The organism is Pseudomonas sp. HMSC063H08, from assembly GCF_001813645.1.
GTDB classification, from domain to species: domain Bacteria; phylum Pseudomonadota; class Gammaproteobacteria; order Pseudomonadales; family Pseudomonadaceae; genus Pseudomonas; species Pseudomonas aeruginosa.
The window spans coordinates 111,993-167,515 of record NZ_KV813619.1; the positions used below are offsets into that span (position 1 = coordinate 111,993).

Sequence of the window (55,523 nt, forward strand, 5' to 3'; positions counted from 1 at the left end):
CCGAGGACCAGGCCGAGCGCTTCATGCTGCAGGTCAAGGAGAAGGACGCTGGCGACGACGAGGCGATGCACTACGACGCCGACTTCATCAATGCCCTGGAATACGGCATGCCGCCGACCGCCGGCGAAGGCATCGGCATCGACCGCCTGGTGATGCTGCTGACCAACTCGCCGTCGATCCGCGACGTGATCCTGTTCCCGCACATGCGCCCGCAGGCCTGAGCGCCGCAACAGTCCATGGAAAAGCCGCCTTCGGGCGGTTTTTTCATGGCCGCGCGGTGTCTCGGCCGCCGGACCAGGGGTCGATAGCCGCCGATCTGCCGGCTGACCACGGGAGGTGCGGGTGGGATCGGAGCTTCCCCGGTAGCGGCCGATTGATTCCACGCGAAAAAGTCCGAACAATGCTCCATCGTCCGCGAGCGGAGGAAACACCGTGTCCCGAGTAGCTCCCAGAGACAGCGCCGCGCAGGCCGCCAGCGCGGTAGCCGAAAGCGTTCGTTACCAGGGCCGCAAGGCCAGCCGCCAGGGCAGCGAGCAGCGGCGCCAGGCGATTCTCGATGCCGCCATGCGCCTGATCGTCCGCGACGGCGTACGGGCCGTGCGCCACCGCGCGGTGGCCGCCGAGGCCCAGGTGCCGTTGTCGGCCACCACCTACTACTTCAAGGACATCGACGATCTCATCACCGACACCTTCGCCCTCTTCGTCGAGCGCAACGCAGAGGCGCTGTCGGCGTTCTGGAGCAGCGTGGAGGGCGACCTCCAGGAGATGGCCGCGGTGCTGGCCGACGACCCCGGCGCCCGTGGCTCGCTGGTGGAACGGATCGTCGAGCTGGCCGTGCAGTATGTCCAGGTCCAGCTCACCGAGCGCCGCGAGCACCTGCTGGCCGAACAGGCCTTCCGCCAGGAGGCGCTGCTCAACCCGCGCCTGCGCGAACTGGCCGATGCCCACCAGCGGATCCTCTCCCTCGGCGCCGTGCATTTCTTCCAGGTGCTCGGTTCCGGGCAGCCCGAGCAGGACGCCAAGGTGTTGACGTCGATTATTCTGCAGATGGAATATCAGGGCCTCGTGGACGGGGTCGAGCAACTGGCCGTGGACGAAATGCGCGCCATACTCAGACGGTACCTGAATCTGGTCATGGGCCTGTGACCTGAGCGTCAACCCCGCCATGGCGGGGTTTTTCATACCCGAACCTTCCCTCGGCCAGCCGGTCGCAGGTAGCGGAGGGTTCCTAAGGAGCGTGTGATGAAAGCCTGGCGTTGCCTGGTGGTCCTGAGTTTCCTGCTGTTGGGCGGTTGCCTGGTCACCTTCAAGGAGCCGATACCGCCGCGCGAGGCGGCGCCGAGCCACCTGCTCGGGACCTGGAGCCGCGAGAACGAGTGGAAGGAAGAACAATTCCTGGAGATCACCCGTTCCGGCAGCAATGTCTACCGCGCGGTCAGCTACGTGGACAGCAAGGACAATACCGAGAGCCTGGAGGACTACGGCTTCACCGTCTCCCACCAGGGCAAGCGCTGGTACCTGTCGGCCGGCCTGCCGAAGAGCCTGGGCGGCAACTTCGTCATCGCCGGCTTCGAGATCACCGACGGTGACGAGCTGGTAATCTACAACCTCGACGTCGAGCGCATCGTCGAGGACCTCGGCGCCGGCCAGCTCGACGGCGAGACCGTCGACAGCGAGCAGGGCAAGGGCGCGCTGGTGCGCAGCCCGTTGGAGAAGGTCTTCGCCTACCTGAACGATCCCGCCAATTCCGACGTGTTCGTCGAGGCCGCCCGCTTCCAGCGGGTCACCCAATGAGATTGCCGATGAGCCAGCGCAAGGCGCAGAACGACTACCAGAAGATCATCCGCTCCCTGTCCGATCGCATCGTCGAGGCGCAGACGCCGATCCGCGTGCTGGATGCGATCAAATGGGACGACGGGATCCGCCAGGACTTCCTCAAGGGCCGCGGCAAGCATGCGCCGAAGGTCGACCGCGGCTACTACGACAGCCGCCCGCTGGCCTTCGACGCCAGCGCCAAGAAGCAGGAATTCCAGAACATCGAGCGCGACATCACCCGCCAGTTGGGCCAGTTCAACCCGGTCGGGCAGATCATGCGGCGGATGTGCAAGGAATACCGAATGGTCATTCGCATGCTCGAGGCGCGCGGCACCCCGGACCTCGGGCTGATCTCCCAGGAACTCTACGGCTCGGCCTCGGACGCCTTCCATGCCGGTGATCCGACCCTGGCCGACCTCGGCCTGATGCTCTCCGACTACCTGAACAACATCGCCGACCGCGGCGATCTCAAGGACGAACCCAAGACCCTGACCGCCAAGGAGGTCGTGCCGATCCTCCAGGCGCGGCTGAACACCGTGTTCGGCGAGGAGGAGGGCACCATCCGCGTGTTCGAGTCCGACGGCATCGTCGCCGACGCGGCGGCCGGCGCCGACTACATCAAGGTACGCGCCGACGCCCTGTTCAACGAGCGCGACGTGCGCGCGCTGGAGGTCCACGAGGGCCTGGTGCACGTCGGCACCACCCTGAACGGCCTGAGCCAGCCGATCTGCACCTTCCTCGCCAAGGGACCGCCGTCCTCCACCGTGACCCAGGAAGGCCTGGCGATCCTGATGGAGGTGATCGCCTTCGCCTCCTACCCGACCCGCCTGCGCAAGCTGACCAATCGCACCCGGGCGATCCACATGGCCGAGGAGGGCGCCGATTTCCTCGACGTGTTCCACTTCTACCGCGAGCAGGGCTACAGCCTGGAGGACAGCTACCAGAACGCCAGCCGGGTCTTCCGCGGCTCGACCCCGGATGGCCTGCCGTTCACCAAGGACCTGTCCTACCTGAAGGGCTTCATCCTCATCTACAACTACATCCAGCTCGCCGTGCGCAAGGGCAAGCTCGAACAGATCCCCCTGCTGTTCTGCGGCAAGACCACCCTGGAAGACATGCGCACCCTGCGCCAACTGGTGGACGAGGGCCTGGTGGCGCCGCCGAAGTACCTGCCGCCGCAGTTCCGCGACCTCAACGCGCTGTCGGCCTGGATGTGCTTCTCGAACTTCCTCAACCACCTCAGCCTGGACCGCATCGAAGCGGACTACGCGAACATCCTCTGACCGTTCCCCGCCGTGCCGGTCTTTCCCGGTGCGCGCGGGCGGTCGGCCGGCAAGCAAGGAGAACGGCGATGGCCAGCCACGAACTCGACTACCGCATCCTCGGCGAATCCATGCAGACCGTGGAGATCGAACTCGACCCCGGGGAAACCGTGATCGCCGAGGCCGGGGCGATGAACTACATGACCGGCGACATCCGCTTCACCGCGCGGATGGGCGACGGCTCCGACGGCAGCCTGCTGGGCAAGCTGTGGAGCGCCGGCAAGCGCAAGCTCGGTGGCGAGTCGGTGTTCATGACCCACTTCACCAACGAAGGCCAGGGCAAGCAGCACGTGGCCTTTGCCGCGCCCTATCCGGGCAGCGTGGTGGCGGTGGACCTGGACGATGTCGGCGGGCGCCTGTTCTGCCAGAAGGACTCGTTCCTCTGCGCAGCCTATGGCACCCGGGTCGGCATCGCCTTCACCAAGCGCCTGGGCGCCGGTTTCTTCGGCGGCGAGGGCTTCATCCTGCAGAAGCTCGAGGGCGATGGCCTGGTCTTCGTCCACGCCGGCGGCACGCTGATCCGCCGCCAGTTGAATGGCGAGACGCTGCGGGTCGACACCGGTTGCCTGGTGGCCTTCACCGACGGCATCGATTACGACGTACAACTGGCCGGCGGCCTGAAGAGCATGCTGTTCGGCGGCGAAGGATTGCTGCTGACCACCCTCAAGGGCAGCGGCACCGTCTGGCTGCAGAGCCTGCCGTTCTCGCGCCTGGCCGGGCGCATCTACGACGCCACCTTTCGCGCCCGCGAAGAGGTAAGGACCAACAACGGATGAAGCGCCTGCTGATCCCGCTGCTGGTACTCGGCGCGCTGTTCCTCGGTGGTTGCAGTTCGCTGCTGTTCTATCCCGAGCCGGTGGTGCAGATCACCCCGGCGCGCGCCGGGCTGGAGTACCGCGACGTCACCCTGACCACCGCCGACGGCGTGCGCCTGCGCGCCTGGTGGCTGCCGGCGAAGAAAGGCGTGCCGGTGAAAGGCACCGTGCTCTACCTGCACGGCAACGGCGGCAACCTGTCCTGGCACCTCGGCGGCACCTGGTGGCTGCCCGCCGAGGGCTACCAGGTGCTGATGCTCGACTATCGCGGCTACGGCCAGTCGGAGGGCGAGCCGGGACTGCCGGAGGTCTACCGCGACATCGACGCGGCGTTCGCCTGGCTCGACCAGGCGCCGGAGGTGAAGGGCACCGAGCGCGTGCTGCTGGGGCAGAGTCTCGGCGGCGCGCTGGCGATCCACTACCTGGTCGAGCATCCGCAGCGCCAGGGCCAGTTCAAGGCGCTGGTGTTCGACGGGGTACCGGCGAGCTACCGCGGCATAGCCCGGCACATGCTGGACGGTTCCTGGCTGACCTGGCCGCTGCAGGTGCCGCTGTCCTGGCTGGTGCCCGACGACGACAGCGCCATCCATTCGGTGGCGCGGCTTTCTGGCGCACCCATGCTGTTCTTTCACAGTATCGACGATACCATTGTGCCCCTCGAGAACGGCATCGCCCTGTACCGCCAGGCGCGGCCGCCGAAGGTCCTGCAACTGACCCGAGGCGGCCACGTGCAGACCTTCGCCGAAGCGACCTGGCAGGAAGTGATGCTGCGCTTCCTCGACGATCCCCATGGCTTCACCGGCCTGCGCCGGCTGGCCGAAATCCCGAACCGCGAATCCGCGAAACCCGAAGGCAATCCATGAGCGACCGTAACGTACTCCCCTGCATCCTGACCGGCATCGGTACCATCTTCGTCACCGTCGGCGTGCTCTGGTACTACGGCTACCTGCATTTCGCCAAGCCGCAGGACGCCCTGTTGCTGGCCGACTTCACCATGCTGAAGAGCCTGCCCGGCGAAGATGTGAAGCTGTCCCTGGAGCCGGCCAAGCAGGTCGCGCAGTGCATCGATGGCGTCCTGGTGCTGTTCGACACCGAGCAGAAGGGCCTTTCCGGCGTGCTGGTGGACAACAGGAAGCACGCCGTGCGCTGCGCCGGACAGGAAGTCCCGCAGGAAGTGAAATGACCGAGGTCCGCGTCTGGCAGGGGGACATCACCCGTCTTGCGGTGGATGCCATCGTCAACGCGGCGAACTCCTCGCTGCTCGGTGGGGGCGGTGTCGACGGCGCCATCCACCGCGCCGCCGGTGCCGAACTGGTGGCGGCCTGCCGCCTGCTGCACGGTTGCAAGACCGGCGAGGCGAAGATCACCCGTGGGTTCCGTCTGCCGGCGGCCCACGTGATCCACACCGTCGGCCCGGTCTGGCGCGGCGGCGACAACGGCGAAGCGGAGCTGCTGGCCAGCTGCTACCGGCGCAGCCTGGCCCTGGCCGAGCAGGCCGGGGCGGCCAGCGTCGCGTTCCCCGCCATCAGCTGCGGCATCTACGGCTATCCCTTGGAGCAGGCCGCGGCCATCGCCGTCGAAGAGGTCTGCCGGCAACGCCCGGCGCACAGCAGCCTGGAGGAAATCGTCCTGGTTGCCTTCGATAGCTCGATGGCCGAGCGCTACCAGCGCTTGCTCGGCGAGCGGCCTGTGGCCCGCTGATACCTGGAAAGCTCAAGCCCCGCCCATGAAAAAGCCCCGCCGGATGGCGGGGCTTTTGGGCTTCCGTAGGGCTTATCAGCCGCTGACGGAGGAGCGTGGCGCGACCGGCTTGGCGTCGTTGGAAATGGTGACTTCCACCCGACGGTTCATGGCACGGCCGGAGCTGGTGCCGTTGCTGGCCACCGGATATTCCTTGCCGTAGCCACGGGTGGCTACGCGTTCCGGGCTGATGCCGCGGCTGAGCAGGGCCATGCGCACCGAGTCGGCACGACGCTCGGACAGGCGCTGGTTGTAGTTGGCGGAACCGGTGCTATCGGTGTAGCCCTCTACGATCACCTGGCGCTCCGGGTTCTGCTGGAGGAACTCGGCCAGTTGCTGGATGTTGCGCATGGCGCCGGGCTTCAGGTCGGACTTGTCGAGATCGAACAGCACGTCGCCGAAGGTCACCATGGTGCCGCGCGAGGTCTGCTTGGCATTCAGTTGGCTACGCAGCTTGTCCAGTTGCGCGGTGCGCGCGTCGAGGCGGGCCTGGGCGCGCTGGGCGGAGGCGTTCTGCAACTGCGCCTCGGCATTGCGCAGGACGATGGTCTGCTTGGCCAGTTCGATGCGCTGGTTGGTCAGGTAGGCCAGTTGGTCCACGTCGCGCTGGTCTTCGCCATCCTGGTAGGCCTTGTCGGCCTTGGCCAGCCAGTCGCCGGCGTCCTTGGTTTCCAGGGCCGCGACCTTGGTCGCGTCGGGCTGCGACTGCAGCGCGGAGAAGTTGCTGCGGGCCTGTTCCAGGTTGGCGTTCGGCGGCGTGGAGCAGGCGGCCAGCGCCAGGGCCAGCAGGGATACGGCGGGGAGGGCAATGTACTTACGCATAGGGGTCATCCTTAATCACGAATCGACGAAAGAAGGGCGGAATCCGGCTTAGTGCTGCGTATCGCGCATGCCTTCCTCACGCAGTTCCATGACGCCCTGCTGGGCATCCTTCACGGCTTTCTGCGCCTTGGCGGCCTGGGTCTTGCGCTCGGCGACCCGGGCGTCCCACTCGGCCTGCTGCGCCAGGCGCTTGGCCTGGTCGTATTCCTTGTCGTTCATGGCGATGCGCGCCTGGCTCAGCTTGTCCTGGGCGGACTTCATCTCGACCGGGGCATATTCCGGGCCGCCGGCGCTTACCGCGTTATTCACCGCGGACTCGGTCACGGCGAACTGCTCGGTCGGCGGGTTGCCGGCGCAGCCGGCCAGGACCAGGCTGCTGCCTACGGCCAGCAGGGCCAGCTTGAGGCCACGCAGGGAACCGGTGTGTTGCTTGCTCATCGCTTTTTGCTCCATGGGAAATTTCCTCTGACAGGGATGCTGATTCCTTGGCTTTCATCTCTGGCCATTACCGTGGGCGCGTTTCCGGCCCTCCGGTCTTTTCTTCCTGCTCACTGAGCAAGCCTCTGCCAGGCCTCTGTTTCAGGGGCTTGGCGATTGGCCATGTACTTTTAGTGACTCCCCCGCTGGTTCAGGGGTTCAAAAAAAAATCTGAAATTTTCTGACTGAACAGTCGGCTTCCGGCGTGGTCGCAGAACGCCACCTCTGCTCACTAAGGCCCGTCCTACAGGGCTCTAGTCCACGAAACGCACAACTGCCGCAGCGCTCCAGGACGGAACACTCGGGCAGAAAAAAGCCCCACCTGAGTGGGGCTGGAGGAGGCCAGTGGGGCCTTTCAGAAACGCTTGCGCAACAGTCGCAGACCGTTGAACACCACCAGCAGGCTGGCGCCCATGTCGGCGAATACCGCCATCCACAGGGTGCCTTCGCCGGCCAGGGTAAGGGCGAGGAACACCGCCTTGATGCCCAGGGCCAGGGTGATGTTCTGGACCAGGATCGCGTGGGTGGTGCGCGACAGCCGGACGAATTGCGGCAACTTGCGCAGGTCGTCGTCCATCAGCGCGACGCCGGCGGTCTCGATGGCCGTGTCGGTGCCCGCCGCGCCCATGGCGAAGCCGATGTCGGCGCGGGCCAGGGCCGGCGCGTCGTTGATCCCGTCGCCGACCATGCCGACCCGCGAGCCGTCGGCCTGGCGCGCTTCCACTTCACGCAGCTTGTCTTCCGGCAGGAGGTTGCCGCGAGCTGCGTCGATGCCTACCTGGGCAGCGATGGCGGCTGCGGTGTGCGGGTTGTCGCCGGTGAGCATCAGGGTCTTCACGTCCAGCGCGTGCAGCTCGCGGATCGCCTCGCGGCTGCTGTCCTTGACCCCGTCGGCGACGGCGAAGAGGGCCCGCACGCGCTGCGGATCGCACAGCGCGATGACCGTCTTGCCCTGGCGCTCCAGGGCGTCCAGGCGCTCTTCCAGGGCCGGCGAGCAGAGGCCCAGTTCCTCCACCAGGCGATGGTTGCCGAGGTGGTAGAGGACGCCGTCGATGCGTCCGCTGACGCCTCGTCCCGGCAGGGCGGCGAGGTCCTCGACCACGCCCAGGGCAAGGCCGTCCTCTTCCGCTGCGTTGGCCACGGCGCGCGATACCGGGTGGTCGGAACGCGCGGCCAGGCTGGCGGCGAGCAGGCGCGCATCCGTCCCGTCAGCCTCCGCGATCGGCAGGTAGTCGGTCTGTTGCGGTTTGCCATGGGTGATGGTGCCGGTCTTGTCGAGGGCGACCCAGGACAGCTTGCGCCCGAGTTCGAGGAACACCCCGCCCTTGATCAGGATGCCCAGGCGCGCCGCGGCGGAAAGGCCGCTGACGATGGTCACCGGGGTGGAGATCACCAGCGCGCAGGGACAGGCGATCACCAGCAGCACCAGGGCGCGGTAGATCCAGTCCAGCCAGGCGCCGCCGAACAGCAGCGGCGGCAGCACCGCGGTGGCGAGGGCGATGAGGAATACCACCGGGGTGTAGACGCGGGCGAAACTGTCGACGAAACGCTGGGTCGGTGCGCGGGAACCCTGGGCTTCCTCCACGGCGTGGATGATCCGGGCCAGGGTGCTGTCGTCGGCGCGGCGGGTGACGCGGTACTCCAGCGCGCCCTCGCCGTTGATGCTGCCGGCGAACACCGGCTCGCCGACCTCCTTCTCCACCGGCAGGCTTTCGCCGGTGATCGGCGCCTGGTTGACGCTGGAGCGGCCGCTGGTCACCTCGCCGTCGAGGGCGATGCGTTCGCCGGGCTTCACGCGCACGGTGGCTTCCAGTTCCACTTGCTTGGCCGGCAGCTCCTTCCATTCGCCGCCGACCAGCACGGTGGCTTGTTCCGGAGCCAGTTGCAGCAGGCCGCGGATGGCGTTGCGCGCGCGATCCAGGGACTTCGCCTCGATCAACTCGGCGATGGCGAACAGCACGCTGACCATCGCCGCTTCCGGCCACTGGCCGATGAGCACGGCGCCGGTCACGGCGATACTCATCAGGGCGTTGATGTTCAGGTTGCGGTTCTTCAGGGCGATCCAGCCCTTGCGGTAGGTCGGCAGGCCGGCGCCGAGGATGGCCAGCAGGGCGAGGCCGGCGACCACCCAGTCCGGCGCCAGGCCGAACCATTCGACGATCTCCGAGGCCAGCGCCATCGCGCCGGCCAGGGCCAGCGGCCACCAGGGCTTCGCCGGCGCTTGCGAGGGGCCGTCGGTATTTTCGCCGGCATCCAGCGGCACCGCCTGCATGCCGAGGCCGGCGATCAGCTTCTGCAGCGGCTCGACGCTGTCGAAGCGATGCTGGACGCGCAGCAGGCGCTGCATCAGGTTGAATTCCAGCGACTCCACTGCCGGCTGGCGACCAAGGGCGTCGCGGATCAGGCGTTCCTCGGTCGGGCAGTCCATCGCTTCGATGCGCAGGTCGCTCCAGCGCAACTCGGCGTTGCCGGCCAGGGTTCCGATGGCGGCCACCGCCGGGCGAGGCGCGTGGCGGTGCCCATGATCATGTCCGTGACCGTGACCGTGACAGCAAGTGTCGGCGTGTTCGTGGCTCATGGAAACAATTCCCGTTTGACGTGTTGGGTGCGATTGCACACCCTGTAGCAACTACAGAGTCAAGCGGTACTGCCAATTCGGGTAGCCGCGTCGGCGATTGGAGGAGGGTTGGCATGAAGATCGGTGAGCTGGCGAAGAGAACCGGTTGCCCGGTGGAGACCATCCGCTACTACGAGCGCGAAGGCCTGTTGCCCGAGCCCGCGCGTAGCGAAGGCAACTATCGGCAATACACCCTGGCGCATGTCGAGCGCCTGTCGTTCATCCGTCACTGCCGCTCGCTGGACATGACCCAGGAGGAAATCCGTACCCTGCTGGCGTTGCGCGACCGTCCCGAGGCGGATTGCGGCACCGCCAACCGGCTGATCGACGAGCACCTGCATCACGTCGAGGTGCGCATCGCCGAACTCCAGGCATTGCGCGAGCAACTGCAGGATCTCGGCTCACGCTGTACGGTCGCCGGCAACAGCCAGGCCTGCGGCATCCTCCGCGAACTGGAGCAGCCCGCGCCGCTGTCGCCTATCCCCGAGGAATGCGCCGAGGCCGGGCACATGCACGTTCCCGGCGTGCACCGCCGGCATGGCTGAAGTCGCGCTCAGTGACTGGAGGTGTCTTGTTGCGCGACCAGTTCGTGCAGGTACTTGCGCGAGAGCGACAGGAAGCGTGGGGTAGGGCCGACATCCTCATAGAGCGGATCGCCCTGTTCGTCGGTGGCCACCACCTGACTCCCCTTCACGTAGGGAAAGCTCGCCTCCAGTTCTTCCAGGGCGGCGCCGACCAGCTCGCCCAGTAGTTCCTCGACGCTGCGCCGCGGATACATCTCGTGCAGTGCGGCGAGGCGCGCGGCGCTTTCGACGTCCAGCGGGATGCTGTAGTGGTTGCGGGCCATGCGGCCCTTGGCGGTGTGTTCCCAATGGCGGACAAGCTCACGGATCTTCATGCTGACCTCTTCAGCCCGGTCGTGGCGGGCGTGCTGGGGGGCCCTCGTGGGGCCGTGCCTCGGTGCGGGCACTTCCTTCAGACTAGACCCGATCGGCGCCGGCAGCCTCGCTTCCGGCCCGGCGGCGCCGTACTGGCACCCTGCGGGCTTGTAAGCGCGGGGGCGCCTGAGCCAAGCTGGTTTCCCACCCGCAGTGGAGACAGGTCATGCCGGAAATCGATGCGCGCCTGCGCGAGGACGTCCACCAACTGGGCGAATTGCTCGGCGACACCATCCGCGAGCAGTACGGCCCGCGGTTCCTCGACAAGATCGAGCTGATCCGCAAGGGCGCCAAGGCTGCCCGCCGCGGTTCCGCGGAGGGCGCCCAGCAGCTCACCGCCACCCTCGACGGGCTCGAGGAAGACGAACTGCTGCCGGTGGCACGGGCTTTCAACCAGTTCCTCAACCTGGCCAATATCGCCGAGCAATACCATCGTATCCGCCGGCGCCGGCCGAACGAGCCGGAACCCTTCGAGAACCTGGTGCTGGAAGAGCTGCTGGGGCGTCTCAAGGACGCCGGGCATGCCCCCGGGCAACTGGCTCGCCAGCTCGCCGGGCTGGAGATCGAACTGGTGCTGACCGCCCATCCCACCGAAGTGGCGCGGCGCACGCTGATCCAGAAATACGATGCGATCACCGCGCAGCTGGCGGCCAAGGACCATGCCGACCTGCTGCCGGAGGAGCGCAGTCGCATCCAGCAGCGCCTGCAGCGGCTGGTGGCCGAGGCCTGGCATACCGACGAGATCCGCAAGGTCCGGCCGACCCCGGTGGACGAGGCGAAATGGGGCTTCGCGGTGATCGAGCATTCTCTCTGGCAGGCCTTGCCGAACGTCCTTCGGCATGTCGACGAGGTACTCCTGCGCAGCACCGGCGAACGCCTGCCGCTGACCGCCGCGCCGCTGCGCTTCGCGTCCTGGATGGGGGGCGACCGCGACGGCAATCCCAACGTCACCGCCAGCGTGACCCGCGAGGTCCTGCTGCTGGCGCGCTGGATGGCCGCCGACCTGTACCTGCGCGATATCGACCGACTGGCCGCCGAGCTGTCCATGCAGCAGGCCTCGCCGCAGCTGCTGGCGCGGGTCGGCGATAGCGCCGAGCCCTATCGCGCCCTGCTCAAGCAATTGCGCGAGCGCCTGCGCGTGACCCGCAACTGGACCCACCAGGCCCTGGCCGGCGAGGTGCCGGCCGCGGAGGGCGTCCTGGAGCACAACCGCGACCTGGTCGAGCCGCTGCAACTGTGCCACGAGTCGCTGCACGCCTGCGGCATGGGCGTGATCGCCGATGGCGCGTTGCTCGACTGCCTGCGCCGCGCCGCCACCTTCGGCCTGTTCCTGGTACGCCTGGACGTGCGCCAGGACTCGGTCCGCCATGCCGCCGCGCTGAGCGAGATCACCGAGTACCTGGAGCTGGGCAGCTACGACGAGTGGGACGAGAAGACCCGCCTGGAATTCCTTCTCGAGGAACTGAACAGCCGCCGCCCCCTGCTGCCGGCGCACTACCAGCCTTCGGCGGATACCGCCGAGGTGCTCGCCACCTGTCGGGCGATCGCCGCCGCGCCACCGGCGTCGCTGGGTTCCTACGTGATCTCGATGGCCGGCCAGCCGTCCGACGTGCTGGCAGTGCAACTACTGCTCAAGGAAAGCGGCGTCGACTGGCCGATGCGCGTGGTGCCGCTGTTCGAGACCCTCGACGACCTGGACAACGCCGGCCCCTGCATGGAGCGCCTGCTGACGCTGCCGGGCTACCGTTCGCGGCTCTCCGGGGTGCAGGAAGTGATGATCGGCTACTCCGATTCGGCCAAGGACGCTGGTACTCTCACGGCGGCCTGGGCGCAGTACCGGGCGCAGGAGAAACTGGTGGAGATCTGCCGCCAGCACGAGGTCGAGCTGCTGCTCTTCCATGGCCGCGGCGGCACCGTCGGCCGCGGCGGCGGGCCGGCCCACGCGGCGATCCTGTCGCAGCCACCGGGTTCGGTGGCCGGGCGCTTCCGGGTCACCGAACAGGGCGAGATGATCCGCTTCAAGTTCGGCTTGCCGGACATCGCCGAACAGAACCTCAATCTCTACCTCGCCGCAGTGCTGGAGGCGACCCTGATGCCGCCGCCGGCTCCCGAGCCGGCCTGGCGCGCGCAGATGGACCGCCTGGCGAAGGACGCGCTGCTGGCCTACCGCAGGGTGGTGCGCGACGATCCGCAGTTCGTCGAGTATTTCCGCCTGGCCACGCCCGAGCAGGAACTGGGCCGTCTGCCGCTGGGCAGCCGCCCGGCCAAGCGCCGCGAAGGCGGGGTGGAGAGCCTGCGGGCGATTCCCTGGATCTTCGCCTGGACCCAGACGCGCCTGATGCTGCCGGCATGGCTTGGCTGGGAGACCGCCTTGCTGAACGCCATCGAGCGTGGCGAGGGCGCGCTGCTCGGGCAGATGCGCGAGCAATGGCCGTTCTTCACCACCCGCATCGACATGCTGGAAATGGTCCTGGCCAAGGCCGACGCGGATATCGCGCGGCTCTACGACGAACGTCTAGTGCCGCTCGAGCTGCGTCCGCTGGGGCGTCGTTTACGCGACCTATTGTCGCAGGCGGTGCGCGTGGTGCTGGGACTGACCGGGCAGTCGCTGCTGCTCGCCCACGCCAGCGAGACCCGCGAGTCGATCAGCGTGCGCAACAGCTATCTAGACCCGCTGCACCTGCTCCAGGCTGAGCTTCTGGCCCGTTCGCGGCGCTGCCGGGGCGACGCCTGCGGCGGCCTGGAGCAGGCGCTGCTGGTGACGGTCGCGGGGGTCGCCGCCGGACTGCGCAACACCGGATGAGGGAAGGCGGGGGGCAACTTTCGGTGTCTTGTGCGGTGGGGGGGCGCTGTGTATCTTGGACAGCCTTTTCGGCGCCATACAGTGCCGTTTCCTGCAAATACGAGATTGGCCCCACGAGGCGGATCCAGACTTTCGCTTACCAATTCTAAGGAGCATATCGATGCGTGTGATTCTGCTCGGGGCACCCGGTGCCGGCAAAGGCACCCAGGCACGGTTCATCACCGAGAAGTTCGGCATTCCGCAGATCTCCACCGGCGACATGCTGCGCGCCGCAGTCAAGGCCGGCAGCCCGCTCGGCCAGCAGGTGAAAGGCGTGATGGACAGCGGCGGCCTGGTATCCGACGACATCATCATCGCCCTGATCAAGGAACGCATCACCGAGGCCGATTGCGCCAAGGGCTTCCTGTTCGACGGCTTCCCGCGGACCATCCCGCAAGCCGAAGCGCTGAAGGACGCCGGCGTGACCATCGACCATGTGGTCGAGATCGCCGTCGACGACGAGGAGATCGTGTCGCGTATCGCCGGTCGTCGCGTGCACCCGGCCTCCGGCCGCGTGTACCACACCGAGCACAACCCGCCGAAGGTCGCCGGCAAGGACGACGTTACCGGCGAAGAGCTGATCCAGCGCGAGGACGACAAGGAAGAGACCGTGCGTCACCGCCTGTCGGTCTACCATTCGCAGACCAAGCCGCTGGTCGACTTCTACCAGAAGCTGTCGGCCGCCGAAGGCACCCCGAAATACCACAGCATCGCCGGCGTCGGCTCGGTCGAGCAGATCACCGCGAAAGTGCTTTCGGCCCTGAGCTGATCCGCAGCGCTGTAGCACCGACGGCCCGCTTGCGGGCCGTCGGCGTTTCCGGGGCGGAGAAGGCTGGTACAATCGGCGTCTTTTTCACCACGCGGAACCGTCGATGTCCACTCTGTTGGCCCTGGATACCTCCACCGAAGCCTGCTCCGTCGCCCTGCTCCACGAGGGGCGGGCGCTCAGTCACTACGAGGTGATCCCGCGCCTGCACGCCCAGCGCCTGCTGCCGATGGTCCGCGACCTGCTCGACGAGGCCGGCGTCGCTCTGTCCGCAGTGGACGCCATCGCTTTCGGGCGCGGTCCGGGCGCCTTCACCGGCGTGCGCATCGCCATCGGCGTGGTCCAGGGTCTGGCCTTCGCCCTGCAGCGCCCGGTACTGGCGGTCTCCGACCTGGCGATCCTGGCCCAGCGGGCCTACCGCGAGCAGGGTGCGGAGCGGGTCGCCGCGGCCATCGACGCGCGGATGGACGAGGTCTACTGGGGTTGCTACCAGTTGCAACAGGGCGAGATGCGCCTGGCCGGCAGCGAAGCGGTACTGCCGCCCGAGCGGGTCGCCGTACCGTGGGACGCCGCTGCCGCGGATTGGTTCGGCGCCGGCACCGGCTGGGGCTACGTCGAGCGCATGCCGCAGCGCCCGGCCGCGCTGGACGCGAGCCTGCTGCCGCATGCCGAGGACTTGCTCAGCCTGGCCGGCTTCGCCTGGGCGCGCGGCGAAGGCGTGGAGGCGGAACAGGCGCTGCCGGTGTACCTGCGCGACAACGTGGCGACGCCGAAAAAAGCGCCCTGAAAATGCCGCGCAGCGGTAATTGCCAAGCCTTTCGGGGCTGGCTAGAGTGTGGAGACTTCCCCGGGTTTTGATCATGCGTATCGACGGACTTTCTTCCTCTTCGTTGCCGCTGGAGCGCAGCGCCCGACCGGGCTCGGCGGTCACGCCGTATCGCGACGTGCAGCGCGAGGTCGAGGCGCGGCGCGAGCAGCCGGCGCCGGTTTCCGGCAGCCAGGGCTTCGAGCAGGCGCCGCAGGCGCGCAAGGTCCAGGCCAGTTCGGCGGGCGGCGACAGCCTGCCGGTGAGCGCCCGCGACCTGCTGGCGTTCCAGCGCCCGGTAAGCAGCCATGCGGCGATGGCCCTGGCCAGCTACAACTCCACCGCCAGCCTCAACATCGACGCCGGCGCCGAGGATGTTCTCGGCCTCGACCTCTACGCCTGAGCGGCTCCGCGCGCTCCCGTGGTTTCCCTTCCTTATTTCCTCGGTTGTCCATCCTGGAACGAGGCGGCCTGGCGCGGCAGCTTCTATCCGCGCGAATTGCGTTCCGCCGACTACCTCGGACACTACGGCGGCATCTTCAACGCGGTCGAGGGCAATACCACCTTCTATGCCCGGCCTTCGGCGGAAACCGTGCGGCGCTGGGCCGAGACGATGCCGGCGGGGTTCCGCTTCTGTGCCAAGTTTCCCCGCGATATCAGTCACGAAGGCGACCTGCGCGAACGGCTCGGGGCCGCCGACGACTTCCTCGAACTGCTGGCGCCGCTTGGCGAAAGGGTCAGCCCGCTGTGGCTGCAACTGTCGGCGGCGTTCACCCCGCAGCGCCTGGGCGAACTGCTGTATTTCCTCGATGAGCTGAGTCCGCGACGGATTGCCGTGGAAGTACGCCACCCGGCGTTCTTCGACAAAGGCGAGGACGAGCGCCTGCTCAACCGCCACCTGCGCGAGCGTGGCGTGGAGCGCATCTGCCTGGATTCGCGGGCGCTGTTCAGTTGCCGTTCGGACGATCCGGCGGTGCTCCACGCCCAGTCGAAGAAGCCGCGCCTGCCGATCCGTCCGGCGGCCTTCAGCGATACGCCACAGGTGCGTTTCATCGGCGGTCCCGACCTGCCGGCCAACGAGGTGTTCCTTTTGCCCTGGGTCGACAAGGTGGCCGACTGGATCGAGGCCGGCCTGACTCCATACGTATTCCTGCATACCCCCGACAATCACCTGGCGGCCCAGCAGGCCCAGCGTTTCCATGCGCTGCTGGGCCAGCGCCTGCCAGGCTTGCCGGCGCTACCCGAGCCGATCCCGGCCCCGGAAGTGGAGCAACTGGGCCTGCTCTGAGCGCGGCGCTCGACGCTCCGCCGGCCTGCGCCTAGGCTAGGGAGTCCTTTCCCCGCCACGGAGCCCGCCGTCATGACCAGCCAACGCCAACGCGCCGAACGTTTCCGCGACCTGCACCAGGGGCCCGGCATGCTGGTCCTGCCCAATCCCTGGGATGCCGGTTCGGCGAAGATGCTCGCCAGCCTCGGCTTCGACGCCCTTGCCACTACCAGCGCCGGCCTGGCGTTCTCTCTGGGCCGGCGCGATGCGGAAGGCGCGGTGAGCCGGACCGAGGCGCTGGAAAACGCCCGGGCGATCGTCGCCGCCACCGATCTGCCGGTCGCCGCCGACCTGGAAAACGGCTACGGCGATGCTCCGCAAGACTGCGCCACGACCATCCGCCTGGCCGCCGAGGCCGGCCTGGTCGGTGGTTCCATCGAGGATGCCAGCGGGCGCGCCGGACAGCCCATCTATGAGTTCTCCGCCGCGCTGGAGCGGGTCGCTGCCGCGGTCGAGGCGGCCCGTGCGTTGCCATTCCCATTCACCCTCTGCGCCCGCGCGGAGAATTTCCTGCATGGTCGCGAGGATCTCGACGACACCCTGCGGCGCCTGCGCGCCTATGCCGATGCCGGCGCCGATGTGCTCTACGCGCCTGGCTTGAACCGCCGCGAACAGATCGTCGCGGTGCTCGAAGCGGTGGCACCGAAGCCGGTCAACGTACTGGTCGGTTCGCCGCGCCTGGAGCTGTCGCTGGACGAGCTGGAAGCCCTCGGCGTCAAGCGCGTGAGCCTGGGCTCGAACCTTGCCCGGGTCGCCTTCGGCGCTTTCCATGAGGCGGCGCAGGCGCTGGCGCGGCGCGACCTGGAAGCGACCCGTGCGGCGATGCCTTTCGACCGTATCAACGACCTGTTCCGCTGAACCCGTGCGCCGCCTGGCCTGGTTGCTGCCATTGCTGCTGCTGGCGGGGGCCGTCGGCGCCCTGCGCTACCAGTGGCTCGATCTGCCGGCGCGCTGGAATCCCTGGCTGCCGCTGGACGTGCGCGAACCGCCGAACCTGCTGACCCGCTATAAACTATGGCGGCTGGCCGACGACCGGAGCCTCTGCGACGCCGCCCTGGCCACCTCGCAACTGCGCTACCAGCGGGTCGCCGACGATCCGCCATCGGCTACCTGCCCGTTGAGCAACAGCCTGCGCGTGCGTGGGGCGGCATTGGAGTTGAGCAGCAGCTTTCTCGCCAGTTGCCCGTTGGCAGTGAGCTATGCATTGTTCGAGCGGCACGTGCTGCAACCGGCAGCCCTGGATATCTATGGCCAGCCGGCGACGCGGGTCGAGCATATCGGCAGCTTCGCCTGCCGCAACGTCTACAACCGCGAGAACGGCCGGCGCAGCCAGCATGCTTCGGCCAATGCCCTGGACATCAGCGGTTTCCGCCTGGCCGGCGGGAGGCGAATCCGCCTGGCCACGGACTGGGCCGACCAGGGCGCCGACGGGCGCTTCCTGCGCCGCGTGCGGGACGGCGCCTGCGCCAGTTTCAATGCGGTGCTGGGGCCCGACTACAATGCCGCCCACCGGGATCACTTCCACCTCGACATGGGCCTATGGAAGGTCTGCCGGTGAGCGCGCGCGGGCCAACTCTGGCAAAATCCGCGCTTTCCACGACGATTGCCCGACCATGACCGATTCCACCGCTCCTCGCCTGCATGTCCAAGCCCTGTCCGCCGCTTGCGCCGAGGCTGCGCGGCGCTGGGCGGAGCGACTTGGCCTGCCGTTGGCGGCGGACGACGAGGCGGAGTTCGCCGTGCAGGTCGGCGAGCAGGGCTTGCAGGTCTTGCAACTGGGGGCGGACTCCCCCGGTCCGGTGCGGGTCGATTTCGTCGAAGGCGCCAGCGCCCACCGGCGCAAGTTCGGCGGCGGCAGCGGGCAGATGATCGCCAAGGCAGTCGGCGTCCAGCCAGGCATCCGCCCGCGCGTCCTGGATGCCACGGCCGGCCTGGGCCGGGATGGGTTCGTCCTCGCCAGCCTGGGTTGCGAGGTAACCCTGGTCGAGCGCCAGCCGCTGATCGCCGCCCTGCTCGAGGATGGCCTGGAGCGCGCCGGGCGCGATCCCGACGTGGCGCCGATCGCCGCGCGGATGCGTCTGCTCGGCGGCAACTCGGCGGACCTGATGCGCGCCTGGGACGGCGAGGCGCCGCAGGTGGTCTACCTCGACCCGATGTTTCCCCATCGCGACAAGAGCGCATTGGTGAAGAAGGAAATGCGTCTGTTCCGGCCGCTGGTGGGCGACGATCTCGACGCTCCGGCGCTGTTGCAGGCGGCCCTGGCCCTGGCCAGCCACCGGGTGGTGGTGAAGCGCCCGCGCAAGGCGCCGATCATCGAAGGGCCCAAGCCCGGCTATAGCCTGGAAGGCAAGTCCAGCCGCTACGACATCTACCCGAAGAAGGCCCTGGGCAAGGGCTGAGTGTCGACACCGCAGGGAGGCGGCGAGCATGCAGCAGACCATCGATTGTCCGATTCGCCGGCGCCTGGCGCACCTGCCCTGGGCCAACGACGGGCGTGCCGGCGCCCGCCACTGGCTGGAGATGCAGCGCGATCCGCTGGCCTGGTTGCAGAAGATGCACGTCGCGCAGCCGGACCTCGCGGTCGCCCGCATGGGCCCGCAGCGCCTCTGGTGCCTGTTCCATCCGCAGGCGGTGCAGGAATTGATGGTCGATCGCCGCGATGACCTGCAACGCTGGCAGCCGGCGCTGTGCATGCTGAAACAGTGGAACGGGCGCAGCTTCATGATGCGCGAGGGCGCCCCCGCCCAGGCCCGGCGCAAGGAGGTACGGCCGCACCTGGCGCCGCCGCCGGCCAGCGAGGTTCGCCGCCTGGCCGCGGAGTGGGGCGAGCGGGTGGAGGAGGGGCGCGAATACGACCTCGACCTGGAAATGGCTGCGTTCAGCGTCACCCTCAGCGGTCACGCGCTGTTCGACGTCGACCTGCAACCGTCGGCCTATCGGATCGCCAAGGCGGTGCGCCTGCTGTCGCGGGTGGCATTGCTGGAAATGAGCACCGGCCTGCCGCTGGGCCACTGGTTTCCGAGCAAACTGTGTCCGCGCAAGCGCTGGGCGCTGGGCCAGTTGCGCGAGGCGGTGGGTGAGGTGGCGGAGCGCTCGCCGCGGCCGCTGGCGGACCTGCGCGATGAACTCTGCACCCTGCTCATGGCGTCCCACCAGTCCACCGGCGTGACCCTGACCTGGAGCCTGTTGCTGCTGGCCCAGCGTCCCGAGTTGCTCGCGCGGCTACGCGCCGAGCTGGCGGGAGTGAATTGGACGGCGATCCGCTCGGTCGCCGACCTGCGCGATTGCGCGCTGCTCAGGGCGGTCCTGCAGGAGTGCCTGCGCCTGTACCCGCCGGCCTACGGCCTGGCGCCGCGGCAGGTGACGGCGGACATCGAGGTGTTCGGCCAGCGGCTGAAGCGCGGCGACGTGACCATGGTCTCGAGCTGGATCACCCAGCGCGATCCCCGTTGGTTCGAGGCGCCGCTGGAGTTCCGTCCCGAGCGCTTCCTCGAACCGGCGCGCTGGCCGCGTGGCGCCTACTTCCCCTTCGGCCTCGGTGACCGCGCCTGCCCCGGCACCGCGATGGCGATGATCGATCTGGCGGCGGCGCTGGCCTACTGGGTCGAGCACTGGGAGATCATGCACGACGGCGACCTGGCGCCGCGCGGCTGGTTTTCCCTGCGTCCGCAGCGAGCGCGGGTGCGTTTCCGCCGTCGCGCCTGAGCCGCGTCAGCCGCCCGCGGCGAAGGCGCGCAGGAACAGCGCCACCACTTCTTCCACGTGCCGCTCGCCTTCGGCCTCGTCCAGCGGTTCGGCGCAGCCGATCAACAGGCGGTAATTGGCGCAGCCCTTGACCAGCATGAAGAAGTGTTCGGCGGCGTGGCGCGCGTCCGGGAACGCCAGCTTGCCGCTGCGGCGGGCCTGCTCGAGGAGGCGTTCCATTTCGTCGATCACCTGCTTCGGCCCGGCCTCGAAGAACAGCTCGGAAAGCTTGGGGTTCTGCCCGGCCTGCGCGGCCATCAGGCGGGTCAGGGCGATCGCCTCGTGGCTGTTGATCAGCCGGTGGAAGCCGCGGGCGATATTCAGCAGGACCTTTTCCAGCGGCGCGCCTTCGGCCAGCTGGAAGTACAGGGCGGGAAGCTGCTCGGCGCACTTGGCCTTCACCGCTTCGCTGAACAGGGTTTCCTTGTCGGTGAAGTGGCTGTAGACGGTGAGCTTGGAAACGCCGGCTTCCGAGGCGATGGCTTCCATGCTGCTGCCGTCGTAGCCGTTGCAGAGGAACAGGCGCTTGGCCGCCTCGAGAATGGCTTCCCGTTTGGCCGGGTCCTTGGGCCGGCCGGGACCGACGGAGGAGGTGGGTTCTGACATGCGCTTATACAATTGAAATACTGGACTGATGGGTTCTGTATTTTTACTATACCGCCCAGTATAAGAACTCGAACGCAGTTTGCGGAAGGTGTCACATGTACCGCCATATCCCGCTCGTCGCCCTGTCCCTGCTTTCCTCCCTGTTCCTCGCCGCCTGCGGCAACGGCACGCCGCCGCCAGCCGCGGCGCGTCCGGCGATCGTCGTCCAGCCCCAGCCGGCGGGGGAGGTGAGCCAGGCCTTTCCCGGCGAGATCCGCGCCCGCCACGAGCCTGAGCTGGCCTTCCGCATCGGCGGCAAGGTCATCCGCCGGCTGGTGGAAGTCGGCGAGCGGGTGAAGAAGGACCAGCCCCTGGCCGAACTCGATCCCCAGGACGTGCGCCTGCAACTGGAGGCGGCGCGGGCCCAGGTCAGTGCCGCCGAGGCCAACCTGCAGACCGTGCGCGCCGAGTACCGGCGCTACCGCACCTTGCTCGACCGCAACCTGGTCAGCCATTCCCAGTTCGAGAACATCCAGAACAGCTACCGCGCCGGCGAGGCGCGGTTGAAGCAGATCCGCGCCGAATTCAACGTCGCCGACAACCAGGCCGGCTACGCCGTGCTGCGCTCGCCCCAGGATGGCGTGATCGCCAGCCGGCGCGTCGAGGTGGGCCAGGTGGTGGCGGCCGGGCAGACGGTCTTCAGCCTGGCCGCCGACGGCGAGCGCGAGGTGCTGATCGGCCTGCCGGAACACAGCTTCGAACGTTTCCGCATCGGCCAGCCGGTGTCGGTCGAACTCTGGTCGCAACGCGACAGACGCTTCGCCGGGCATATCCGCGAGCTCTCGCCCGCGGCCGATCCGCAATCGCGTACCTTCGCCGCCCGGGTGGCCTTCGACGACCGCGCGACTCCGGCCGAACTGGGCCAGAGCGCCCGGGTCTACGTCGCCGCCGCCGAGGCGGTGCCGTTATCGGTTCCCTTGTCGGCGCTGACCGCAGAGGCCGGCCAGGCGTTCGTCTGGGTGGTCGAACCGGGCAGCTCGACCCTGCGCCGGCAGCCGGTGCGCACCGGTCCCTATGCCGAGGACCGGGTGCCGGTGCTCGAAGGCCTGAAGGCTGGCGACTGGGTAGTGGCCACCGGGGTCCAGGTGCTTCGCGAAGGGCAGCAGGTGCGTCCGATCGACCGGGCCAACCGCACGGTGAAACTGGCGGCCAAGGAGTAGTCGCATGTCCTTCAACCTTTCCGCCTGGGCGTTGCAGAATCGCCAGATCGTCCTGTACCTGATGATCCTGCTTGGCGCGGTTGGCGCGCTGTCCTACAGCAAGCTGGGGCAGAGCGAAGACCCGCCGTTCACCTTCAAGGCCATGGTGGTGCAGACCAACTGGCCGGGTGCCAGCGCCGAAGAGGTGGCCCGGCAGGTCACCGAGCGTATCGAGAAGAAGCTGATGGAAACCGGCGACTACGATCGCATCGTGTCCTTCTCCCGCCCCGGCGTCTCGCAGGTGACCTTCATGGCCCGCGAGGACATCCATTCCAGCGAGATCCCCGAACTCTGGTACCAGATCCGCAAGAAGATCAGCGACATTCGCGCCACCTTGCCGCAAAGCATCCAGGGCCCGTTCTTCAACGACGAGTTCGGCACCACCTACGGCAACATCTATGCGCTCACCGGCAAGGGCTTCGACTATGCGGTGATGAAGGACTATGCCGACCGCCTGCAACTGCAATTGCAGCGGATCAGGAACGTCGGCAAGGTCGAACTGATCGGCCTGCAGGACGAGAAGATCTGGATCGACCTGTCCAACACCAAGCTGGCCACCCTCGGCCTGCCCCTGGCGGCGGTGCAGAAGGCGCTGGAGGAACAGAACGCGGTGGCCTCCTCCGGGTTCTTCGAGACCGCCAGCGACCGCGTGCAATTGCGCGTTTCCGGGCGTTTCGATTCGGTGGAGGAGATCCGCGACTTCCCCATCCGCGTCGGCGACCGCACCTTCCGCATCGGCGACGTGGCCGAGGTTCGCCGCGGCTTCAACGATCCGCCGGCGCCGCGCATGCGCTTCATGGGCGAGGACGCCATCGGCCTGGCGGTAGCGATGAAGCCGGGCGGCGACATCCTGGTGCTGGGCAAGGCCCTGGAAACCGAGTTCGCCCGCCTGCAGCAGTCGCTGCCGGCCGGACTGGAACTGCGCAAGGTGTCCGACCAGCCGGCGGCGGTACGTACTGGGGTCGGCGAGTTCATCCGGGTGCTGGCCGAGGCGCTGGTGATCGTCCTGCTGGTGAGCTTCTTCTCCCTCGGCCTGCGCACCGGCCTGGTGGTGGCGCTGTCGATCCCGCTGGTGCTGGCGATGACCTTCGCCGCCATGCATTACTTCGGCATCGGCCTGCACAAGATTTCCCTCGGTGCCCTGGTGCTGGCGCTGGGATTGCTGGTGGACGACGCGATCATCGCGGTGGAGATGATGGCGGTGAAGATGGAGCAGGGCTACGACCGCCTCAAGGCGGCCAGCTTCGCCTGGACCAGCACCGCCTTCCCGATGCTCACCGGCACCCTGATCACCGCCGCCGGCTTCCTGCCGATCGCCACCGCGCAGTCCGGCACCGGCGAATACACCCGCTCGCTGTTCCAGGTGGTGACCATCGCCCTGGTGGTCTCCTGGTTCGCCGCGGTGGTCTTCGTTCCCTACCTGGGGGCCAAGCTGCTGCCGGACCTGGCCAGGCTGCACGCGCAGAAGCACGGCGGCAGCGCCGACGGCTACGATCCCTATGCAACGGCCTTCTACCAGCGCTTCCGGCGTCTGGTGGAGTGGTGCGTGCGCTACCGCAAGACGGTGATCGTCCTGACCCTCGCCGCCTTCGTCGGCGCGCTGCTGCTGTTCCGCCTGGTGCCGCAGCAGTTCTTCCCGCCCTCGGCGCGCCTGGAGCTGCTGCTGGACATCAAGCTGGCCGAGGGCGCCTCGCTGCGCTCGACCGGCGAGGAAGTCCAGCGCCTGGAAAAAATGCTGCAGGGCCATGACGGCATCGACAACTACGTGGCCTACGTCGGCACCGGCTCGCCCCGCTTCTACCTGCCGCTGGACCAGCAGTTGCCGGCGGCCAGCTTCGCCCAGGTGGTGGTGCTGGCCAAGGACCTGGAGAGCCGCGAGGCGCTGCGCAAGTGGCTGATCGAGCGGATGAACGAGGACTTCCCGCACCTGCGCAGCCGCATCAGTCGCCTGGAGAACGGGCCGCCGGTGGGCTATCCGGTGCAGTTCCGGGTTTCCGGCGAGGACATCCCGCAGGTTCGCGAACTGGCGCGCAAGGTCGCCGACAGGATGCGCGAGAACCCGCACGTGGTGAATGTGCACCTGGATTGGGAAGAGCCGAGCAAGGTGGTGTACCTGAGCATCGACCAGGAGCGCGCCCGTGCCCTGGGGGTGAGCACCGCCAGCCTGTCTCAGTTCCTGCAGAGCGCGCTGACCGGTTCGCATGTGAGCTTCTTCCGCGAAGACAACGAGCTGATCGAGATCCTCCTGCGCGGCACCGAGCAGGAGCGTCGCGACCTGTCGTTGCTGCCGAGCCTGGCGGTGCCGACCGAGAATGGCCGGAGCGTGGCGCTGTCGCAGATCGCCACGCTCGAATACGGTTTCGAAGAGGGCATCATCTGGCACCGCAACCGCCTGCCGACGGTCACCGTGCGCGCCGATATCTACGACGATTCGCTGCCGGCGACCCTGGTCGCGCAGATCGCCCCGACCCTGGAACCGATCCGCGCCGAGCTGCCGGACGGCTACCTGCTGGAGGTGGGCGGAACGGTGGAGGACGCGGCGAAGGGCCAGAGTTCGGTGAACGCCGGCGTGCCGCTGTTCATCGTGGTGGTGTTGAGCCTGCTGATGGTGCAGTTGCGCAGCTTCTCGCGGATGGCGATGGTATTCCTCACCGCACCGCTGGGCCTGATCGGCGTGACCCTTTTCCTGCTGCTGTTCCGCCAGCCGTTCGGCTTCGTGGCGATGCTCGGGACCATCGCCCTGGCCGGCATGATCATGCGCAACTCGGTGATCCTGGTGGACCAGATCGAACAGGACATCAGCCATGGACTGGATCGCTGGCACGCCATCATCGAGGCTACCGTGCGGCGTTTCCGGCCCATCGTGCTGACCGCGCTGGCGGCGGTGCTGGCGATGATCCCGCTGTCGCGCAGCGTGTTCTTCGGGCCGATGGCGGTGGCGATCATGGGCGGGCTGATCGTCGCCACCGTGCTCACCCTGCTGTTCCTGCCGGCGCTCTATGCCGCCTGGTTCCGCGTGAAGAAGGACGAGGCGCGGGCCTGACGGGAGAAGGGGACGGGGCGATCGCGCCCCGTCCGTCGACTCACCTGGCCGCGCCGAAGACCTTCTTGGCCAGGCTGGTGGCGGCCGCCGCCGGGTTCTGGCGGATGCTCTTCTCCTGCTTGGCGATCATCTCGAAGAGCCCGTCGAGGGCCTGTTCGGTGACATAGCCCTCGACGTTGGCGCTCTTCGCATCGACCACCCCAAGGGTCGCCGCCTGGCTGGCGAAGGCGTTGTACTGCTTGACCAGGCCGACCTCGTCGGTGGCCTGCTTGACGATCGGCAGGAACTTCGCGCGCAGCTGTTCGCGGCTGGACTTGTCCAGGTATTCGGTGGCGGCGTCGTCACCGCCCTTGAGGATGCCCTTGGCGTCGGCCACGGTCATCTTCTTCACCGCCTCCACCAGCAGGCCCTGGGCCTGCGGCACGGCAGCCTCGGCGGCGCGGTTCATGCTCGCCTCGAGCTGGTCGACCTGGGCGCCCATGCCGAACTGCTTCATCAGCTTCGCCGCCTTGCCCAGCTTGCCGGGCAGTTCGATGCGCACGTCCGGGTTGTTGTTGAAGCCGCCCGGCTGGCCAAGCTGGCGGACGGCGATCTGCGCGCCCTGGGTCAGGGCGTCCTTCATGCCGCTGGAGGCGTCGTTCTGCGACAGGTCGGCGAGGGACAGGGCGAGGGCGTTGGCCGAGAGCAGCAGGCCGGCGCAGAGGGCAGTGAGTCGGAACATGACAGCGTCCTTGATGTGGAACGTACGGGGTATCCGGCCGCTCGTCGTGAGGTGGATCGGCAACCGGTAGCGAATAGGAGGTGGAGTGTACTGGAGGGAACCGCCGATTCGCACCGGCGGCTTGCCGCGGTGTGCTTCAGCGCGCCGATTCGACCTGCACGCGATAGGGCTGCGGGTCGCTGCCGTCGAGTTTCACCGAGTGGCGGGTGGTGTTGATGAACAGCAAGCGGCCGTTCAGCTCGATGCGCGCGCTCACCGCGTAGCTGTGGCCCGGCTTGACCTGCTTCGGGTCGTACTCCAGGTGGAACGCCAGCGGCACCTGGCTGGTGATCTCGCGGGTCTGGCTGGCCAACTGCACCGAAGGGGCGTCGGCCAGGGACACGTCTTCCAGGCTCACGCTCAGGCGCGCCGAGGGCGGCAGGGCGATACGCTCGCGGTAGAAGACCTCACCATCGAAGCTGGCGTTCGAAGTCGATTGCTGGGTACCGCAGCCGGCGAGGATGCTGGCGGCGAGCAGCAATGGCAGTTTTTTCATGGGAGCCTCCTTTCAGACGGAACAAAAAACGAGCGGGCCTCTGACCCGGGAAACCAGCATAGGTTGCCGGGCCGGAACAGGGAAAGGTCGCAGGATATTTCAGCGGAGCGGCGCCCGTCCCTCGCAGGGCGGGCGCCGGGTCTCAGTTGGCGGCTGCGTCGTTGCTTTCGGCGGCGGCTTCCTCGGCGGGACGCTCCAGCGCCACCTGGCGGATCGACAGGCGGATCTCCGCCGGCAGCACGCGCTTGGCGGCGCCTTCGGCCAGTTCGCCGAGCAGTTCGTGGTAGCTCAGTTTGCCGGCCTCGTCCTTGCGCAGCACACGCAGGTCGAGAAGGGTCTGGATGAAGTGGCGGAACAGGCTCTTGTCGAAGAACTCCGGGGCGTTCAGGCCATGCAGGATCGACAGGCGCTGGGCCATCACGGTGCAGAGGTTCTCCAGTTCCTCGGCGGTCAGGGCGTTCTGCCCGGCGTTGAGCAGCAGGGCGATGGCCATGTAGAAGCGCTGCAGGGTCTGGGTCACCGAACGAGCGAGGAGGATCAGCAGCACGTATTGCCGCGAGCTTGGCGCCGGGCGGATGAAGGTGTCGTTCTCCTGGCGCAGCAGGCCCTGCTCCACCAGGGCCGCCAGCCACTGGTCGATCACCGCGTCGAGTTCGTCCAGGCTCCAGCGGATGAACAGTTCCGCCTGCAGGTAGGGATAGAGCGCGCGGGCGAAGCGCAGCAACTGTTCGCGGCTGATCCGCGAGTTGCTCTGGAAGAAGCTGGCGATCAGCGCCGGCAGGGCGAAGACGTGGAGGACGTTGTTGCGGTAGTAGGTCGCCAGCACCGCGTTCTGTTCGTCGAGATAGAGGATGCGGCCCAGCGCGTCCTTCTGCTCGGCCAGCAGGTTCATGCTCTTCACGTACTCGATCAGGGCCTGGCCGTCGCCGTCCGGCAGGGTCGCGCTGGGCGAGTAGGGCACCTTGCGCAGCAGCGCCAGGTAGAGGTCGAGGATTCGCGCCAGGGCGCTTTCGTCGAGGGCCTGGCGGCTGGTGGAGAGCAGCGCCAGGGCGACCAGGTTGACCGGGTTGATCGCCGCCGCGTCGTTGAGGTGGCGAGCGACGTCCTTGGCCAGCAGGTTGGTGGTCTGCGGCAGCCAGTTGGGGCGGTATTCCGGGCCGAGGTCCTGGTCCTGCCAGTCGGGCTGGTGGCGGTCGAGGAACTGGTCGAGATGGATCGGCTCGCCGAAGTTCACCCAGACCTGGCCGAAACGCTGTTTCAGGGCGCCGACCACCTTGAACAGGTCGAAGATCGACTCCTTCTTCTTGGTCGCGCCGCGCAGTTCGCCGAGGTAGGTGCGGCCTTCCAGCACGCGTTCGTAGCCGATGTAGACCGGTACGAAGACGATCGGCCGGCGCGAGTCTCGGAGGAAGCTGCGCAGGGTGATGGCGAGCATGCCGGTGCGTGGGTGGAGCATGCGCCCGGTGCGCGAACGGCCACCCTCGACGAAGTACTCGGTAGAGAAGCCGCGGGAGAACAGGGTGTGCAGGTACTCGTTGAACACCGCGGTGTAGAGCTGGTTGCCCTTGAAGCTGCGGCGCATGAAGAAGGCCCCGCCGCGGCGCAGGATCGAGCCGATCACCGGCATGTTCAGGTTGATCCCGGCGGCGATGTGCGGCGGGGTCAGGCCGTTGCGGAACAGCAGGTAGGAGAGCAGCAGGTAGTCGATGTGGCTGCGGTGGCAGGGCACGTAGACGATCTCGTTGCCCTGGGCCACGTCCTGCACCCGCTCGATGTGGTTGACCTTGACCCCTTCGTACAGCTTGTTCCAGAACCAGCTGAGAATGACTTCGAGGAAGCGGATCACCGGATAGGAGAAGTCCGAGGCGATTTCATTGGCGTAGCGCAGCGCGATGCCTTCGGCCTTCTCCTGGGATATCCGTTCGCTCTCGCATTCCTCGTTGATCGCCTGGCGTACCAGCGGCGCGCGCAGCAGGCCCTTGACCAGGTTGCGGCGGTGCGACAGGTCGGGACCGATTACCGCGGTCTTCAGATTGCGGAAGTGCACCCGGAGGATACGGTTGACCATGCGCAGCGTGCGTTCGTGGCCCTTGCCCTGTTCCACCAGCTCGCGCAGGTGGATCGGCGCGGAGAACTGCACGCGGGTCTTGCGTCCGAGAATCAGGATGCGCGCCAGCTTGCGCAGGCGCCCGGTGACCGCCCAGTTGTCGGCGAACAGCAGCTTCCAGGGGCTCGATTCGCTGTCCGGCGATTGTCCCCAGAACACGCTGACCGGAATGATCTGCGCGTCGTCGAGACCGTTCTGGCCGACCGCGGCGAGCATGCGCACCAGGGTCGGCGAGGCGCCGCGCTTGTCCTGGCGGCCGAGCCAGTCGGGTTCGGGCGTCAGGTAGAAGAACGCCGCCGGCTCGATGGCGTCGCCTACCGCTACCGGCATCACCGGACGCGGCAGCCCGGCCTTGCGGCATTCGGTATCCACTACCGCGAGATCGCTGACCGAAGGCTGTTGCAGCACGTAGAGCACCGGCTTGCTGCGGTCGATCTTCAGGGTGAAGGCCGATTGGTTGATGGTTTCCGAGCGTACCCAGAGGTACAGCAGGCGGCGCAGGGCGCCAAAACCAAAGCGGCGGAAAGGGTAGCGGGGCATACGGTGTCTACTGGCAGTTGATCGGGACCCGGCGTGACGGGCGCGGCTAGTTTGCCGCAATCCCCGGAGGGCCGCAAAAGAACGCAACGCGTCCTACGGCGAACGGCGGCGAACAGGTTGCGAATGTAGAACCTTCGGCAGGCGTTCGGGTTCTGTCACGTTTTGCCAAGGTTCTCCCGATGCCCCGTATTGCCAGGCGGCGGGGCGCTTCGGCTATAGTCCCTGCGCGTTTTTCGCGGCCCTGGCCGGACATGGCGGCGGCCGCCGGAACAGGTAGGGGACCATGATCGAAACAAGAAACCTCGGCAAACGCTTCGGCTCGCGGGTGGCGGTGGACGACCTGTCCTTCCAGGTGGCGACGGGGGAGGTACTGGGCTTCCTCGGTCCGAACGGCGCCGGCAAGTCCACCACGATGAAGATGCTCACCGGCTTCCTGGCGCCCAGCGCCGGCACCGCGAGCATCTTCGGCTTCGACATCCGCAGCCGCACGCTGCAGGCGCAGCGGCTGATCGGCTACCTCCCGGAAGGTTCGCCCTGCTACGTGGAAATGACCGTGCAGGGCTTCCTCGATTTCATCGCCGAGATCCGTGGCTACCGTGGTGCCGACAAGCGCGAGCGGGTCGCCCGGGCACTGGGGCTGCTGGAACTGGATGAGGTGCGCCGGCAGACCATCGAAACCCTCTCCAAGGGCTTCCGCCGGCGTGTCGGCCTGGCCCAGGCGATCCTCCACGAACCGCGGGCGCTGGTGCTCGACGAGCCCACCGACGGGCTCGATCCGAACCAGAAGCACCAGGTCCGCGAACTGATCCGCGGCCTCGCGCAGGAGCGCATCGTGATCATCTCCACCCATATCCTCGAGGAAGTCTCGGCGCTGTGCAGCCGCGCCCTGGTGATCGGCGGCGGGCGGCTGCTGGCGGACAGCACGCCGCTGGAGCTGGCCAGCCGCTCGCGCTACCACCAGGCGGTGACGCTCTACAGCGACGACCCCCTGGATACCGTGGCGCTGGCGGTGCTGCCGGGCGTGGCGGGCATCGAGGAGAACCCCGCCGAAGGCAGCCTGACCGTCCTGGCGCAGCCGGGCGCGGTGATCTTTCCCCAGGTCAGCGGGCTGGTCGCCGAGCGCGGCTGGCGGATCCGCGAACTGGACGTGGAGCGCGGCCGGCTCGACGAGGTATTCCGCAACCTGACCCGGGGGACGGAGGCATGAAGCAACTGCCGGTGATCTTCAAGCGCGAGCTGGCGAGTTATTTCGCCACGCCGCTGGCCTATGTGTTCATCGTGATCTTCCTGGTCCTGGCGGGCGTGTTCACCTTCTACCTGGGCAACTTCTACGAACGCAACCAGGCCGACCTGGCCTCCTTCTTCGCCTTCCATCCCTGGCTCTACCTGTTCCTGGTTCCCGCGCTGGCCATGCGCCTGTGGGCGGAGGAGCGCAAGTCCGGCTCGATCGAGCTGCTGATGACCCTGCCGCTGACCCGCTTCGAAGCCGTGGCCGGCAAGTTCCTGGCCGCCTGGGCGTTCGCCGGAATCGCGCTGCTGCTGACCTTCCCCATGGTGCTCACGGTGAACTACCTGGGCGAGCCGGACAACGGTGCGATTCTCGCCGGCTACCTGGGCAGTTGGCTGCTGGCCGGCGGCTACCTGGCCATCGGTTCGTGCATGTCGGCCCTGGCGAAGAACCAGGTGATCGCTTTCATCCTCGCCGTGGCCGCCTGCTTCCTGTTCATGCTCAGCGGCTTTCCGCTGGTGCTCGATGCGTTCAGCCAGTGGGCGCCGCAGTGGTTGCTCGATGCGGTGGCCTCGCTGAGCCTGCTGACCCGCTTCGATGCCGTCAGCAAGGGCGTCATCGACCTGCGCGACCTGCTGTATTTCGTCAGCCTGATCGTCGCCTGGCTGGCCGCCACGGCGGTGGCGGTCGAGCTGAAGAAAGCCGAATGAGGGGGAGTCGATGAAACGCGTGTTGTCCTCTGGCGCCGGGCTGTTGCTGATCGCGCTGGCGTTCCTGGCCTTCAACATGGTCTCCGGCCTGCTGTTCAGCGGCGCGCGGCTCGACCTGACCGAGCAGAAGCTCTACACCATCAGCCCCGGCACCAAGCGGATCCTGGCCGGCCTCGACGAGCCGATCAACCTGTACTTCTTCTATTCGGATAGCGGTGCCCGGGAACTGGTGCCGCTGCGCAACTACGCCAGGCGCGTCGAGGAACTGCTGCGCGCCTACGAGCGCGAGGCGAACGGCAGGATTCGCCTGCAGGTGATCGATCCCGAGCCGTTCTCCGAGAACGAGGACAAGGCCACCGAGTTCGGCCTGCAAGGAATTCCCCTGCAGCAGGGCGGCGACAACCTGTACTTCGGTCTGGCCGGCAGCAACGCCCTGGACGGAGTCCAGGTCATACCCTTCTTCCCGCTCGATCAGGAGGAGTTCCTCGAATACGACATCAGCCGCCTGGTGCAGACCCTGGCCCAGCCGCAGCGGCCGGTGGTCGGCCTGATGTCGTCGCTGCCGCTCAATGGCGGCTTCGACATGGCCAGCCGGCAGCCGACCTCGCCGTGGATGGTCATGGAGGAAATCCGCCAGCAATTCGACCTGCGCAGCCTCAAGAGCGATGCCACGGAAATCCCGCCGGAGGTCTCGGTGCTGCTGCTGGTGCATCCCAAGCAGTTACCCGAGCAGACGCTATACGCCATCGACCAGTTCGTCCTGCGCGGGGGCAAGCTGCTGGCGTTCGTCGACCCCTTCAGCGAGGCCGACAGCGGCAGTGATTTCGCCGCTACGCTGGATGGCGACAAGTCGTCCGACCTCGCGCCGCTGTTCGAGGCCTGGGGGCTGCGCCTGCTGCCGGGCAAGGTACTCGGCGACGGCGCCTATGCGATGTCCATCAGTCTTGGCCGGGACCAGCGTCCGGCCCGGCATCCGGCCTGGCTCAGCTTGCCGCGCGAGGCGCTGGATCAGGACGACATCGCCACTGCCGGCCTGGAAAGCCTGACCCTGGCGACGCCCGGCATCCTCGAAAGGCTCCCCGGAGCGAGCACCAGCTTCACGCCTTTGCTGCAAAGCTCGGCCCAGGCGATGCCGTTCGATACCTCGCGCTTCGGCCTGCTGCGTGACCCCGGCGATCTGATGCGCGAGCTGCGCCCGAGCGGCCGGCGGCATACTCTCGCCGCCCGTATCCAGGGGCCGGCGAAGAGTGCCTTCGCGGAGGGCATCGAGGGGCATCGCGAAGGCCTGAAGGAGGCGCGCAACATCAATGTCATCGTCGTGGCCGATACCGACCTGCTCAGCGATCGCATGTGGGTCCAGGTGCAGGACTTCTTCGGCCAGCGCGTGCCGCAGCCCTGGGCCGACAACGGCGCGCTGGTGGTCAACGCGCTGGACAACCTGTCGGGCACCGACGCGCTGATCAGCGTGCGCTCCCGCGGCCGGTTCAGCCGGCCGTTCGTGGTGGTCGAGCGCCTGCAGCGCGAGGCCGAGACGAGCTTTCGGCAGAAGGAGGAGCAGCTCAAGCAGCGCCTCGCCGATACCGAGCAGCAACTCGCCGCCCTCCAGCAGGGCGCCGCCCCGGAGAAGGCCGTCGAACTGACGCCCGAACAGCAGGCCACGGTGCGCCAGTACATGCAGGAGAAGCTGCGCATCCGCAAGGAGCTGCGCGAGGTGCAGTACCAGTTGAACGCCGATATCGACGCACTGGGCCGCACCCTGAAGCTGGTCAATATCGCCCTGGTTCCCTCCTTGCTCACGGTCGGCGTGCTGCTCGGCTGGCTCTGGCGGCGCCGGCGCATGGCCCGGGGAGGGCATTGACGCATGCGGCGCAATACGCTGATCGTCCTGCTGGCGCTGGTGGCGGCGCTGGCCGGAACCTTCGCCTGGCTGCAGCGCGAGCGCGCAGCCGAGGTACCTGCCTTGCCGGTGGCAGAGCGCTGGCTGCCGGAACTGGACAGCGCGACGCTGAGTGGCCTGCACGTGCAGTTTGCCGACGGTTCGCCGGATATCCGGGTCGAGCGGCGTGCGGGCGCGTGGGTCCTGCCGGCCAAGGCCGACTATCCGGCCGATCGGCTACGCTTGTCGGCGCTGCTCGAGGCACTGGCAGAGGCGCGCAAGGTCGAGGCGAAGAGCGCCAACCCGAAGAACCACGCGCTGCTTGGCCTGGCGGAGCGTGGCGAGGGGCAGGCGCTACGCCTGAGCCTGCAGCGGCAGTCCAGCGAGCCTCTGGTGCTGCTGGTAGGCAAGGATGCGCAGCATGGCGGTAGCTTCGTACGACGACTGGGCGATCCGCAGGCCTGGCTGATCGACAAGCGGCTGCCGTTGCCGAACAACGAACTGGAGTGGCTCGACCGGCGGATCGCCACGCTGCCCTTCGCCCGGGTGCGCGAACTGCAACTGCGCTATCCGAAGGGCGAGCGCCTGGATCTCTATCGCGACGACGCCGGGCAGCCGAACCTGCAGGTCCGGCAATTGCCCTCAGGGCGCAAGCTGGCCTATGAGGCAGCGGCCAACGGCGCGGCGGCGCTGTTCGCCGACCTGCGTTTCGCCGATGTAGCGCCGCTGGCGCAGGTGGGATTCAGACAGGCGCCATTGCTCCTGGTGTTCAGCCTGCGGACGTTTTCCGGCGCGCGCCTGGATGGCGAGATTCGGCGCCAGGGCGAGCAATACTGGTTGTTGCCGAAGAGCGTCGAGGGCTTCGCCGAGGGCGAGGTCGCCGCCCATCCTGACTGGGCCTATCGGATCGAAGAGGACCGCTACCGCGCCCTGGCCCGGCACCTGCCGGAACTGCTGGCGCGCTGAGCGGGCTCAGCCGGCGGTCTGGCCGGCCAGTTCGCGCATGCGTTGCAGCACGGCGTTCAGGCCGTTGCTGCGCGAGGGCGACAGTTGGCGGGAAAGACCCAGGCAGGTGAACCAGTCGTTGAGGTCCAGGCGCGCCAGTTCGCGAGTCTCGATGCCGTCGACCCGTGCCAGCAGCACCGCCAGCAGGCCGCGGATCAGGCGCGCGTCGCTGTCGGCACGGAAGCGCCAGTGGCCGTCGCGCTGCTCGCCGAGCAGCCAGACCAGGCTTTCGCAACCGTGCACGCGATGCTCTTCCTGGCGTTCGTGTTCCGCGAGCGGCGCCAGGCGCTCGCCCCATTGCAGCAGCAGACGCGCACGCTGTTCCCAACTGGCGGTGTGACCGAAGGCGTCCAGTGCCTCCTGGGCCTGTTCGGGGAGAACCGGGTTCATCGCAGCAACTCCAGTGAGCGGTCGAGGGCCAGGAAGAAGCGCTCCAGGTCGTCGGCATCGTTGTACAAGCCCAGCGAGACACGCAGGGCGCCGGGTACCTCGAGGCGTTGCAGCAGCGGCATCGCGCAATGGTGGCCGGCGCGCACCGCGATGCCCTGTTCGCCGAGCAGGTGGGCGAGATCTGCGACGTGCACGCCGTCGACGCAGAAGCTAGCCAGCGCCGCCTGCGGTTCGCCGAGCAGGCTGACGCCGTCGCGCGCCAGCAGGCCGGCGAGCAGGCGGGCGTGGAGGGCGCCTTCGTGGGCGGCGACTTCGGCTTCGTCCAGGGTGGCCAGCCAGTCGATGGTCGCGCCCAGGCCGATCGCCGCGGAAACCGCCGGGGTGCCCGCCTCGAAGCCGAGCGGAGCGGCATGGAAGCTGGCTTCGTGGAAGCCGGTGTGGCGTACCATCTCGCCGCCGAACTGCCAGTGCGCCAGTTGCTCCAGGGCCTGTGGGCGACCCCAGAGCACGCCGATGCCGTCGGGGCCGTAGAGCTTGTGGCCGGAGAATGCGTAGAAGTCGCAGCCCAGGCCCGGCAGGTCGTGGCGTCCGTGGACGCTGCCCTGGGCGCCGTCGACCAGGGTCCAGGCACCGCGCTCGCGGGCCAGCTGGATCAACTCCACCACCGGTTGCCAGGTGCCGAGAACGTTGGACAACTGGCTGATCGCCAGCAGGCGGGTACGCTCGCCGATGATATGGCGAGCCTGCTCCAGGTCGATCACCCCGCGCTCGTCCAGCGGCAATACGCGCAGGACCAGGCCGCGGCGCAGGGCCAACTGCTGCCAGGGAAGCAGGTTGGCATGGTGTTCCAGGGCACTGACCAGCAGTTCGTCGCCAGGCCGGAAATGCCGCTCCAGGCCATAGGCCACCAGGTTGATCGCCTCTGTGGTACCGCGGGTGAACAGCACCTCGGCCGGGTTGCCGGCGTGCAGCCAGTGGGCGACGCGGCTGCGCGCGGCCTCGAAGGCCCGGGTGGCGCGCTCGCCGGGGACATGTTGGGCGCGGTGGACGTTGGCGGCGCCGCCAAGGTAGTAGCCGTTCAGGGCGTCGAGTACGGCCTGTGGCTTCTGGGTGGTGGCGGCGCTGTCGAGGTAGGTCAGGCCTTCCGCGGCGAAGGCGGAAAAGGCCGGAAAGTCGGCGCGCCAGGGAGACGGCAGGGACATGGCGGACACTGTGCGAGGACGGTTACAGGGGAAAGGGTAGCGCACCCGGCGGCGCTGGCGAGCGCCGTCGGGCGAGCGGGGAGGCGAGCTGGGCTCAGTTGTGCGCGTGCAGCGCTTCGTTCAGCTCGATGGCGGTCTTGTTGGTCTTGCACTCCACCGCACCGTTCTGCGAGTTGCGGCGGAACAGCAGGTCGGGCTGACCGGCCAGGTCGCGGGCCTTGACCACTTTCACCAGAGCGTTCTGCTCGTCGAGCAGGGCGACCTTGGTGCCGGCGGTGATGTACAGGCCGGCCTCGACGATGTTGCGATCGCCCAGCGGGATTCCGATGCCGGCGTTGGCGCCGATCAGGCAGCCTTCGCCGACGCTGATGACGATGTTGCCGCCACCGGAAAGGGTGCCCATGGTCGAGCAGCCGCCGCCCAGGTCCGACCCCTTGCCGACGAACACGCCGGCGGATACGCGGCCTTCGATCATGCCCGGGCCTTCGGTGCCGGCGTTGAAGTTGACGAAACCTTCGTGCATCACCGTGGTGCCTTCACCGATGTAGGCGCCCAGGCGCACGCGGGCGGTGTCGGCGATGCGTACGCCGGCCGGGACCACGTAGTCGGTCATCTTTGGGAACTTGTCGACGGAGAAGACTTCCAGCAGCTTGCCCTTCAGTCGCGCTTCCAGTTGCAGTTCGGCCAGTTCGGCCAGGTCCACCGCGCCGATGTTGGTCCAGGCCACGTTCGGCAGGAGCGGGAAGATGCCGCTCAGGTTCACAGCGTGCGGTTTGACCAGGCGGTGGGAGAGCAGGTGCAGCTTGAGGTAGGCCTCCGGGGTGGAGGACGGCGCGGCGTCTTCCGCCAACAGGGTGGCGACCAGCGGCTTCTGGCTTTCCGCCAGGCGCGAGAGCAGGGCCGACTGAGCGGCGTCGATACCCTTCAGGGCGTCGGCCAGCTGGTAGGCCTGCTGCGAAGTGAAGGTCAGCGCCTGGTTGCCGGCTGCGTAGCCAAGGATCGGTGCGACGGCAGCGACGATTTCGCTCGAAGGCTTGAGCAGCGGCAGCGCGTAGAACACTTCCAGCCAGGCTTCCTGGCGGTTCTGGGTGCCGACGCCGAAGGCCAGGCTGAACAGGGATTGCGACATGTGGGTTTCCTCGAAACGGAGTGGAACGGTCAGGCCGGACGGCGGCTGAGCAGCAGGCCCAGCCCCGCGCTGCCGAGCAGCGCGGCGCAACCGCGGTTGAACAGACGCCGGGCCCGCTGGCCGGCGAGCAGCCGGCCGAGGTGGAGCCCGGCATAGGAATAAAGAGCGATGGCCAGCCATTCGAGCAGCAGGAATGCCGCGCCGAGCTGGGCGAACTGGGCGCCCAGCGGTTGGCCGGGATCGACGAACTGCGGCAGGAAGGCGGTGAAGATCAGGATCGCTTTCGGGTTGCCCGCCGCCACCAGGAACTCCTGGCGCCCCAGGCGCCAGAGGCTGGGACGCGCCGGGCTGGCTTCGTTCGCCAGTGGCTGCGCATCGGCCCGCCACAATTGCAGCGCAAGCCACAATAGGTAGGCAGCGCCGAGCAGCTTGATCGCCAGGAACAGCCAGGCCGAGGTGTGCAGCACCAGCGCCAGCCCGGAGGCGGCCAGGGCGAGCATGCCGGCGAATGCCAGCAGGCGCCCGCCGCCGGCCAGCGAGGCGGTGGCGAAACCGTGCCGCGCGGCGTTGTTCAGCGACAGCAGGTTGTTCGGCCCCGGCGCCAGGTTGAGGGCGAAGCAGGCGGGTACGAACAGGGCCCAGGCGATGCTCATGCGGCCTCCCGTTCAGGCCAGCGCGGCGGCGTAGGCGTCGGGCTTGAAGCCGACCAGCGTCCTGCTGCCCAGTTCCAGCACCGGGCGCTTGATCATCGACGGCTGGGCCAGCATCAGCTCGATCGCCTTGGCTTCGTCGAGATCGGCCTTCTGCGCTTCGTCGAGCTTGCGGAAGGTAGTGCCGGCGCGGTTGAGGACGGTCTGCCAGTCGTGCTCCGCGCACCAGCGCTGCAGGTGTTCGCGGTCGATGCCGACGGCCTTGTAGTCGTGGAAGTCGTAGGCGACCTTGTGCTCGTCGAGCCAGGTCCGAGCCTTCTTCATGGTGTCGCAGGCTTTGATGCCGTAGAGAACGTAGGTCATTGCTTCTCCCGAGGCCCGGGTCTTCCCGGGCCCTGCCGATAGGTCGCCGAAAGGTGATCGCCGGATTATGCCACGTCGTTCCGCCCCTGTGCGGTCTCGGGGCTACCGCGCTCGGGAGCGGCGTGACGGCAGATAGCCGTGGACGGGCGGGCGGACAGGGAGCCGGGCTGTTTCCCTGGCCGGGAACGGAGAGAGCGCAGGTTGAACAGGTCGATTCGGCTCGCTGGAGAGCATCCTTACCGGTACTTTCGGAATGCTCCGGTCCGCGCTGTACAATCCTTCCCCCGCCGAGGAGATTTCCCATGAGTTGCATCGGTCGCCAGATAGACCAATTACGCCTGCAGATACCGGGCTTCGCCTGCAAACCCGGCTGCCACGATTGCTGCGGGCCGGTTACCGCCTCGTCGGAAGAGATGGCCCGCCTGCCGCTGAAGAGCGAGGCCGAACACGACGCCGCCCTGGCCGAGTGGAACTGCGTCCATCTCGGACCGAACGGCTGCGAGGCCTATGAGGAACGTCCGCTGATCTGCCGGCTGTTCGGCACCACGCCGAACCTGCCCTGCCCGGAGGGACAGGGGCCCGAAGTGCCGGTGGCGGAGCAGGTGGAGCGACAGGTGCATGCGCTGATCGCCAGCACTCGCCAGGTGCTGGTGTAGCGGCCTGCCCGCCGCTAGGTTTCCGCGCTCTCGGTGGCGCGGGACTGCAGGGCCGGTTCGAAGGCTGGTTCGGGCGGCGTTTCCTCTAGGGGCATCGGCTCGTCCGCAGAGAGTTTCTGGAGAACCGCGGCGATCCGCTCGATGCTCTCTTCGAGCTCGAGCACCCGGTTGACCATGTACAGGATCATCTCCGGCGAACTCAGGTGCGCCAGCCGCATGGTCGCCTGCAAGTCGTCGTGGCGGTTGTCCCGGTCGGCCATCAGTGTTTCCGCCAGGCTCTTCAGCAACAGCATCTCGGCGCGCCTCATGGGCCGCTGCTCCGCGATTCCGCGGTAGGGGAAAAAGCTCGTTCCATCTCGCGACCTACCCGAAACGACTACATCCAAAGGTGTAATTCTACATTGCCATCACTTCGATCGTCGGACAATAGCCGCGTTCCAGACGCCTTGCACAGGTGACGAACGGGACTCGAAGCGGCCTGGTCTGCATGGCCGGGTGATGGGCGAGTTCCTTGATGCGGGGCGGCGGCTGTTTGGCGCAGGACAAAAAAAGCCCCGCCGGGTAGGCGAGGCTCAGGGGGAGAACAGCGTGCGGGGGCTCGCTGTCCGGGATGAATCGTCGTGGTGCGCTTAGCCGCAGGGCTGCTGCGGACCGCCGGTCATGCTCTCGACGCTGTCCAGCACGGCATGGCCCTTGCCGACCTTCTGCACGTCGTCGACGTCGCGCATGATGCTGCCGCCGTCGCTCATCTGGTTGCGGGTCTTGATCAGGTTGGTGGTGATGTCCAGCAGGCTGCGACCGGTAGCGATCAGGTCATTGGTGGCGCTGGGGGTGCAAGGGGTGTTGGCGGAGGCTACCTGGGCCTGGCCGGGTTGCCCGGGCTGGGTGGTGCGGTAGCCCTGGGTCAGTGCGTTCTGCTGGAGGCAGCCGGAGGTGGCGGCGAACATCGAGGCGAGCAGCAGTGCGGAAGTAAGTCCCTTGCTTGTCATGGCGGCATTCCTTTGTCTGAGTGGGCGCTGCACCCCGTACTCCTTCGGGGCGTCGTCCTGGCCGACGCTACGGCGGGCCTGGACTGAAGGGGAGTGTAGGAGCGTCTCGCACCGCTATGAAATAGCTCGGATGTACTAGTGCGGGAACCTTGGCCGGGCGCCCCGGTCGTCGCCGCGGAGGGGGCGGACGCGCGGGGTAGAGCGGCGGGGCTAGGAAAGACCGTACGGATTGTGCGAATGTCGGATAGCTGCCTACCGATCGCGATGGTGCAATCGGCGCAGTCGCATCGTCCAGGGACGAAGCCGGAGATCCCCGCCCTCATGCAAACCGTGTACACCGTTCTGACCCTGCTGCTGGTCGTCGGCGCCACCCGCCTGGCCGCCCAGTTGCTGCCCTTGCCGCTACCGCTGATCCAGATCGCCGCCGGGGCCCTGCTGGCCTTGCCGTCCCTCGGGCTGCACATTGCCCTCGACCCGGAGCTGTTCCTCTTCCTGTTCATTCCGCCGCTGCTGTTCGTCGATGGCTGGCGCATTCCCAAGCGGGAAGTCTGGCGGATGCGCTGGCCGATCCTGATGATGGCGTTCGGCCTGGTGTTCTTCACCGTGGTCGGCGCCGGCTATTTCATCCATCTGCTGATCCCGGAAATTCCCCTGGCGGCTTCCTTCGCCCTCGCCGCCGTGCTGTCGCCCACGGACGCCCTGGCGGTCTCGGCGATCACCCAGGGGCGGCTGCCCAAGCGCCTGATGCACCTGCTGGAGGGCGAGGCGCTGATGAACGATGCCTCTGGCCTGGTGGCATTCAAGTTCGCCATCGCCGCGGCGATGACCGGCGTGTTCTCGCTGGTGGACGCCAGCCTCAACTTCCTCCTGGTCGCGGTCGGCGGCCTGGCCATCGGGGTGTTCCTCAGCTGGTCGCTGGGCCGCATCCGCGCCTGGATGATCTCCCGTGGCTGGGACGACCCGGCGACCCACGTGGTACTGATGCTGTTGCTGCCGTTCGCCTCCTATATGGTGGCGGAACACCTGGGCGTCTCCGGGATTCTCTCGGCGGTGGCGGCCGGCATGATGCAGAGCTGGGTCGACCTGCTGCCGCGGCAGACTTCCACGCGCCTGCTCAACCGCAGCGTCTGGTCGATGCTGGAGTTCGCCTTCAACGGCGTGGTGTTCCTGCTGCTCGGCCTGCAGTTGCCGGACATCATGAAGTCGGTGGCCAACCACCACGGCGACCTGCTCTGGCGTTCCTCGCTGCTGCTGGCCTACGTGGCGGCGATCACCGCCGTGCTGATGCTGATCCGCTACGGCTGGGTCTATGGCTACTGGAAGCTGTCGCTGCGCATCGATCGCTGGCGCGGCAAGAGCCCGCCCGGGCTGAGCGGCATCTCCCTGCGCCGTCTCTCCGCCCTCAGTGCATTGAGCGGCGTGCGTGGTGCGGTGACCCTGGCGGCGGTGCTGTCGGTACCGATGAGCCTGATGGATGGCAGCGCCTTCCCGCAGCGCGACCTGATCATCTTCATCGCCACCAGCGTGATCCTGATTTCCCTGATCGGCGCGACCATCGGCCTGCCGCTGCTGCTGCGCGGACTGCCGGCGAGCAACAATGGCGCCCACGAGCGCGAGCGGCGCGAGGCCTGGCGCAAGACCGCGGAGGCGGCGATCCGGGCCCTGGAGAGCGAGGAACTGCCGCAGGTGGAAGGCAACGATGCGGCGAATACTTCGCGGGTCGCCGAGGCGCGTGCGCAGATCATGGCCGAATACCGCCAGTCGCTGGATACCGCACCGACCACCGATGAGGCCCGCGACCAGGCCCAGGCCCTGGAGATCGCCGACAAGGCCTTGCGCCTGAAGGCGTTGCGCGCGCAGCGCCTGGAACTGTACCGGCAGCGGCGTAACAACGAGATCGACGACGAGACCCTGGGCGATATCCTGCGCGAGCTGGACCAGCAGGAAAGCTGGCTGACCAATCGCTTCGCCCGCTGGGTGTGAACGAAAAAGGGATAGCCGCGGCGATCCCTTTTCGTTTCTCCGCGCAGGCTTCAGCGCGCCCGCAGGTAGTCGCGGATGCGCTCGGCGGCTTCGACGCACTCGGCCAGCGGTGCCACCAGGGCCATGCGCACGCGGTTGGCGCCGGGGTTTTCGCCGTCCACCTCGCGCGACAGGTAGGAACCCGGCACCACCGTCACGTGCTGCTGCTCGAACAGTTCGCGGGTGAATACGGTGTCGTCCACCGGGGTGCGTGCCCACAGGTAGAAACTGCCGTCCGGGCGCTGTACGTCGAGCACGCCATCGAGGATCGCCAGCACGGCGTCGAATTTCTCGCGGTAGAGGCTGCGGTTGGCGCGCACATGGACCTCGTCGTTCCAGGCGGCGATGCTCGCCAACTGGGTCTGCACCGGCATGGCGCAGCCGTGGTAGGTGCGGTAGAGGAGGAATTTCTTCAGGATCTCCGCGTCGCCGGCGACGAAGCCCGAGCGCAGGCCGGGCAGGTTGGAGCGCTTGGACAGGCTGTGGAACACCACGCAGCGGCTGAAGTCCGTGCGGCCCAGCTCGGCGCAAGCGTTGAGCAGGCCGGGCGGCGGGGCGTTTTCGTCGAAGTAGAGTTCGCTGTAGCACTCGTCGGCGGCGATCATGAAGTCGTAGCGGTCGGCCAGGGCGATCAGCTTCTTCAGGGTCTCCAGTGGTACCAGGGCCCCGGTGGGGTTGCCCGGCGAGCAGAGGAAGAGAATCTGGCAGCGCTGCCAGGTCGCCTCGTCGACCGCGTCGAAATCGGGGTTGAAGCCGTTTTCCTCGCGGCAGGGCAGGTAGTGCGGCACGGCTCCGGCGAGCAGCGCCGCGCCTTCGTAGATCTGGTAGAACGGGTTCGGGCTGACCACCAGGCCGGGCGCCTCGCCGGGCTCGCTGCGGCGGACCACGGTCTGGGTGAAGGCGAACAGCGCCTCGCGGGTACCGTTCACCGGCAGTACGTGGCGCGCCGCATCCAGCCAGCCGGCCGGTACCGAGAAGCGCTGCTCGCACCAGCGCGCGATGGCTTCGCGCAGGGCCGGCAGGCCGAGGGTGGTCGGGTAGACCGCGAGCTGGTCCAGGTTCTCCGCCAGGGTTTCGGCGACGAAGCTCGGCGAGCGGTGCTTGGGCTCGCCGATGGACAGTGCGATCGGCTTCAGCGTCGCGGGCGGCCGGGCGCCGCCGAGCAGGGCGCGGAGCTTCTCGAAGGGGTAGGGCTGGAGGTTGTCGAGTGCGGTATTCATGGCGTTGGCAAGGCTTCTCAGAAGTTTATCCGGGTAGGCAGGGTGTCCCGTCCGTTGTCTTGTGACAGCTGCTCGACCAGGGCGGCCTGCAGGCGTTTGCACAGGTCGGGGTCGGCGAGCGGCTGGTTGCGCGCATCGGTGATGTAGAAGACGTCCTCCACGCGCTCGCCGAGGGTGGCGATCTTGGCGTTCTGCACCGACAGGTCGAAATCCAGGAAGATGCCGCCGATCCGCGCCAGCAGGCCGGGGCGGTCGGGGGCGATGACTTCGAGCACCGAGACCTGGCGCAGCGCGTCGGTGGAGATGGTCACCTGCGGGGCGAAGGCGAAGTGCTTGAGCTGGCGCGGCACCCGGCGCTGGATGATGGTCGGGTAGTCGTCGGGGTTCTTCAGCGCGTCGATAAGCCCCTCGCGGATCTCGGCGATGCGCTCCGGGTTGTTGCCGATGGAGTCGCCGTCGGCGTCGAGCACGATATAGGTATCGAGGGTGAACTGGCTGGTGGAGGTGATGATCCGCGCGTCCTGGATGCTCAGGTTGAGTTGGTCCATGGCGGCCACGGTGACCGCGAAGAAATCGTGCTGGTCGGCGGCGTAGATGAAGATCTGCGAACCGCTCTCGAACTCGCGCTGGGTGGTTTCCTTTATCAGCACCAGCGGCGTGCCGTCGTCCGGGTGCTGGAGGATCGCCTCGGTGTGCCAGGCCACGTCGCCGGCGGTGTGGCGCAGGAAGTAGTCGTCGCCGAGCTGGCTCCATAACTGCTCGGCATCGTCCTGGTCGATGCCGTTGCGTACCAGTTGGTCGAGGGCCGCGGTCTGCGTCTGGCGGATCTGCTCCTCGCGGTCCACCGGGTTCTCCAGGCCGCGGCGCAGGGCGCGCTTGGTCTCGGTGTAGAGCTGCCGGAGCAGGCTGGCGCGCCAGGAGTTCCAGAGCGTCGGGTTGGTGGCGTTGATGTCGGCCACGGTGAGCACGTACAGGTAGTCGAGGTGGGTCTGGTCGCCGACCAGTTGGGCGAAATCGAAGATCACCTGCGGGTCGGAGAGGTCCTTGCGTTGCGCGGTGGTCGACATCACCAGGTGGTTCTGCACCAGCCAGGACACCAGTTGGGTGTCCCAGAGCGGCAACTGGTGGCTCTGGCAGAAGGCCTCGGCGTCCACCGCACCGAGTTCCGAGTGGTCGCCGCCACGGCCCTTGGCGATGTCATGGTAGAGACCGGCGATGTAGATCAGTTCCGGCTTGGGCAGACGATCGATGATCTTGCTCGCCAGCGGATATTTCTCGGCCATCTCCGGCCGATTCAGCTTGCGCAGGTGCTTGATCAGGTTGAGGGTGTGGGCGTCCACCGTATAGATATGGAACAGGTCGTGCTGCATCTGCCCGATGATATGGCCGAACTCCGGCAGGTAGCGGCCGAGGATGCCGTAGCGGTTCATCCGCCGCAGGTTGCGGTGGATACCCTGGCTGCTCTTGAACAGCTCGATGAACAGGCTGGTGTTGCGGATGTCGTGGCGGAACTCGTCGTCGATCAGGTGTCGGCTGTCGCGCAGCAGGCGAATGGTGTCGGCGCGCACGCCCTTGATTTCCGGGTGCTGTGCCATCAGCACGAAGATTTCCAGGAGGGCGAACGGGGTGCGCTTGAAGACGTTCGGGTGCGTCACCTCGATGTAGCCGTCGCGCAACTGGAAGCGACTGTTCAGCGGTTGGATCTGCACCGGCTGCTCGCAGGGCAGGATGACTTCCTCGAAGTGCTGGATGATCAGGTCGTTCAGCTCGGAGATCGCCATCACCACCCGGTAGTACTTCTGCATGAAGCGTTCGACCGCCAGCTTGACGTCGTTGTCTTCGTAGCCGAACAGACGGGCGATGCTGCGCTGGTGATCGAACAGCAGGCGATCCTCGGCGCGCCCGGCGAGCATGTGCAGGGCATAGCGGACCCGCCAGAGGAACTCCTGGCTGGAAGCCAGCATGCTGCACTCGCTTTCCACCAGGAAGCCTTCGCGCACCAGGGCGTGCAGGTTGAGGCTGCCGAACTGGCGGCGGGCCATCCAGAGGATGGTCTGGATGTCGCGCAGGCCGCCGGGGGAGCCCTTGACGTTGGGCTCGAGGTTGTACTCGGTGTCGTTGTACTTGGCGTGGCGGCGCTGCTGTTCGTGGCGTTTGGCCAGGAAGAACTCCTTGCTCGGCCACATGTGCGCGCTGCCGGTAACCTGCAGCATGCGCTGGCGCAGGCTGTCAGGGCCGCAGATGGTGCGGCACTCCATGAGGGTGGTGATCACCGTCAGGTCGGCGCGTGCTTCCTCCGCGCACTGCTGCACCGAGCGCACGCTCTGGCCGACTTCCAGGCCGATGTCCCAGAGCAGGGTGAGGAAGCCTTCGATCGGTTCGCGGAAGCTCTCCTGGTCCTCGCTGTCGAGGAGGATCAGCAGGTCGACGTCGGAGTAGGGGTGGAGTTCGCCGCGGCCGTAGCCGCCCACGGCGACCAGGGCGATGTCGGCGTCGTCTCCCCAGTCGAAGCGCTGCCAGGCCTGTTGCAGGATCTGGTCGACGCACCAGGCGCGATCTTCGATCAGGCGGCGGATGTCGCGGCCGCTGTTGAAACGGTTGTCGAGCACTTCGCGGAATTGCCGGATGGCCTTCTTGAAGGCGGCGATCGGGCTGGACTTCAAGGCCAGTTCCGCCTGGAACTGCCCGCGATCGAACAATTCGGGATCCACCTGCGGCATGCGGCCTTCCTTTATCTGCTAGCGGTTGGGTTCGATACGCGAGTGCCCCGTCTTGGTGCGTTTTTGCGCTGTATTGGTGCGCGCGCTGCGCCGAATCGGGGCGTCGGCCCCGCCCGAATGGGGCGGGGCGTCGAGGCGCACGGCTGGCAGCAAAAGCCGGGCCGGATCAGGCGGCCGAGGTGCGCGGGAAGGTTTCGTCGTTGCGCAGGGTGAGGATCTCGTAGCCATCGGCGGTGACCAGCACGGTGTGCTCCCATTGCGCGGACAGCTTGCGGTCCTTGGTGATCGCGGTCCAGCCGTCGCCGAGCAGGCGGGTCTCCGGGCGGCCCTGGTTGATCATCGGCTCGATGGTGAAGATCATGCCTTCCTTCAGCTCGATGCCGGTACCCGCACGACCGTAGTGGAGGACCTGCGGCTCCTCGTGGAACACCTTGCCGATGCCATGGCCGCAGTATTCGCGGACCACCGAGAAGCCGTTCTTTTCCGCGTGCTTCTGGATGATTTCGCCGATATCGCCCAGGTGCGCGCCCGGACGCACCACGGAAATGCCCTTGTACATGCATTCCTGGGTGATCTGGCAGAGGCGGTCGGCCCATTCCGGGGTCTTGCCGACCAGGAACATCTTGCTGGTGTCGCCGTGGTAGCCGTCCTTGATGACGGTGATGTCGACGTTGAGGATGTCGCCTTCCTTCAGCGGCTTCTCGTTGGGGATGCCATGGCAGACCACATGGTTGATCGAGGTGCAGATCGACTTGGGAAAGCCCTTGTAGTTCAGCGGGGCGGGAATCGCCTTCTGCTCGTTGACGATATAGTCGTGGCAGATGCGATCCAGCTCCTCGGTGGTCACGCCGGGCTTGATGTGTTCGCCGATCATTTCCAGCACTTCGGCGGCCAGGCGGCCGGCGATGCGCATCTTCTCGATATCGTCGGGCGTCTTGATGGTGACGGTCATGCGAATTCTCTTCGGGCGTGCAAGCACGCATGAATAATAAGGAATACGCGATTCTAGCAGACCTGACCGACCGATCTACTCCCGCCCGGCCATCCGCGGCGGGTTTCACTGCGTCCACGGTTATGGTATAAAGCGCCCCGCTCCGAGGCTGCGGCCTTTTCCGGAGCACAAACCCACACATGCATCGACACGATGGCCTGGGTGCCCGCAAGGGTTGGTCATTGGGATGCGTGGAGGCCTAACCCGACTTATCGAGGAACTATCATGTCCCAAGTCAACATGCGCGATATGCTGAAGGCCGGTGTGCACTTCGGCCACCAGACCCGTTACTGGAACCCGAAAATGGGCAAGTTCATTTTCGGCGCGCGCAACAAGATCCATATCATCAACCTCGAAAAGACCCTGCCGATGTTCAACGAGGCCCTGACCTTCGTTGAGCGCCTGGCCGCTGGCAAGAACAAGATCCTGTTCGTCGGCACCAAGCGTTCCGCCGGCAAGATCGTTCGCGAGGAAGCCGCTCGTTGCGGCATGCCGTACGTCGACCATCGCTGGCTGGGCGGCATGCTCACCAACTACAAGACCATCCGTCAGTCGATCAAGCGCCTGCGCGACCTGGAAACCCAGTCCCAGGACGGCACCTTCGACAAGCTGACCAAGAAAGAAGCCCTGATGCGCAGTCGTGACCTCGAGAAGCTCGAGCGCAGCCTGGGCGGCATCAAGGACATGGGCGGCCTGCCGGACGCTCTGTTCGTGATCGACGTCGACCACGAGCGCATCGCCATCACCGAAGCCAACAAGCTGGGCATCCCGGTCATCGGCGTTGTCGATACCAACAGCAGCCCGGAAGGCGTCGACTATGTAATTCCCGGTAACGATGATGCCATCCGCGCCGTGCAACTCTACCTGAACTCGATGGCCGAAGCGGTAATCCGCGGCAAGCAGGGCGCTGCCACCAGCGCCGACGAGTTCGTCGAGGAAGCGCCGGCCGAATCCGCCGAAGGCTGATTCCGGGACGTTCAGACGTCCGACGGTGCGCAGGAAGGGGGCTAGGCCCCCTTTTTGCCACCTTTGAGTTTCTGCCCGGCAGGCCGGGCACAAAGGTTTTTTGAGAGCTACCACTCAAGAGGATTTCGAAATGGCAGAAATTACTGCAGCCATGGTTAAAGAACTGCGCGAGCGTACCGGCTTGGGCATGATGGAGTGCAAGAAGGCGCTGACCGCCGCTGGCGGCGACATCGAGAAGGCCATCGACGACATGCGCGCTGCCGGTGCGATCAAGGCTGCCAAGAAGGCCGGCAACATTGCCGCCGAAGGCTCGATCGCCGTCAAGATCGCTGCCGACAACAAGGCCGCCGTGATCATCGAAGTCAACTCCCAGACCGACTTCCTGGCCCTCCAGGACGACTTCAAGGGCTTCGTCGCCGAGAGCCTGGAAAAGGCCTTCAACGAGAAGCTGACCGACGCCGCTCCGCTGGTCGAAGCGCGTGAGGAGGCTCGTCTGGCCCTGGTCGCCAAGACCGGCGAGAACGTCAACATCCGCCGCCTGACCCGCGTCGAGGGCGACGTGGTCGGCGCCTACCTGCACGGCCACCGCATCGGTGTCGTGGTCAACCTGAAAGGCGGCAACCCGGAACTGGCCAAGGACATCGCCATGCATGTCGCCGCCAGCAACCCGCAGTTCCTGAGCGCTTCGGAAGTTTCCGAAGAAGCGATCGCGAAAGAGAAGGAAATCTTCCTGGCGCTGAACGCCGACAAGATCGCCGGCAAGCCGGAGAACATCGTCGAGAACATGGTCAAGGGCCGCATCAGCAAGTTCCTCGCCGAAGCGAGCCTGGTCGAGCAGCCTTTCGTGAAGAACCCGGAAGTGAAGGTCGGCGACCTGGCCAAGCAGGCTGGCGCCGAAATCGTTTCCTTCGTTCGTTACGAAGTGGGCGAAGGCATCGAGAAGGCCGAAGTGGACTTCGCTGCCGAAGTTGCCGCTCAAGTAGCCGCCACCAAGCAGTAACAAAGACGGTTTCGACTGTCGCCCCGGAAGAGGCTGCCCGCTGATGCGTGCGGCCTCTTCGTCAAATGGGGAAGCGTTCGGGGCAGCTTCCGCGTTGCCGGCCCGCTCGGCGGGCTCGCACGCAACGCAGGCGCAAAGTCGTCTCCGCCCACGACGGCCCGGCCGTCACGTATTTTTATCGCCGCAGGAGAAAAGGTCATGGCTCAGCAACTGAGCGCTCGTCAACCTCGCTATAAACGCATTCTTCTAAAGTTGAGCGGCGAAGCCCTGATGGGCTCGGAGGAGTTCGGCATCGATCCCAAGGTGCTGGACCGCATGGCGCTGGAAATCGGCCAGTTGGTCGGGATCGGCGTGCAGGTCGGCCTGGTCATCGGCGGCGGCAACCTGTTCCGCGGCGCGGCGCTGTCCGCGGCCGGCATGGACCGGGTGACCGGCGACCACATGGGGATGCTGGCCACCGTGATGAACGGCCTGGCGATGCGCGATGCGCTGGAGCGCTCGAACATCCCCGCGCTGGTGATGTCGGCGATCTCCATGGTCGGCGTGACCGACCACTACGACCGCCGCAAGGCCATGCGCCACCTCGGCGGTGGCGAGGTGGTGATCTTCTCCGCCGGTACCGGCAACCCGTTCTTCACCACCGACTCGGCGGCTTGCCTGCGCGCCATCGAGATCGACGCCGACGTGGTCCTTAAGGCTACCAAGGTCGATGGCGTGTACACTGCCGACCCGTTCAAGGACCCGAATGCCGAGAAGTTCGAGCGCCTGACCTATGATGAAGTGCTCGACCGCAAGCTCGGCGTGATGGACCTGACCGCCATCTGCCTGTGCCGTGACCAGAACATGCCGCTGCGGGTGTTCAACATGAACAAGCCGGGCGCATTGCTGAATATTGTTGTTGGTGGTGCCGAAGGCACCCTGATCGAGGAGGGTTGAGAATGATCAACGAGATCAAGAAGGAAGCGCAGGAGCGCATGGGCAAGACCCTGGAAGCGCTGGGCCATGCCTTCGCGAAGATTCGCACCGGTCGCGCGCATCCGAGCATCCTGGATAGCGTGATGGTTTCCTATTACGGTGCCGATACGCCGCTGCGCCAGGTCGCCAACGTCACCGTGGAAGACTCCCGCACCCTGGCCCTGGCCGTGTTCGACAAGAGCATGATCCAGGCGGTCGAGAAGGCCATCATGACCTCCGACCTGGGGCTCAACCCGGCCACCGCCGGCACCACCATCCGCGTACCGATGCCGGCCCTGACCGAGGAGACCCGCAAGGGCTACACCAAGCAGGCGCGTGCCGAGGCCGAGCAGGCGCGGGTTTCCGTGCGCAACATCCGTCGCGATGCGCTGGCCCAGTTGAAGGACCTGCAGAAGGAAAAGGAAATCAGCGAGGACGAAGAGCGCCGCGCCGGCGACGACGTGCAGAAGCTGACCGACAAGTTCATCGGTGAGATCGAGAAGGCACTGGAAGCCAAAGAAGCGGACCTCATGGCTGTCTGAGGCCGGGCTGACGTCATGGAAAAGACCCGGAAGGATGTGTGCGTGCCACGCCACGTGGCCATTATCATGGACGGTAACAATCGCTGGGCGAAGAAGCGTCTTCTGCCCGGCGTCGCCGGCCACAAGGCCGGTGTCGATGCCGTCAGGGCGGTGATCGAGGTCTGCGCCGAGGCAGGGGTCGAGGTCCTCACCCTGTTCGCGTTCTCCAGCGAGAACTGGCAGCGTCCGGCGGACGAAGTCAGCGCGCTGATGGAACTGTTTCTCGTGGCCCTGCGCCGCGAGGTGCGCAAGCTCGACGAGAACGGCATCCGCCTGCGCATCATCGGCGATCGCACGCGTTTCCATCCGGAGTTGCAGGCGGCCATGCGCGAAGCGGAAGCCGCCACTGCCAGCAATACCCGTTTCCTCCTCCAGGTCGCCGCCAACTACGGCGGCCAGTGGGACATCGTCCAGGCCGCACAGCGCCTGGCGCGCGAGGTCCAGGGCGGGCACCTGGCGGCGGACGATATCTCCGCCGAGCTGCTCCAGGGTTGCCTGGTGACCGGCGACCAGCCGCTGCCCGACCTGTGCATCCGCACCGGCGGCGAGCATCGCATCAGCAATTTCCTTCTCTGGCAGCTGGCCTACGCCGAGCTGTATTTCTCCGACCTGTTCTGGCCCGACTTCAAGCACGCGGCGATGCGGGCTGCCCTGGCGGATTTCTCCAAGCGCCAGCGCCGCTTCGGCAAGACCAGTGAGCAAGTCGAGGCCGAGGCCCGTCCGTCATGCTGAAACAACGGATCATCACGGCGCTGGTGCTCCTGCCCATCGCGCTGGGTGGTTTTTTCCTTCTCGAAGGGGCGTTCTTCGCCCTGTTCATCGGCGCGGTGGTGAGCCTGGGGGCCTGGGAATGGGCACGCCTGGCCGGCTATGAACAGCAGTTCGGCCGCGTTGCCTACGCGGCGACGGTCGCCGTACTGATGGTCGCTCTCTACCATCTGCCGCAGCTTGCCGGAGCCGTGCTGCTGCTGGCGTTGGTCTGGTGGATGCTGGCCACTGTGCTGGTGCTCACCTACCCGGAAAGCGTCGGCTACTGGGGCGGACGCTGGCGCCGCCTGGGCATGGGCCTGCTGATCCTGTTGCCGGCCTGGCAGGGGCTGGTCCTGCTCAAGCAGTGGCCGCTGGCCAATGGCCTGATCATCGCCGTGATGGTGCTGGTCTGGGGCGCGGATATCGGCGCCTACTTCTCCGGCAAGGCCTTCGGCAAGCGCAAGCTGGCGCCGCGGGTCAGCCCCGGCAAGAGCTGGGAAGGCGTTTACGGCGGCCTGGCGGCCAGCCTGGCGATCACCCTGGCGGTCGGCCTCTACCGCGGCTGGTCCCTCGGCGCGCTGCTCCTGGCCCTGCTCGGCGCGGCGCTGGTGGTGTTTGTCTCGATCGTTGGCGACCTCACCGAAAGCATGTTCAAGCGCCAGTCCGGAATCAAGGACAGCAGCAACCTGCTGCCCGGCCACGGTGGCGTGCTGGATCGCATCGACAGCCTGACGGCAGCCATCCCGGTATTCGCGGCCCTGCTCTGGGCCGCCGGCTGGGGTGCGCCATGAGTCGACCGCAGCGGATCAGCGTGCTCGGCGCGACCGGCTCGATCGGCCTGAGCACCCTGGACGTCGTCCAGCGTCATCCCGATCGTTACGAAGCCTTCGCCCTGACCGGCTTCAGCCGCCTGGCCGAACTCGAGGCGCTGTGCCTCAGGCACCGCCCCGTCTATGCGGTGGTGCCGGAGCAGGCCGCGGCGATCGCCTTGCAGGGCTCGCTCGCCGCGGCGGGTATCCGCACCCGGGTGCTGTTCGGCGAGCAGGCGTTGTGCGAAGTGGCCAGCGCGCCCGAAGTGGACATGGTAATGGCGGCCATCGTCGGCGCCGCCGGGCTGCCGTCGACCCTGGCGGCCGTCGAGGCCGGCAAGCGCGTACTGCTGGCCAACAAGGAAGCGCTGGTGATGTCCGGCGCGCTGTTCATGCAGGCGGTCAAGCGCAGCGGCGCGGTGCTCCTGCCGATCGACAGCGAGCACAACGCGATCTTCCAGTCGCTGCCGCGCAATTATGCCGATGGCCTGGAGCGGGTCGGCGTGCGCCGGATCCTCTTGACCGCCTCCGGCGGCCCGTTCCGCGAGACGCCGCTGGAGCAACTCGCTTCGGTGACGCCGGAGCAGGCTTGTGCGCACCCGAACTGGTCGATGGGGCGGAAGATTTCCGTCGATTCCGCCAGCATGATGAACAAGGGGCTCGAACTGATCGAGGCGTGCTGGCTGTTCGACGCCCAGCCGAGCCAGGTCGAGGTGGTGATCCACCCGCAGAGCGTGATCCACTCGATGGTGGACTACGTCGACGGCTCGGTGATCGCCCAGCTCGGCAATCCGGACATGCGCACGCCGATTTCCTATGCCATGGCCTGGCCGGAGCGAATCGATTCCGGCGTTTCGCCGCTGGATATGTTCGCCGTCGGTCGCCTGGATTTCCAGCGCCCCGACGAGCAGCGCTTCCCCTGCCTGCGCCTGGCGAGCCAGGCCGCGGAAACCGGCGGCAGCGCCCCGGCCATGCTGAATGCCGCGAACGAGGTGGCCGTGGCCGCATTTCTCGAGCGGCGCATCCGCTTCAGCGACATCGCGGTTATCATCGAGGACGTGCTGAACCGCGAGGCGGTGACCGCAGTCGAATCGCTCGATCAGGTCCTGGCCGCCGATCGCCGCGCCCGTTCGGTCGCCGGGCAATGGTTGACCCGACACGCCGGCTAGTCTTCGGACGGCCTGGAGGTAGGAGATGAGTGCGCTTTACATGATCGTCGGTACCCTGGTGGCCCTGGGCGTGCTGGTGACGTTCCACGAATTCGGCCACTTCTGGGTCGCGCGACGCTGCGGGGTGAAGGTCCTGCGCTTCTCCGTCGGCTTCGGCACGCCGCTGGTGCGCTGGCACGACCGGCACGGCACCGAGTTCGTGGTGGCGGCCATTCCGCTGGGCGGCTACGTCAAGATGCTCGACGAGCGCGAGGCGGAAGTACCGGCCCATCTGCTCGAACAGTCCTTCAATCGCAAGACGGTCCGTCAGCGGATCGCCATCGTCGCGGCTGGTCCCATCGCCAATTTCCTACTGGCGATTCTGTTCTTCTGGGTCGTCGCCCTGCTCGGTAGTCAGCAGGTGCGCCCGGTCATCGGTTCCGTGGCGCCGGAGAGCCTGGCCGCCCAGGCCGGCCTGGAGGCCGGGCAGGAACTGCTGGCGGTGGACGGCGAGCCCGTCACCGGCTGGAGCGGGGTCAACCTGCAGCTGGTTCGCCGTCTCGGCGAGAGCGGTACGCTGGAAGTGCGGGTGCAGGAAAAGGGCTCGAATGTCGATTCCACCCACCAGGTGCGTCTGGATGGCTGGCTGAAGGGCGAGGACAATCCCGATCCCATCGCCTCGCTGGGCATCCGGCCCTGGCGGCCGGCCTTGCCGCCGGTGCTGGCCGAACTCGACCCCAAGGGGCCGGCGCAGGCCGCCGGGCTGAAGCTCGGCGACCGTTTGCAGAGCATCGATGGCATCGCCGTCGACGACTGGCAGCAGGTGGTGGATAGCGTCCGTGCCCGTCCCGGGCAGCGCGTCCAGCTCAAGGTGCTGCGCGACGGCGAAGTGCGAAATGTTGCCCTGGAGCTGGCGGTGCGCGGCGAGGGCAAGGCCCGGAGCGGCTACATGGGGGCGGGGGTCGCCGGTACCGAATGGCCGGCGGAAATGCTCCGCGAAGTGAGCTACGGACCGCTGGAGGCGGTGGGTCAGGCGCTTTCCCGAACCTGGACCATGAGCCTGCTAACGCTCGACTCCATAAAGAAAATGTTGCTCGGCGAGCTCTCGGTAAAAAACTTGAGCGGGCCGATAACCATTGCTAAAGTGGCGGGCGCTTCAGCCCAGTCTGGCGTGGGGGATTTTCTCAATTTCCTGGCCTATCTGAGCATTAGCTTGGGGGTTCTCAACCTGCTGCCGATCCCTGTCCTCGATGGCGGGCATCTGCTGTTCTATCTGGTTGAGTGGGTGCGCGGGCGCCCATTATCCGAACGGGTACAGGCTTGGGGGATGCAGATCGGCATCAGTCTGGTCGTTGGCGTGATGTTGCTCGCTCTGGTCAACGATCTGAGTCGTCTGTAGTCATGTTGAATTCGAATCTGCCGCCCTTTGCGGCAGATTCTCTATTTGTCAGTTGGAAAAAAAGGACTCCATGAAACGCTTTCTGCTACCCGCGCTGCTGTCAGCGCTGATGATCGCCGAGGTTCACGCCGAGTCCTTCACTGTTTCCGATATCCGGGTCAATGGCCTGCAGCGCGTGTCCGCCGGTAGCGTGTTCGCCGCCCTGCCGCTGAACGTCGGCGAGACCATCGACGACCAGGCCCTGGTCCAGGCCACCCGCTCCCTGTTCAAGACCGGTTTCTTCCAGGACATCCAGCTCGGCCGCGATGGCAACGTGCTGGTAGTCACTGTAGTCGAGCGCCCGTCGATCTCCAGCATCGAGATCGAGGGCAACAAGGCGATTTCCAAGGAAGACCTGCTCAAGGGCCTGAAACAGTCCGGCCTGGCCGAGGGCGAGATCTTCCAGCGCGCCACCCTCGAAGGCGTGCGCAACGAGCTGCAACGCCAGTACGTGGCCCAGGGCCGCTACTCGGCCGAGATCAACGCGGAAGTGATCCCGCAGCCGCGCAACCGCGTCGCGCTGAAGATCAACATCAACGAAGGCACGGTCGCCGCGATTTCCCACATCAACGTGGTGGGCAACACCGTCTTCTCCGAAGAAGACCTGACCGACCTGTTCGAACTGAAGACCACCAACTGGCTGTCGTTCTTCAAGAACGACGACAAGTACGCCCGCGAAAAGCTCTCCGGCGACCTCGAGCGCCTGCGCTCCTATTACCTGGACCGCGGCTACATCAACATGGATATCGCCTCCACCCAGGTATCCATCACCCCGGACAAGAAGCACGTCTACATCACCGTCAACATCAACGAGGGTGAGAAGTACACCATCCGCGACGTGAAGCTGACCGGCGACCTGAAGGTGCCGGAAGAGGAAGTGAAGCGCCTGCTGCTGGTACAGAAGGGCCAGGTGTTCTCGCGCAAGGTGATGACCACCACCTCCGACCTGATCACCCGTCGCCTGGGCAACGAGGGCTACACCTTCGCCAACGTCAACGGCGTGCCGGAAGCCCATGACGACGACAAGACCGTCTCGGTGACCTTCGTCGTTGACCCGGGCAAGCGTGCCTACGTCAACCGCATCAACTTCCGCGGCAACACCAAGACCGAAGACGAAGTGCTGCGCCGCGAAATGCGCCAGATGGAAGGCGGCTGGGCCTCCACCTACCTGATCGACCAGTCCAAGGCCCGTCTGGAGCGCCTCGGCTACTTCAAGGAAGTCAACGTCGAGACCCCGGCGGTTCCCGGCACCGACGACCAGGTCGACGTCAACTACAGCGTCGAAGAGCAACCGTCCGGCTCGATCACCGCCAGCGTCGGCTTCGCCCAGAGCGCCGGCCTGATCCTCGGTGGCTCGATCAGCCAGAACAACTTCCTGGGTACCGGCAACAAGGTCAGCATCGGCCTGACCCGCAGCGAATACCAGACCCGCTACAACTTCGGCTTCGTCGACCCCTACTGGACCGTCGACGGCGTCAGCCTCGGCTACAACGCCTTCTATCGGAAGACCGACTACGACGAGCTCGACGTCGACGTCGCCAGCTACTCGGTGAACAGCCTGGGCGCCGGCATGAGCATCGGCTACCCGATCAGCGAGACCTCGCGCCTGACCTATGGCCTGAGCGTGCAGCGCGACCAGATCGACACCGGCCGCTACACCGTGGACGAGATCTACGACTTCCTCGACAAGGAAGGCGACAACTTCACCAACTTCAAGGCTTCCATCGGCTGGTCCGAATCGACCCTGAACAAGGGCGTGCTGGCCACCCGTGGTCACTCGCAGAGCCTGACCCTGGAAACCACCCTGCCGGGCAGCGACCTGTCGTTCTACAAGATCGACTACCGCGGGCAGGTCTTCGCCCCGCTGACCGACAACTACACCATGCGCTTCCACACCGAGTTGGGC

Annotated in this window: 53 protein-coding genes (2 of these 53 cut by a window edge); 35 read left to right on the top strand and 18 right to left on the bottom strand. The window is 66.9% G+C overall.

The genetic code is table 11. From position 1 onward, the window contains the following. The 8 genes from lysS to HMPREF2924_RS29975 all read left to right on the top strand — a co-directional run. Nucleotides 1-221: the 3' end of a lysine--tRNA ligase gene (gene lysS, locus HMPREF2924_RS29940; protein WP_003092523.1), read on the top strand. It extends 1,285 nt beyond the left edge of the window; the window shows 221 of its 1,506 coding nt (coding positions 1,286-1,506); the start codon falls outside the window, past its left edge; the stop codon is at nt 219-221. A 211-nt stretch (nt 222-432) separates the two neighbouring features. Further along, entirely contained in the window at nt 433-1,146 is a 714-nt protein-coding gene (locus HMPREF2924_RS29945; RefSeq protein WP_003092520.1) for a TetR/AcrR family transcriptional regulator, read from the top strand. Nucleotides 1,147-1,242: 96 nt separating this feature from the next. Next, nucleotides 1,243-1,794: a hypothetical protein gene (locus HMPREF2924_RS29950; protein WP_003129900.1), complete on the top strand. Its 552-nt coding sequence runs from the start codon at nt 1,243-1,245 to the stop codon at nt 1,792-1,794. 8 nt (nt 1,795-1,802) lie between these two features. Further along, nucleotides 1,803-3,098, top strand: a complete 1,296-nt coding sequence (locus HMPREF2924_RS29955; protein ID WP_003092515.1) for a flavohemoglobin expression-modulating QEGLA motif protein — start codon at nt 1,803-1,805, stop codon at nt 3,096-3,098. A gap of 68 nt (nt 3,099-3,166) precedes the next feature. Then, complete coding sequence (locus HMPREF2924_RS29960; protein WP_003113847.1) at nt 3,167-3,913, top strand: TIGR00266 family protein; 747 nt, start codon at nt 3,167-3,169, stop codon at nt 3,911-3,913. Continuing rightward, complete coding sequence (locus tag HMPREF2924_RS29965) at nt 3,910-4,815, top strand: alpha/beta hydrolase (RefSeq protein WP_003110625.1); 906 nt, start codon at nt 3,910-3,912, stop codon at nt 4,813-4,815. The genes HMPREF2924_RS29960 and HMPREF2924_RS29965 overlap by 4 nt, the downstream gene beginning before the upstream one ends. Continuing rightward, nucleotides 4,812-5,135 carry a PA3694 family proteiin gene (locus tag HMPREF2924_RS29970; protein WP_003092509.1) on the top strand — a complete coding sequence of 108 codons (324 nt, stop codon included), beginning with the start codon at nt 4,812-4,814 and terminating at the stop codon, nt 5,133-5,135. Before HMPREF2924_RS29965 ends, HMPREF2924_RS29970 begins: the two co-directional genes overlap by 4 nt. Beyond that, on the top strand, nt 5,132-5,653 hold the full coding sequence (locus HMPREF2924_RS29975) for an O-acetyl-ADP-ribose deacetylase (RefSeq protein ID WP_003092502.1): 522 nt from the start codon (nt 5,132-5,134) through the stop codon (nt 5,651-5,653). Before HMPREF2924_RS29970 ends, HMPREF2924_RS29975 begins: the two co-directional genes overlap by 4 nt. Nucleotides 5,654-5,728: 75 nt before the next feature. On the opposite strand, the gene HMPREF2924_RS29980 is transcribed toward HMPREF2924_RS29975, so the two are convergent. The 3 genes from HMPREF2924_RS29980 to HMPREF2924_RS29990 form a co-directional block, all read right to left on the bottom strand. After that, nucleotides 5,729-6,514, bottom strand: coding sequence for a lipotoxin F family OmpA-related lipoprotein LptF (locus tag HMPREF2924_RS29980; RefSeq protein ID WP_003092499.1), 786 nt, complete (start codon nt 6,512-6,514; stop codon nt 5,729-5,731). Between the two features lie 48 nt (nt 6,515-6,562). Beyond that, nucleotides 6,563-6,967, bottom strand: a complete 405-nt coding sequence (locus HMPREF2924_RS29985; RefSeq protein ID WP_003092495.1) for a DUF4398 domain-containing protein — start codon at nt 6,965-6,967, stop codon at nt 6,563-6,565. A gap of 379 nt (nt 6,968-7,346) precedes the next feature. Beyond that, the gene (locus tag HMPREF2924_RS29990; RefSeq protein ID WP_003092492.1) at nt 7,347-9,569 is read right to left on the bottom strand and encodes a heavy metal translocating P-type ATPase; all 2,223 of its coding nucleotides are present in this window, start codon (nt 9,567-9,569) and stop codon (nt 7,347-7,349) included. Nucleotides 9,570-9,682: 113 nt separating this feature from the next. Between HMPREF2924_RS29990 and cadR the strand changes: the two genes are divergently transcribed. After that, the gene (gene cadR / locus HMPREF2924_RS29995; RefSeq protein ID WP_003092490.1) at nt 9,683-10,153 is read left to right on the top strand and encodes a Cd(II)/Pb(II)-responsive transcriptional regulator; all 471 of its coding nucleotides are present in this window, start codon (nt 9,683-9,685) and stop codon (nt 10,151-10,153) included. A gap of 8 nt (nt 10,154-10,161) precedes the next feature. On the opposite strand, the gene HMPREF2924_RS30000 is transcribed toward cadR, so the two are convergent. Next, nucleotides 10,162-10,506, bottom strand: coding sequence for a hypothetical protein (locus HMPREF2924_RS30000; RefSeq protein ID WP_003092488.1), 345 nt, complete (start codon nt 10,504-10,506; stop codon nt 10,162-10,164). A 206-nt stretch (nt 10,507-10,712) separates the two neighbouring features. Here HMPREF2924_RS30000 and ppc point away from each other — a divergent pair, with 206 nt between their 5' ends. The 9 genes from ppc (at nt 10,713) to HMPREF2924_RS30045 (ending at nt 19,991) form a co-directional block, all read left to right on the top strand. After that, nucleotides 10,713-13,349, top strand: coding sequence for a phosphoenolpyruvate carboxylase (gene ppc, locus HMPREF2924_RS30005; protein ID WP_003129901.1), 2,637 nt, complete (start codon nt 10,713-10,715; stop codon nt 13,347-13,349). Nucleotides 13,350-13,509: 160 nt separating this feature from the next. Further along, the gene (adk, locus tag HMPREF2924_RS30010; RefSeq protein ID WP_003092485.1) at nt 13,510-14,157 is read left to right on the top strand and encodes an adenylate kinase; all 648 of its coding nucleotides are present in this window, start codon (nt 13,510-13,512) and stop codon (nt 14,155-14,157) included. A gap of 103 nt (nt 14,158-14,260) precedes the next feature. After that, nucleotides 14,261-14,941, top strand: coding sequence for a tRNA (adenosine(37)-N6)-threonylcarbamoyltransferase complex dimerization subunit type 1 TsaB (gene tsaB, locus HMPREF2924_RS30015; protein WP_003092483.1), 681 nt, complete (start codon nt 14,261-14,263; stop codon nt 14,939-14,941). A gap of 73 nt (nt 14,942-15,014) precedes the next feature. Further along, nucleotides 15,015-15,362, top strand: a complete 348-nt coding sequence (locus HMPREF2924_RS30020; protein WP_003098661.1) for a hypothetical protein — start codon at nt 15,015-15,017, stop codon at nt 15,360-15,362. An 18-nt stretch (nt 15,363-15,380) separates the two neighbouring features. Then, nucleotides 15,381-16,247 (top strand): DUF72 domain-containing protein, encoded by an 867-nt coding sequence (locus HMPREF2924_RS30025; protein ID WP_003129902.1) that lies wholly within the window; start codon nt 15,381-15,383, stop codon nt 16,245-16,247. Between the two features lie 72 nt (nt 16,248-16,319). Beyond that, on the top strand, nt 16,320-17,144 hold the full coding sequence (locus tag HMPREF2924_RS30030; protein ID WP_003129903.1) for an isocitrate lyase/PEP mutase family protein: 825 nt from the start codon (nt 16,320-16,322) through the stop codon (nt 17,142-17,144). A 4-nt stretch (nt 17,145-17,148) separates the two neighbouring features. Beyond that, complete coding sequence (locus HMPREF2924_RS30035; protein ID WP_003129904.1) at nt 17,149-17,844, top strand: extensin-like domain-containing protein; 696 nt, start codon at nt 17,149-17,151, stop codon at nt 17,842-17,844. A 55-nt stretch (nt 17,845-17,899) separates the two neighbouring features. Beyond that, nucleotides 17,900-18,685 carry a class I SAM-dependent methyltransferase gene (locus HMPREF2924_RS30040; RefSeq protein WP_003129905.1) on the top strand — a complete coding sequence of 262 codons (786 nt, stop codon included), beginning with the start codon at nt 17,900-17,902 and terminating at the stop codon, nt 18,683-18,685. A gap of 28 nt (nt 18,686-18,713) precedes the next feature. Beyond that, a complete protein-coding gene (locus HMPREF2924_RS30045) occupies nt 18,714-19,991 on the top strand; it encodes a cytochrome P450 (protein ID WP_003129907.1) in 1,278 nt (425 codons plus the stop codon). A gap of 6 nt (nt 19,992-19,997) precedes the next feature. Here the strand turns inward: HMPREF2924_RS30045 and mexL are convergent, their stop codons facing one another. Continuing rightward, the gene (mexL, locus tag HMPREF2924_RS30050; RefSeq protein ID WP_003098648.1) at nt 19,998-20,636 is read right to left on the bottom strand and encodes an efflux system transcriptional repressor MexL; all 639 of its coding nucleotides are present in this window, start codon (nt 20,634-20,636) and stop codon (nt 19,998-20,000) included. Nucleotides 20,637-20,731: 95 nt separating this feature from the next. Between mexL and mexJ the strand changes: the two genes are divergently transcribed. Both mexJ and mexK read left to right on the top strand, forming a co-directional pair. Beyond that, a complete protein-coding gene (gene mexJ / locus HMPREF2924_RS30055; RefSeq protein ID WP_003129909.1) occupies nt 20,732-21,835 on the top strand; it encodes a multidrug efflux RND transporter periplasmic adaptor subunit MexJ in 1,104 nt (367 codons plus the stop codon). A 4-nt stretch (nt 21,836-21,839) separates the two neighbouring features. Next, the gene (gene mexK / locus HMPREF2924_RS30060) at nt 21,840-24,917 is read left to right on the top strand and encodes a multidrug efflux RND transporter permease subunit MexK (RefSeq protein WP_003129911.1); all 3,078 of its coding nucleotides are present in this window, start codon (nt 21,840-21,842) and stop codon (nt 24,915-24,917) included. Nucleotides 24,918-24,957: 40 nt separating this feature from the next. Here the strand turns inward: mexK and HMPREF2924_RS30065 are convergent, their stop codons facing one another. The 3 genes from HMPREF2924_RS30065 to plsB all read right to left on the bottom strand — a co-directional run bounded on the left by HMPREF2924_RS30065 (nt 24,958) and on the right by plsB (nt 28,820). Then, nucleotides 24,958-25,638 carry a DUF4197 domain-containing protein gene (locus HMPREF2924_RS30065; RefSeq protein WP_003129913.1) on the bottom strand — a complete coding sequence of 227 codons (681 nt, stop codon included), beginning with the start codon at nt 25,636-25,638 and terminating at the stop codon, nt 24,958-24,960. Between the two features lie 136 nt (nt 25,639-25,774). Next, on the bottom strand, nt 25,775-26,173 hold the full coding sequence (locus HMPREF2924_RS30070; protein WP_003119337.1) for a YbaY family lipoprotein: 399 nt from the start codon (nt 26,171-26,173) through the stop codon (nt 25,775-25,777). Between the two features lie 142 nt (nt 26,174-26,315). Beyond that, nucleotides 26,316-28,820, bottom strand: coding sequence for a glycerol-3-phosphate 1-O-acyltransferase PlsB (gene plsB, locus HMPREF2924_RS30075; protein ID WP_003129918.1), 2,505 nt, complete (start codon nt 28,818-28,820; stop codon nt 26,316-26,318). Between the two features lie 283 nt (nt 28,821-29,103). On the opposite strand from plsB, the gene HMPREF2924_RS30080 reads away from it, so the two are divergent. From HMPREF2924_RS30080 to HMPREF2924_RS30095, 4 genes are read left to right on the top strand one after another with little or no spacing between them, the layout of a single operon-like run. Next, nucleotides 29,104-30,027, top strand: a complete 924-nt coding sequence (locus HMPREF2924_RS30080; RefSeq protein ID WP_003129923.1) for an ABC transporter ATP-binding protein — start codon at nt 29,104-29,106, stop codon at nt 30,025-30,027. After that, on the top strand, nt 30,024-30,758 hold the full coding sequence (locus HMPREF2924_RS30085) for an ABC transporter permease (protein ID WP_003117479.1): 735 nt from the start codon (nt 30,024-30,026) through the stop codon (nt 30,756-30,758). Before HMPREF2924_RS30080 ends, HMPREF2924_RS30085 begins: the two co-directional genes overlap by 4 nt. Before the next feature lie 10 nt (nt 30,759-30,768). Beyond that, entirely contained in the window at nt 30,769-32,616 is a 1,848-nt protein-coding gene (locus tag HMPREF2924_RS30090; protein ID WP_003129926.1) for a GldG family protein, read from the top strand. 3 nt (nt 32,617-32,619) lie between these two features. Next, entirely contained in the window at nt 32,620-33,600 is a 981-nt protein-coding gene (locus HMPREF2924_RS30095; protein WP_023094558.1) for a DUF4340 domain-containing protein, read from the top strand. Nucleotides 33,601-33,606: 6 nt separating this feature from the next. On the opposite strand, the gene HMPREF2924_RS30100 is transcribed toward HMPREF2924_RS30095, so the two are convergent. From HMPREF2924_RS30100 to HMPREF2924_RS30120, 5 genes are all read right to left on the bottom strand, one after another. Beyond that, entirely contained in the window at nt 33,607-34,029 is a 423-nt protein-coding gene (locus HMPREF2924_RS30100) for a SufE family protein (protein WP_003092439.1), read from the bottom strand. After that, complete coding sequence (locus tag HMPREF2924_RS30105) at nt 34,026-35,231, bottom strand: cysteine desulfurase (RefSeq protein ID WP_003109345.1); 1,206 nt, start codon at nt 35,229-35,231, stop codon at nt 34,026-34,028. Before HMPREF2924_RS30105 ends, HMPREF2924_RS30100 begins: the two co-directional genes overlap by 4 nt. A gap of 94 nt (nt 35,232-35,325) precedes the next feature. Beyond that, a complete protein-coding gene (dapD, locus tag HMPREF2924_RS30110) occupies nt 35,326-36,360 on the bottom strand; it encodes a 2,3,4,5-tetrahydropyridine-2,6-dicarboxylate N-succinyltransferase (RefSeq protein WP_003092431.1) in 1,035 nt (344 codons plus the stop codon). Between the two features lie 29 nt (nt 36,361-36,389). Continuing rightward, a complete protein-coding gene (locus tag HMPREF2924_RS30115; protein WP_003092427.1) occupies nt 36,390-37,013 on the bottom strand; it encodes a LysE family translocator in 624 nt (207 codons plus the stop codon). A gap of 12 nt (nt 37,014-37,025) precedes the next feature. Next, complete coding sequence (locus HMPREF2924_RS30120) at nt 37,026-37,373, bottom strand: ArsC family reductase (RefSeq protein WP_003129929.1); 348 nt, start codon at nt 37,371-37,373, stop codon at nt 37,026-37,028. Between the two features lie 302 nt (nt 37,374-37,675). Between HMPREF2924_RS30120 and HMPREF2924_RS30125 the strand changes: the two genes are divergently transcribed. Continuing rightward, complete coding sequence (locus HMPREF2924_RS30125; RefSeq protein ID WP_003129930.1) at nt 37,676-38,029, top strand: YkgJ family cysteine cluster protein; 354 nt, start codon at nt 37,676-37,678, stop codon at nt 38,027-38,029. Between the two features lie 14 nt (nt 38,030-38,043). Here HMPREF2924_RS30125 and HMPREF2924_RS30130 read toward each other — a convergent pair whose 3' ends face one another. Then, nucleotides 38,044-38,337 carry a hypothetical protein gene (locus HMPREF2924_RS30130; RefSeq protein ID WP_003109342.1) on the bottom strand — a complete coding sequence of 98 codons (294 nt, stop codon included), beginning with the start codon at nt 38,335-38,337 and terminating at the stop codon, nt 38,044-38,046. A 321-nt stretch (nt 38,338-38,658) separates the two neighbouring features. Next, a complete protein-coding gene (locus tag HMPREF2924_RS30135; RefSeq protein WP_003092416.1) occupies nt 38,659-39,018 on the bottom strand; it encodes a hypothetical protein in 360 nt (119 codons plus the stop codon). Between the two features lie 237 nt (nt 39,019-39,255). On the opposite strand from HMPREF2924_RS30135, the gene HMPREF2924_RS30140 reads away from it, so the two are divergent. Next, on the top strand, nt 39,256-41,001 hold the full coding sequence (locus HMPREF2924_RS30140) for a Na+/H+ antiporter (RefSeq protein WP_003109341.1): 1,746 nt from the start codon (nt 39,256-39,258) through the stop codon (nt 40,999-41,001). A gap of 50 nt (nt 41,002-41,051) precedes the next feature. Here the strand turns inward: HMPREF2924_RS30140 and dapC are convergent, their stop codons facing one another. From dapC to map, 3 genes are all read right to left on the bottom strand, one after another. Continuing rightward, nucleotides 41,052-42,260, bottom strand: coding sequence for a succinyldiaminopimelate transaminase (gene dapC / locus HMPREF2924_RS30145; RefSeq protein WP_023094559.1), 1,209 nt, complete (start codon nt 42,258-42,260; stop codon nt 41,052-41,054). Between the two features lie 17 nt (nt 42,261-42,277). Next, nucleotides 42,278-44,980, bottom strand: coding sequence for a [protein-PII] uridylyltransferase (locus HMPREF2924_RS30150; protein WP_003113862.1), 2,703 nt, complete (start codon nt 44,978-44,980; stop codon nt 42,278-42,280). Nucleotides 44,981-45,146: 166 nt separating this feature from the next. Continuing rightward, complete coding sequence (gene map / locus HMPREF2924_RS30155) at nt 45,147-45,932, bottom strand: type I methionyl aminopeptidase (protein ID WP_003092395.1); 786 nt, start codon at nt 45,930-45,932, stop codon at nt 45,147-45,149. 264 nt (nt 45,933-46,196) lie between these two features. Here map and rpsB point away from each other — a divergent pair, with 264 nt between their 5' ends. From rpsB to bamA, 9 genes are all read left to right on the top strand, one after another. Beyond that, complete coding sequence (rpsB, locus tag HMPREF2924_RS30160) at nt 46,197-46,937, top strand: 30S ribosomal protein S2 (protein ID WP_003092394.1); 741 nt, start codon at nt 46,197-46,199, stop codon at nt 46,935-46,937. A gap of 130 nt (nt 46,938-47,067) precedes the next feature. Beyond that, nucleotides 47,068-47,937, top strand: a complete 870-nt coding sequence (gene tsf, locus HMPREF2924_RS30165; protein ID WP_003092393.1) for a translation elongation factor Ts — start codon at nt 47,068-47,070, stop codon at nt 47,935-47,937. Nucleotides 47,938-48,135: 198 nt separating this feature from the next. Further along, nucleotides 48,136-48,873 (top strand): UMP kinase, encoded by a 738-nt coding sequence (pyrH, locus tag HMPREF2924_RS30170; RefSeq protein ID WP_003092391.1) that lies wholly within the window; start codon nt 48,136-48,138, stop codon nt 48,871-48,873. A gap of 2 nt (nt 48,874-48,875) precedes the next feature. Then, the gene (frr, locus tag HMPREF2924_RS30175; protein WP_003092390.1) at nt 48,876-49,433 is read left to right on the top strand and encodes a ribosome recycling factor; all 558 of its coding nucleotides are present in this window, start codon (nt 48,876-48,878) and stop codon (nt 49,431-49,433) included. A gap of 15 nt (nt 49,434-49,448) precedes the next feature. Beyond that, nucleotides 49,449-50,204: a polyprenyl diphosphate synthase gene (gene uppS / locus HMPREF2924_RS30180; RefSeq protein ID WP_003129937.1), complete on the top strand. Its 756-nt coding sequence runs from the start codon at nt 49,449-49,451 to the stop codon at nt 50,202-50,204. Continuing rightward, nucleotides 50,198-51,013 (top strand): phosphatidate cytidylyltransferase, encoded by an 816-nt coding sequence (gene cdsA / locus HMPREF2924_RS30185; RefSeq protein WP_003129939.1) that lies wholly within the window; start codon nt 50,198-50,200, stop codon nt 51,011-51,013. The genes uppS and cdsA overlap by 7 nt, the downstream gene beginning before the upstream one ends. After that, entirely contained in the window at nt 51,010-52,200 is a 1,191-nt protein-coding gene (ispC, locus tag HMPREF2924_RS30190; protein ID WP_003109337.1) for a 1-deoxy-D-xylulose-5-phosphate reductoisomerase, read from the top strand. The genes cdsA and ispC overlap by 4 nt, the downstream gene beginning before the upstream one ends. Before the next feature lie 25 nt (nt 52,201-52,225). Then, a complete protein-coding gene (gene rseP / locus HMPREF2924_RS30195; protein WP_003129940.1) occupies nt 52,226-53,578 on the top strand; it encodes a sigma E protease regulator RseP in 1,353 nt (450 codons plus the stop codon). Between the two features lie 70 nt (nt 53,579-53,648). Beyond that, nucleotides 53,649-55,523: the 5' portion of an outer membrane protein assembly factor BamA gene (gene bamA / locus HMPREF2924_RS30200; protein WP_003129941.1), read on the top strand. 492 nt of this gene lie beyond the right edge of the window; only the first 1,875 of its 2,367 coding nucleotides appear in the window; it begins with the start codon at nt 53,649-53,651; its stop codon lies beyond the right edge, outside the window.

Coding starts and splice junctions, on each gene's coding strand:
- HMPREF2924_RS29965 (WP_003110625.1), top strand. CDS start 3,910: ATGAAGCGCCTGCTGATCCCGCTGCTGGTACTCGGCGCGCTGTTCCTC.
- mexJ (WP_003129909.1), top strand. CDS start 20,732: ATGTACCGCCATATCCCGCTCGTCGCCCTGTCCCTGCTTTCCTCCCTG.
- HMPREF2924_RS30115 (WP_003092427.1), bottom strand. CDS start 37,013: ATGAGCATCGCCTGGGCCCTGTTCGTACCCGCCTGCTTCGCCCTCAAC.
- rseP (WP_003129940.1), top strand. CDS start 52,226: ATGAGTGCGCTTTACATGATCGTCGGTACCCTGGTGGCCCTGGGCGTG.
- plsB (WP_003129918.1), bottom strand. CDS start 28,820: ATGCCCCGCTACCCTTTCCGCCGCTTTGGTTTTGGCGCCCTGCGCCGC.
- HMPREF2924_RS30125 (WP_003129930.1), top strand. CDS start 37,676: ATGAGTTGCATCGGTCGCCAGATAGACCAATTACGCCTGCAGATACCG.
- HMPREF2924_RS29960 (WP_003113847.1), top strand. CDS start 3,167: ATGGCCAGCCACGAACTCGACTACCGCATCCTCGGCGAATCCATGCAG.
- HMPREF2924_RS30105 (WP_003109345.1), bottom strand. CDS start 35,231: ATGTCCCTGCCGTCTCCCTGGCGCGCCGACTTTCCGGCCTTTTCCGCC.
- HMPREF2924_RS30085 (WP_003117479.1), top strand. CDS start 30,024: ATGAAGCAACTGCCGGTGATCTTCAAGCGCGAGCTGGCGAGTTATTTC.
- tsf (WP_003092393.1), top strand. CDS start 47,068: ATGGCAGAAATTACTGCAGCCATGGTTAAAGAACTGCGCGAGCGTACC.
- mexK (WP_003129911.1), top strand. CDS start 21,840: ATGTCCTTCAACCTTTCCGCCTGGGCGTTGCAGAATCGCCAGATCGTC.
- dapC (WP_023094559.1), bottom strand. CDS start 42,260: ATGAATACCGCACTCGACAACCTCCAGCCCTACCCCTTCGAGAAGCTC.
- HMPREF2924_RS30045 (WP_003129907.1), top strand. CDS start 18,714: ATGCAGCAGACCATCGATTGTCCGATTCGCCGGCGCCTGGCGCACCTG.
- HMPREF2924_RS30100 (WP_003092439.1), bottom strand. CDS start 34,029: ATGAACCCGGTTCTCCCCGAACAGGCCCAGGAGGCACTGGACGCCTTC.
- ppc (WP_003129901.1), top strand. CDS start 10,713: ATGCCGGAAATCGATGCGCGCCTGCGCGAGGACGTCCACCAACTGGGC.
- HMPREF2924_RS30030 (WP_003129903.1), top strand. CDS start 16,320: ATGACCAGCCAACGCCAACGCGCCGAACGTTTCCGCGACCTGCACCAG.
- HMPREF2924_RS29950 (WP_003129900.1), top strand. CDS start 1,243: ATGAAAGCCTGGCGTTGCCTGGTGGTCCTGAGTTTCCTGCTGTTGGGC.
- HMPREF2924_RS30130 (WP_003109342.1), bottom strand. CDS start 38,337: ATGAGGCGCGCCGAGATGCTGTTGCTGAAGAGCCTGGCGGAAACACTG.
- adk (WP_003092485.1), top strand. CDS start 13,510: ATGCGTGTGATTCTGCTCGGGGCACCCGGTGCCGGCAAAGGCACCCAG.
- HMPREF2924_RS30140 (WP_003109341.1), top strand. CDS start 39,256: ATGTCGGATAGCTGCCTACCGATCGCGATGGTGCAATCGGCGCAGTCG.
- HMPREF2924_RS29955 (WP_003092515.1), top strand. CDS start 1,803: ATGAGCCAGCGCAAGGCGCAGAACGACTACCAGAAGATCATCCGCTCC.
- uppS (WP_003129937.1), top strand. CDS start 49,449: ATGGAAAAGACCCGGAAGGATGTGTGCGTGCCACGCCACGTGGCCATT.
- pyrH (WP_003092391.1), top strand. CDS start 48,136: ATGGCTCAGCAACTGAGCGCTCGTCAACCTCGCTATAAACGCATTCTT.
- HMPREF2924_RS29980 (WP_003092499.1), bottom strand. CDS start 6,514: ATGCGTAAGTACATTGCCCTCCCCGCCGTATCCCTGCTGGCCCTGGCG.
- tsaB (WP_003092483.1), top strand. CDS start 14,261: ATGTCCACTCTGTTGGCCCTGGATACCTCCACCGAAGCCTGCTCCGTC.
- HMPREF2924_RS30000 (WP_003092488.1), bottom strand. CDS start 10,506: ATGAAGATCCGTGAGCTTGTCCGCCATTGGGAACACACCGCCAAGGGC.
- ispC (WP_003109337.1), top strand. CDS start 51,010: ATGAGTCGACCGCAGCGGATCAGCGTGCTCGGCGCGACCGGCTCGATC.
- cadR (WP_003092490.1), top strand. CDS start 9,683: ATGAAGATCGGTGAGCTGGCGAAGAGAACCGGTTGCCCGGTGGAGACC.
- HMPREF2924_RS30120 (WP_003129929.1), bottom strand. CDS start 37,373: ATGACCTACGTTCTCTACGGCATCAAAGCCTGCGACACCATGAAGAAG.
- HMPREF2924_RS29990 (WP_003092492.1), bottom strand. CDS start 9,569: ATGAGCCACGAACACGCCGACACTTGCTGTCACGGTCACGGTCACGGA.
- mexL (WP_003098648.1), bottom strand. CDS start 20,636: ATGTCAGAACCCACCTCCTCCGTCGGTCCCGGCCGGCCCAAGGACCCG.
- HMPREF2924_RS30095 (WP_023094558.1), top strand. CDS start 32,620: ATGCGGCGCAATACGCTGATCGTCCTGCTGGCGCTGGTGGCGGCGCTG.
- HMPREF2924_RS29985 (WP_003092495.1), bottom strand. CDS start 6,967: ATGGAGCAAAAAGCGATGAGCAAGCAACACACCGGTTCCCTGCGTGGC.
- dapD (WP_003092431.1), bottom strand. CDS start 36,360: ATGTCGCAATCCCTGTTCAGCCTGGCCTTCGGCGTCGGCACCCAGAAC.
- HMPREF2924_RS29975 (WP_003092502.1), top strand. CDS start 5,132: ATGACCGAGGTCCGCGTCTGGCAGGGGGACATCACCCGTCTTGCGGTG.
- HMPREF2924_RS30090 (WP_003129926.1), top strand. CDS start 30,769: ATGAAACGCGTGTTGTCCTCTGGCGCCGGGCTGTTGCTGATCGCGCTG.
- HMPREF2924_RS30040 (WP_003129905.1), top strand. CDS start 17,900: ATGACCGATTCCACCGCTCCTCGCCTGCATGTCCAAGCCCTGTCCGCC.
- HMPREF2924_RS30080 (WP_003129923.1), top strand. CDS start 29,104: ATGATCGAAACAAGAAACCTCGGCAAACGCTTCGGCTCGCGGGTGGCG.
- map (WP_003092395.1), bottom strand. CDS start 45,932: ATGACCGTCACCATCAAGACGCCCGACGATATCGAGAAGATGCGCATC.
- HMPREF2924_RS29970 (WP_003092509.1), top strand. CDS start 4,812: ATGAGCGACCGTAACGTACTCCCCTGCATCCTGACCGGCATCGGTACC.
- frr (WP_003092390.1), top strand. CDS start 48,876: ATGATCAACGAGATCAAGAAGGAAGCGCAGGAGCGCATGGGCAAGACC.
- HMPREF2924_RS30070 (WP_003119337.1), bottom strand. CDS start 26,173: ATGAAAAAACTGCCATTGCTGCTCGCCGCCAGCATCCTCGCCGGCTGC.
- HMPREF2924_RS30020 (WP_003098661.1), top strand. CDS start 15,015: ATGCGTATCGACGGACTTTCTTCCTCTTCGTTGCCGCTGGAGCGCAGC.
- HMPREF2924_RS30065 (WP_003129913.1), bottom strand. CDS start 25,638: ATGTTCCGACTCACTGCCCTCTGCGCCGGCCTGCTGCTCTCGGCCAAC.
- rpsB (WP_003092394.1), top strand. CDS start 46,197: ATGTCCCAAGTCAACATGCGCGATATGCTGAAGGCCGGTGTGCACTTC.
- cdsA (WP_003129939.1), top strand. CDS start 50,198: ATGCTGAAACAACGGATCATCACGGCGCTGGTGCTCCTGCCCATCGCG.
- HMPREF2924_RS30135 (WP_003092416.1), bottom strand. CDS start 39,018: ATGACAAGCAAGGGACTTACTTCCGCACTGCTGCTCGCCTCGATGTTC.
- HMPREF2924_RS30150 (WP_003113862.1), bottom strand. CDS start 44,980: ATGCCGCAGGTGGATCCCGAATTGTTCGATCGCGGGCAGTTCCAGGCG.